Here is a 55,614-nt window from a genome sequence, read left to right on the forward strand (position 1 = left end):
GAAGTGCTCGTCGCCGAAGGCCATCAGGTCGAGCATGCTCGGCTGGCCGCTTTCCACCACCTCGCGCAGGCGGCTGGCCGGCAGCACCTGCTCGATCTCCTTGCCCAGCACGCTGCGCGGATCGCGGATGCCGACCTTCTGCGCGTACTTGTCGTTGATCCAGACGATGCGCGCCTGGCGGTTGACCGCGATGGTGCCCTCGCACTGGGCGTCGAGGTGGTCGAACAGCAGCGGCATGGCCACGGCGCGAAAGCGCTCGGGCGACACGCCGACGATCAGGCCGTGCTGGTCGAGGTCGTCACGGGAAATGGCCATGGGCGGTGGGATCCGAGCGAGGCGGTGGTCGATTATCGGAGGCGCTGCGCGAGGGAGGCAAGCCGTCGGAGGAGGGCATGTGCCGCCGCGTCGGGAGCGTTTGGCACAGCACTGTGGCGGTTGCATGCACAGCTCATCCGGGCAATTTACTGGGGATTGGACTAAAGGTGTAGGTTATTGATTCGCTGGCCAGGTTTAACCTGACGTGGGGCGTGCAGAAGCCTCTACGCGCGGGGTGGACTTTGCATGACGTGGCGCGCCGTAGGCGAGTACTCGTCGCCATTCGAGAAGCGAGATGGCGCGACGGGCTGATAGCCTGTAGCGGCTGTCTTCTGGCCGAGTGCCGATGCTCTCCAGGTACGCTTTCGATCCGAACAACCCGCTCAGGAAACTTGTAGATGCCAGCCAGCACCCGGTTCGCAGTCGCAGTACACATACTCAGTGGCTTGGCCATTCATGAGAATGACCCGCTCCCCTCGGAAATTATCGCCAAGAGTGCCAATACCAATGCGTCGGTGATTCGCCGAATCCTATCGATGCTCAACGAGGCGGGGTTCACGACCTCGCAATTGGGGCAGGGCGGAGGGGCGCTGCTCGCCAAACCGGCCGACAGCATCACCTTGCTGGATATTTTTCAGGCCGTGGAAAGCGTGCCGCTGTTTACCATGCACCGCGCTTCGCCCGATGAGGGCTGTGCGGTGGGCAAGTACATCCAGCCCGTGCTGCAGGAGAAAATAGAGGCGGCGGTCTCTGCCCTGGAGGCCGAGCTGAACCGCGTGACGGTGGCCGATATCGTCTCGCGGATTGCCGAGAGCGAGCGAGCCTGCCCTGAGCTGGATCTCTACCACGGCCGCAACTGAGCCCTTCGCCCGGATCGCGGCAATCAGGCCGTTGGCGCCGGTAGCTCCGGCAGCTCGCGTAGCTGAATCGGCAAATCGCTCAGGCGTTCGACCAGCGCCTGCGCCCGCTGCAATGGTGCGCTGCTCCACAGTGTCAGCGGTGTGATCCGCTGTCCCGGGTTGAGCGCCCCGATAGCGCTCAGTCTGCGCCGCACTTCGGCGGTCACCGCCGGCGAGGGGTCGATGATGCGGATGTCGGGGCCAGCGACCTTGGCGATAGCGTCGAACAGGAAGGGGTAGTGGGTGCAGCCCAGTACCAGGGTGTCGACGCCTTGCTCGAGCGCGGGCGACAGCAGGTCGTTCAATCGGGCCAGCAGCCCGGGGGAGTGCAGGTCGCCGGCTTCGACGTGGTCGGCCAGACCCGGGCAGGCCACGAACAGTACCCGGGTCGTACCGCTGTAACGATCGCGCAAGCGCTGCAGGCTGGCGCTTTCCAGCGTGCGGGTGGTCGCCATGACGGCAATCGCGCCGCTGCGGCTGCTGGCGGCTGCCGGCTTGATGGCCGGCTCGATGGCGATGATGGGGATGGCGAAGCTAGGTCGCAGCGCTGCCACGGCCACCGCGGTGATGGTGTTGCAGGCGATCACCACCGCCTTGCACCCCTGCTGCACGAGGAACTGAATGATCTGTGCGGCACGTGCAGTGATCCAGGGCGTGTCGCGGTCGCCGTAGGGGGCGTAGCCCGAATCGGCGACGTAGATCAGTGCCTCGTGTGGCAATTGCGCTCGAATGACCCGCAGCAACGACAGACCGCCGAGTCCGGAGTCGAGTACGCCGACGGGCGCCGCAGGGTTCACTGGCGCCACTCCTGCCACTTGCCGCGCAGGCGCGGTAGCCATTGCGCCGGGCCGAGCTGGGCCTGCAGCAACATGGCCAGAGCGCCGGCCAGCATGCCCCAGAACGCCGAGCCGATGCCCAGCAGGGTCACCCCCGAAGCGGTGACCAGGAAGGTGATCAGCGCCGCTTCGCGGTGCTGCTCCTCCTGCAGCGCGCTGGCCAGGCCGTTGCCGATGGTGCCGAGCAGCGCCAGGCCGGCGATGGCCAGGATCAGCTCGCGGGGAAAGGCCAGGAACAGGGCGCCGATGGCGCTGCCGAACAGCCCCACCAGCAGATAGAAGAAGCCGGCGGCGACCGCGGCCGTGTAGCGCTTGTCGGGGTCTTCATGGGCTTCCCGACCGCTGCAGATGGCGGCGGTGATGGTCGCCAGGTTCAACGCATAGCCGCCGAACGGGGCCAGCAGGGTGGTGGCGACGCCGGTCCAGCCAATCAGCGGGGAGCTGGGCGTCCGATAGCCGGAGGCGCGCAGCACGGTGAGTCCCGGCAGGTTCTGCGAGGCCATGGTCACGCAGAACAGCGGCAGGGCGATGCCGATCATGGCCGTCAGGGAAAATTGCGGCGTGACCCACTCGGGGCGCGTCAGGCTCGGCTCGACGGCGGAGAAATCCAGTTGTCCGCGACTGGCGGCGATGGCGATGCCCGCCAGCAAGGGCGCCATGACCGCATAGCGCGGCAGCAGACGGCGGGCCAGCAGGTAGGCGACGAACATGCTGAAAACCAGACTGAACTGGCTTTGCAGGGCGGCGAAGGCATCCAGGCCGAAACGCAGCAGGATGCCGGCGAGCATGCCCGAGGCGATGGCCAGCGGCACGCGCTGGACGATGCGCTCGAACCAGCCACTGAAACCGCACAGGGCGATCAACAGACCGCAGACGATAAAGGCGCCGGTGGCTTCCGCCAGGCTGATGCCGGCGGCGCCGCTGGCCAGGATCGCCGCGCCGGAGGTCGACCAGGCGATGGCGATAGGGGCACGGTAGCGCAGCGACAGGGCGATGCCGGTAACGCCCATGCCGATGCACAGGGCGAGCATCCACGAGCCGATCTGCGCGGGGCTCGCCCCCAGCGCCTGGGCGGCCTGGAACACCAGTACCGCGGAACTGGTGAAACCCACCAACACGGTGACGAAGCCGGCGTTGACCGCGGAGAGGGAAATGTCATTGAGCAAGCGCATGGCTGCATCCTGTAGCGGTTGCGGTAAACCGGAGCGGCGGCCGTGCGGGCCGCCGCCGGCATCATGGCGTTACGCCGAGGCTTGCTGCTCGTCGCTGACCGCCTTGACGAAGGCCGGGTGGGCGCGCACGGCGGCGATGATTTCGCGCGTGCGCTCACCGATGACGATGTCCACCGGGAAGTACTCGCCCCAACTGGCGTAGACCGCCAGCATCATGTCCACCACCGTCAGGCGGCTGCCGCAGACGAAGGTGCTCTGCTGCAGCTGCTTCTCCACCGACTCCCAGAGCGAGCTGATGATGCCGCTGGCGGCAGTCAGCGCCTGTTCCTTGACCGGGCCGTCGGGCAGGTTGCGGCCGATGAAGAACAGCCGCCCATAGGCCGGATGCAGCGTGGCGTTGGCGAACATCAGCCACTCGATGAAGCGGGTTTTTTCCAGGCCGCCTTCGGGCAGCATCTGGTTCTTATGCTTCTCCAGCAGGTAAAGGATGATGGCCGCGCCCTCGCGGATGACCTGGCCGTTGTCGACCAGCACCGGCACCATGCCGCGCGATTCGAGGCGCTCGAAGTCCTGGGCCTTGCTGCGGTCGACGATCTCCACCTCCTGGCGGAGTTCGTTGAGCAGGGCATGGATGGCCAGCGAGCAGGCACCTGGCATGTAGTAAAACTTGTACATGAGTTTCTCCCATCATGGTTGCGAGCGAAGCGCTCATCCTGTTGCTCGAGCCGCTATGGCTCTGCGGTTGCCACCGGGGCGCTCGGGGGAGTCGATCCCGGTGTGGCATGGCGTTCCAGCATCCATGCCATGTGAAGTAGTCTATGTAGTGCTAGTTTCTTATGTATACCTAATGATGTTTCGTTAGCTTATTTAGTGGTTACCATCCGGTAACTTGATTTCGAGGAGCCTGGCCATGCTGCCCAGACGTCGCAACACCGTTTCCCGCCCGCCGGCGAACTGCCCGCTGAGCGAGTGCCTGAACATCATCGGTGGCGCCTGGACGCCGAACATCATTTGGTACCTGAGCCAGCAGGCGCGCCGTTTCAGTGAGCTCAAGGCCGATATCCCAGCCATCTCGGCCAAGGTGTTGAGCGCCCGCCTGAAGAAGCTGGAAGCCGATGGGGTGGTGATCCGCCAGGTGTTGCCGACCTCGCCGCCGAGCGTGGAGTACAGCCTCTCGCCGCTCGGGCAGGAATTGAAACCGGCCATCGAGGCCATCGTCGCGGTCGGCCACCGCCTCAAGGACATGGCGCAGCAGCGGATCTGAGCGTTCAGGGCAGGGCATGGAGCAGCTTCCACAGGGTCATCGCGCCGAGCAGGGCGAGCATGCCCAGCAGCACCGGCCGAATCAGCGCTGCGCCGTTGCGGATCGCCGCTCGGCTGCCCAGCCAGCCACCGAGCATGTTGGCCGCGATCATCGGCAGGGCTACCGCCCAAACCACCTGGCCGGCCCAGACGAAGGCGGCCACGCCGCCCAGGTTGGTGAGCAGGTTTAGCGGCTTGGTGGTCGCGGTGGCAGCCAGCAACTCCAGTTGCAGTCGCGCGTGCTTGACCAGGGTCAGGAACAGTCCGGTGCCCGGCCCCGAGAAGCCGTCATACAGCCCGACAGGGGCCAGGCAGGCAATTATTCGCAGGCGTGAGGGCGCTGGGCCGCTCCGCGCCTGTCTGCCCGGCCTGACCAGCAGGGCCACCAGCAGAGCGCCGACCAGGCAGGCGAGCAGCACCAGTTCGAGTAGCCAGCCCGGGGTATGCAGGGCCAACTGGCTGCCGAGGAAGGCGGCCAGGATGCAGGGCAGGGCGGCGATCCGCACCACCCGCCAAGCCACCTGGCCATCGAGCATGTAACGCAAGGTGGCGCTGGCCGTGCCGGTCAGGGCGACGGCCTTGTTGGTGGCCAGCACGCTGAGTGGCGGCAGACCGCTGAGCAGCAGCAAGGGCATCTGGATCAGGCCGCCGCCTCCGGCGATGGCGTCCATGTAGCCGGCGCAGAGCGCGGTCAGCGCCAGGCCGGCCAGCCAGTACCAGGTCAGGCCCTGTACCTCCATGTCCATGGCCGGTTCAGCGTCCCAGGCGCTTGCGTCGTTCGCTGACCTGCTCGCCGCCGGTGCCCCAGTTGTCGGTGTCGACTTCGTCGATCAGCACGAAGGTCGTCGCCGGATCCTTGTCCAGCACCTCTTGCAGCAGGCGGGTGACGCCGGCGATCAACGCGGCTTTCTGCGCGCGGGTCACGCCGAGGTCGGTGACCTTGATGTTCACGTAAGGCATGTGGCTCTCCTCGGGTATGGGTTCAGTCGCAGGCGCAGCCTGGGACGATGCTGGCTTGGGCGGTGTGTGCGCCGGCGAGGGGGAAGCCGCTGCGCTTCCACCAGTCGAGGCCGCCGATCAGTTCCTTCACCCGGAAGCCGAGGCGGGCCATCTTCAGCGCGCCGGCCGTGGAGGCATTGCAGCCGATGCCGTCGCAGTAAACGACATACAGCGCATCGCGGCGCAGTTCGCCGGTGTGTTCTGCGGTCATGCGCTTGTGCGGGAAGCTGAGGGCGCCGGGAATATGTGCCAGGTCGTAGGCCTGCGCGGAGCGAGCGTCGAGTACCACGACGTTTTCCTGAGCCTTTTGCGCCTCGGCGAGATCCCAGGAGTCGATCTCGAATTCCAGTTTGTGGGCGTAATGGTCGAGTTGCTGTTGCATGGACACTTCCTTTCCGTGGTCTGAAGGCGGAGCCGAAGCTCCGCCAAGGCATGGGCTCAGGCGCCGATGAAGCGGCGCTCGCGATCGGCATCGAAGTAGGGGCTGTCGACGATCAGGCTGCCGTCTTCCTTGCAGATCTCCAGGTGGAAGCGGGTTGGGCCGGCATAGCCGTAGTGGTTACGGGGGATCTCGATGCTGTGCGCGCGCGCCAGGTCGTAGCGCGAGTCGTCGGCGATGAAGCGCAGCGAGAAGGCGTCGCGGCTATCGAGCTCGCCCTCGCCGAGCGGCACGCTACGGTGGATGACGTATTTATCGAAGAGCAGGACGTCGCCCAGTTCGAAGTCGTCTTCCACCGAAAAGTATTCGAGCAGCCGGCCGATGCCCGAAGAGTTGAGCGGTTCGTCGCGCAGCGCCACATAGTCTTCGAAGGCGATGCCGCCGGATTGGATGCGTTCGTCCAGGCAGCGGAAGACCGCGGGGTCGATGTAGTCGTACATGAACTCGCCCGAGATCACATCGCGTGGCACGTAGCGCATGCCGCCGCCTTGCTGGCGGGTGTCGATGCGGTGCAGCGGCGCCCAGAGCGTGGTGCCGTAGTCTTCGGAGCGATTGAAGCCGAAGCTCTGCGACTCGATGTGCCAGGTGAAGCCCTTGCTCAGGTTCTTTTTCAGACCGAAGCCAACCCCCTGGGTGAAGAACAGGCGGCGTTCGGTCAGGTCGGTCATGATGCGCTTGAAGCGCGAGTCGCCGATCAGCTCGAAGATCGCCTCGTCGTCGTTGCACAGGTCGTAGCGCAACTTGTCGAAGCCCTTCTGGTAGTGGTCGGTCGGTGTTTCCAGTTCATCGTTCACCCGTTTGCTCAGGTAGTCGATCATGTCGCGGGAGAAGAACTGCTTCAGCAGGACGAAGCCGGTGCGTTGGTAGTCGGCGATGTGCTCGTCGGTGAGGCGAAAGTCGTTGTTGAGCGTTTCCACAAACCTATCTCCATGGGTTGTTTTCGGGGGCGTCCACTTCCTGCCGCGCCTCGGCGCCTGGCCGGTGCGCAAGGCTCGGCGGGTGGCGTAGGGGCTCAGGCCTGCATCTGCAGCAGCCTTGGGGGTTCGATTTCGCGGTCGCTGGCGCGCAGTGCGAACACCTGCTCGCGGCTCAGGGCCGCCACGAAGGCGTCCAGCCACTCGTCACCGAGCGGGGTGAAGCCCAGGCCGAGCCGCTCGAGCGCGTGCAGCGTGCGGTCGTGGCAGTAGGTGACGTTGCGACTCTTGCGGCTGGCCCAGAAGCGGCCGAGCTGCAGGTCGGGGTCGCTGGAGCAGTCGAGACTGGCGAACAGCTCGGCGAAGTCGCCGCAGGCGTCGCGCTGGAACTGCAGCCCGGCGCGCTCCATGGCGGCGAACAGACGGCTCATGTCGATCGCGTGCGGGCTGTCGACGTGATAGGTACCGGGTTCGCAGGCGGCGTCCAGGGAGAGCGCGACGATGCCGCCGGCGACTTGGTCGACGGGGGAGAGCATCACCGGCTCGCCCAGCTGGCGTGGGAGGCGTCCGGCCTTGGCGCAGGAGGCGAGGAACTGCACCAGGCGGTTGTCGCGGGCATTGATCTGGAAGCGGGCGTTGCGCGAGTCGGCGGAAACGTTGCCGGAGCGGTAGATGTAGGCGTTGTGGCCTTGCAGGCGGAAGCCGTTGACCAGACGCTCCGCCCTGTACTTGCTTTGCTCGTAGTGGTTCTGGAATTCCTGGCCGATGTCCAGCGAGTCTTCGGCGAAGGTCAGCCGCTGTTGCCCCGGATTGATGCCGCTGACCGCCAGGGTGGACATGTAGTGCAGGTCTTTGTCGCGGCGCAGGGTGGCGAGTGCCAGGCAGGTCTTCACCGACTGCAGGTTGTGCCGGGCGAAGGCTTCCTCGGCGCCGAACAGCCGGGTATCGGCGGCGAAGTGGTAGATCGCGTCGAGCTGGCCGGCCAGTTCCTGGTAGTGCGCCTCGCTCAGACCCAGGCAGGGTTCGCCGACGTCGCCTTCGTGGATGCTCAGGCGCTCGCGGAAGCCCGCCAGGTCAAGCCCGGGGAAGTACCAGGCGAACAGGCGTTGCAGGCGCGGGAACGTCGCTTCGCCGCTCTTGCGCCGTACCAGGCAGTGGAGGTGTGCCGTGGAGCCGAAGAGCAGCTCCTTGAGCACGTGGATGCCGATATAGCCGCTGGCGCCGGTGAGCAGGATCTGCCGATAGTCGCGATGGCGCTGCTGGCGAGTCTGAGCCAGCAGTTGGCGCGGGGCGTAGTTGATCAGCCCGGTGCGAGTGCCCGGCTCCAGCAGGAGTTGGGCGGCGTCCTCGTCCAGGCCGCCCTGGGCGCTCAGGCGGGCGCCGACGTCGAGCATCAGGGCGTGCATCTCGGCGGCCTGTACGCTGCGGGGGAACGAGAGGTCGATCAGTACCTGGCCATCGATGACCCGGGCACTGAGTTTCAGCTCATGGCAGCGGTTGTTCTGGGGGTGACGGGCCTGGCCGAAGGCATATCTGGCTGGCGTGAGGGCGAAGCGCCGGTCGTGGCTGAAGTTGACGTCGCCCAGGTAGTTGAAGCAGATCGCGGCGCAGGGGCGGTAGTGACCCTGTTGCACGGGGCGATGCAGGCCATAGCCGATGCCAAGGTGCTCGACCTCGGCGAAGGCCGTGGCGACCCGTTGCACCGCCGCGTCGTGATCGAGGTCGGCCAGGTCGAGGCGCAGCGGGAAGGTGGAGGTGTGCCAGCCGACCAGGCCGCTGGCGTCCGTGCTGTCGTCCAGGCTGGCCCGGCCATGGCTTTCGACATCCACCAGCAGCGCCTTGCTGCCGCGTTGTTGGCTCAGGCACTGGGCGAAGGTGGCCAGCAGCACTTGATGCAGCGGCATGCCGCCGCGCAGCAGCCGTTGGCTGTCGGCGGCGGAAAAACCCAGCCAGAGGCTGGCGGCGCTGCCTTCGGTATTGCCGGCGGAGAAGTAGCCGCGCGGGCTGTCGGCGTATGCGCGGGCCTGACTCAGCCAGGCGCTCTGCAGTCGCTCCTTGGCTTGTTCGAGGTGCTCGACCCAATCCCAGAAACTGTGCCGGGTATTCGACGACAGGGTGTCGGAGCCGAAGTGCAGATCGGCATAGTGGCGGGTGAGCTCGGCGCTGATGATGCGCCAGGAGATCACGTCCACCGCCAGGTGGTGGGCGACCAGCAGCAACAGATCGTCGCCGGCGCTGACCTTGAACAGATGGGCGCGGAAGATGCGACCTGCGCCGAGCGACAAGGAGCCCTGTACCCGCTCGCCAATGCGCTCGACATGGGCCTGAATGTCCGCCTCGCTGCTGCCGGGGATGAACGAAACGCTGAGGATATCGTTGCCATCCTGCACGACATGGCTGGTGTAAGGGCCTTGGGCATCTTCTGCGTAGGCCATGGCCAGCGACGGGTGCCTGGCCATCAGGCGGGTCAGGGCGGCGTTGAGCAGGGCGATGTCGATTTTGTCTGCGCTGCGTAGCAGCAAGGCCTGGTTGTAGTGATCGGGGAACGCCAGGCGCTGTTCGAGCAACTCGCGTTGGGCGGGAGAAAACAGGCGCAGGTTCTCCAGCTTGCGGGCTGTGGGGTGTTCGGCCCGCTCATGGCGCTGGGTCGCCAGGCTGTCCAGCAGCCCCTGTATGCTGGGGCGCTTGAGGAAACCGTGGGCGGTGACCGGGTGCCCCTGTTCCTGCAACTCGGCGATCATCTGGATGGCGTCGAGCGAGTCCCCACCCAACTCGAAGAAGCTCTCTTCGTCACGGGCGTTGGCCAGGCGCAGGTGCTTGCAGAACACCCGGCGTATTTCGCCATGTCGCCCGTCCGCGGCGGGGCGCTCGGTCGGCTGGGTTTGATCCGCTCCGGCGCCGCTGTTCAGTTCGGCGAGCAGTGCCGTGCGCAGTTCGGCGAGCTGGGTCTTGCCGTTGGCGTTGCGGGGAAATTCGCTCAGGCGGCGGATCAGCGCCGGGAGCATGTAGCCGGGCAGCAAGTCTTGCAGGCGATCCTTCAGCCAGGTATCGGGGGCGTCCTGGCGAGGGGAGCGGATCGCCGCCACCAGCCGCTCGCGGCCGCGTACCTCGACGACCAGCACCGCCGCGTCGTCGACGCCGTCGATGCCGCGCATGACGTTCTCGATATGCTCCAGCTCGACCCGGTGGCCGTTGATCTTGACTTGCCGATCTACCCGCCCGAGGAAATGCGTCAGGCCGTCGGCATCCAGATTGACCAGGTCGCCGGTGCGATAGAAACGCATGTTGCCGTGCGGCGATTGCAGCTCGACGAAACGCTGCGCCGAGGCCTGGGGGTTGCCGCGGTAGCCCTGGGCGACCGAGGGGCCGCCGATGTACAACTCGCCACGCCCGCTGCTGGCGAAGCTGCCCGTTTCGTCGCGTACGCACAGGCGGGTGTCGCCAAAGGGCCGGCCGATCGGCACGGCCTCGCCTGGCAAGGCGTCGAGCTGATCGACGCTGGCCAAGGGGTAGACGGTGACGCCGACCGTGGTTTCGGTCGGGCCGTAGTGGTTGAACAGCCGATCGACGCGGGCGGACTCGAGTATTCGGCGAACGAGGGGCTTGGCCAGCGGCTCGCCGCCGAACACCAGATATTTCAGTGCCGGCAGTCGTGCCTCGTCGTGGAAGATCGCACGCCAATGCGACGGGGTTATCTTGAGGAAGTCGATGCGCCGCTCTTCCAGGTAGGCGCGAAGGGCGCTGGGGTCCTTGCGTACCTCGGTGCCGAGCAGGTGCAGGCAGCCGCCGCTGGCGAGAGACAGCAGCAGGCAGGTATTGCCCAGGTCGGCGGCGAGGGTGCTGACATGGGCGTAGTGAAGGCCGTCGGCCACGTCCAGGCTACGGCTGACGCCCTGGATGTAGTGGGCAAGGTTGGCATGGCTGACCGACACCCCCTTGGGCTCGCCGGTCGAGCCGGAAGTGAAGAGCACATAGGCCGTTTCATCGCCGTCCGCGCGGGCCTGCGCGCCTGCCTTGGGGCCCTGCAGGGCCGCCTGGATATCCAGGGCATGCACGCCGCGTTGACGCAGGGGGGCGAGATGATGCGTCGCGCAGAGCACCACTGCCGGCTGCATGGCGGCGAGGCGCCGGTAGTGCTCTTCGCTCACCCCGTCTTCCTCGACGAAGGTGTAGGCCGCCCCGGCCTTGAGCACGCCGAGCAGTGCGGTAATCGCGTGAACACCACGGTCGGTGTAGATCGCCACCAGCGCCTGGTCGGGCAGGCCGTCGAGTGCCAGGTAACCGGCCAGGCGCGAGGAGAGCTGTTCCAGCTCTGCGTAGGAAAGCGAGGTGTCGCCAGCGACCACGGCGGGTTGATCCGGTGTCGAGGTGCTGAACTTGCGGAGTCTGTCTAGCAGCATTTCATCAAGCTCCTGTCGAATCTCGGGGTAGGGGTTGCGGCGTTCGACTAGAGGGCGATGCCATACGCGACGAAAGCTTCGCGGGTTGGCGGGTGGTCGAGCACCCCGGTGCGCTGCAGCAGCTTCACCAGGTTGGCTCTGGTCGTGGCGATGTAACCGTCGAGCCTGGCCGCGAACTCGCTCTGGGTTTGCGCCAGGATGGTGGCCGCCTCGTTGTCGTCGAAACCGCAGGCGAGCAGGATGCGGCGATCCAGCGAGCGGTCGGCGTCGCCGGCGAGGTAGTCGTCCAGGTAGGCGGGCAGCATGCGCCCGATGACCAGTCGGGTTTCTTCCGGCAGGCGCTTCCAGTGGGCACTCATCAGCTTGGCGAAGTAACTGGCGTGGCGACCCTCGTCGGAGACGTGGTCGGTCATGACCTTGGTGAAGGCCTGGGAGGCGCCCTTCTCGCGGCCGATGCTGATCAGGTCCTTGGTCAGGGTGTGTTCGGCCAAGGTCACCGAGATCAGCTGGAAATCGTTGTGCATGGCCGGCGGCAGCTGCTCGAAGGCGCGTCGGACGGCGTCCAGGTTGCCGTTGCTCTGCGGCACCTCGAGCGGTTCTATGCCGGTCATGGCCTTCATCTGGATGATGTAGTCCAGCGCCACGTGGGCGTGGTAGCCCTCGTCGATCACCACGGTCAGGGCGTCGAGTTTTTCCTCCTCGCTGGCCCCGGCGATCACGTTGTTGATCAGGTTCAGGCTGCAGTCGATGACGAAACGGGTCTCCAGCAAGCCGATCTCGTACATGTACTGGTAAGCCGACTGGGCCAGTACATAGGCCACGCCGTCATGGCCGAGGGCCTGCACCTTGGGGTGCTCGCTGAGCAACTGGCGGGATTTCGGGTAGGTGAATTCGCCCTTGGCGGTTTCCGGTACCAGGATGCGCTGGCTGTTGCGCACGGTTGCCGAGGCATACCACTTGTTGACCGATTCGAAGAATTGGGACGCGGCGAGTTCGACGGCGGCATTCATATGACTTCCTCCTTGATTGATATGGCTGGGGGCGTGAGCGGGATTTAGAACGGCATCAGCACGGGGAAGGCTTGGCGGTGAGCGGCCAGGGCTTCGCCGGCGGCTTCGCCGAAGGCGGCGGCGAAGGTGCGCAGATCCTCGTCGCTGTGCGCTGCGGAGACGAAGATCGGTTCCTCGAGCGACGGCGCCATGAGGAAGCCCTTGTCCAGCATCAGCTGGTGAACCTTGGTGTAGAGCTCGTAGTGCTGGGTTTTCACGTCCTTGTAGGACTTCATCGCCCGGTGGCTGTCGCGGAACGCCACACCGCCCAGGGCGCCGTAGCGGGTGAACAGGAAGGGGATGTTGTGAGCGTTGAACGCGCTGCGCAGGCTCGACTCGAGCAACTGGCCCTTGCGTTCGAGCTCCTCGTAGAACCCCGCTCGTTCCATGACGTCGAGGGCGGCATTGGCGGCCGCCATGGTCAACGGGTTGGCGGCGAAGGTGCCCGACTGGAACACCGTGTTGCCGATCGCTACGTGCTGCATGTAGCGCGCTTTGCCGGCATAGGCGCCGATGGGGGCGCCGCCGCCGATGATCTTGCCGAAGGTGATCAGGTCGGGGTCGATGTCCATCAGGTTGCAGATGCCGCCGTAGGTGAAGCGGAAGCCGGTGACCACCTCGTCGAAGATGAACAAAGCGCCGAACTGATCGCACAAGCGACGGATCTCGGCCATGAAACCCGGCTGCGGGCGGACGAAACCCATGTTCGTGGCGTACGGCTCGACGATGACCGCGGCGATGGCGTCGCCATGCTCGGCGAACAGGCTCTTGAGCTGCGCCTCGTCGTTGTACTGGCAGAGCAGCACTTCGCGGTTGAGGTTGTCCGGGATGCCCTGGGTCACGCCCTTGGTCTTGATCCCCGAGCTGGTCGGACTGGCCAGGAGCACGTCGGAATGGCCGTGGTAGGAGCCGACGAATTTGACCAGCAGGTTGCGGCCGGTATGAGCCCGGGCGATGCGGGTGGCCGTCATCACGGCTTCGGTGCCGCTGCAGACGAAGCGAATCTGTTCGATGGCCGGGGTGCTGGCGACGATGCGCTGCGCCAGCCGGTGCTCCAGCGGCGAGGTCAGGCCGAGCACGGTGCCCTGAGCGGCTTGGCTGCCGATGGCCTCGACCACGGCGGGGTGGGCATGGCCGAGCAGCAGGGCGCCAAATGCGTTGAGGAAGTCCGTGTAGACGTTGCCGTCGACGTCGGTGAGCTTGGAGCCCTGGGCCGACGCGGCGCAGAGCGGATGACCGCCGACCTGGCGAAAGGCCCGCATTGGCGAGCTGACACCATCGGGGATGACCGGGAGGGCGAGATCGAACAGGTGTGCAGAGGTTTTAGTGGAGCGCATTCTTGTTGGTATCCCTAGTGATGCCGATGGGTAGGGCGCCTCTGGTACTTCGCTCCTCCAGGGCGTTCGGTTTGCAGGTAGGACATTAAATGTATCTGTGTTGCAAACACATTAACAATTAATGGTGATTAGGCTGCAGAGCAATCGAGCCGCTGTGGAACTGTGGGGTAGTGCACATATCGGCAGCGGCTGCACCATGGTGGTGCCCGCGCCGAGATCCGTTGGGCTGGTCGGATGGGCTCAGGTCACGCCAAACGATAGTGGCGCTTCTTGCCCAGGCCGCCGCTGGCGGGCTGCAGGCCTTGGCGCAGCGGGCTCCGGCTGCCGTCCGGGCGCGTGCGGTCGAGCTACCGCGCCGCAGCGGGCGCCAATCAGCGGCCTTGGTCCAATGGCATTCGCCGCGCGCTTCTGGAATAGTTAGGCGGCTAAGCGTAACCCGCTGGCCCCTGCCGTTCGCCCACAAGGCAGCCCGGCAGTCGTGACACCCGCCGTGTCCCCCTCGCGCGCCGACCAGGCGCGCCAGGCGAGCCACCCGCTCGCCGCTGGATCGCCCAGGTGCAGCCTGCGCACACAACGACAACGACCAAGATCCATACAAGGACGCCCCGATGAAACTCAAGCGACTCTTCTCTGCGCTGGCCGCCGGCGCCGCGCTGACCGCCCTGTGCGCCGCCGCGCAGGCGCGTGAATACTCCGTGTCCACCGTGCTGTCGGACGCCTTCCCCTGGGGCCAGGCCGCGCAGAAGTGGGCCGACCTGGTCAACGAGCGCTCCGCAGGGCGCATCACCCTGCGCGTCTATCCCAATGCGCAGCTGGTCGCCGGCGACCAGACCAAGGAATTCTCCGCCATGCGTTCCGGCCTGATCGACATGGCCGTGGGCTCGACCATCAACTGGTCGCCGCAGGTGCCGGAACTCAACCTGTTCTCCCTGCCGTTTCTGATGCAGGGCGACGCCGACCTCGACGCCATCACCCAGGGCGAGGCCGGCAAGCTGGCCTTCGCCGCCATCGAGCAGCGCGGCATCGTGCCGCTGGCCTGGGGCGAGAACGGTTTCCGCCAGCTGTCCAATTCGGCCAAGCCGGTGCGCAGCCCGGCCGACCTGGCCGGCCTGAAGATCCGCGTGGTCGGCTCGCCGCTGTTTCAGGACACCTTCAATGCCCTCGGCGCCAACCCCACGCAGATGAGTTGGGCCGACGCCAAGCCGGCGCTGACCACCGGCGCGGTGGACGGCCAGGAGAACCCGCTGTCGGTGTTCGACGTGGCGCGCATCGACCAGGTCGGGCAGAAGTACCTGACCCTGTGGGACTACATGGCCGACCCGCTGATCTTCGCGGTCAACCAGCGCGTGTGGAAAGCCCTGCCCGAGGCCGATCGCGCGCTGCTCAGCCAGGCCGCCATCGACGCCGGCAAGTGGGAGATCGAGCTGTCGCGCAGCGCCCAGGCCCAGCGTCTGGCCGATATCCGCGAGCGCGGCGTGGAGGTGATCGAACTGAGCGAGGCCGAGCGTGCCGCCTTCGCCGCAGCCACCGCCGGCGTGCAAGAGAAGTGGGCGCCGCGTATCGGCGAGGCGCTGATGGACGCCGCCCGCCAGGCCGTGGCCCAGCCCTGATCCGTTTTATCTGACCGCAAGTCCCAGGGCTCTGGGGCGTGGTGCTGGAAGTCTGTGGCGCGACACCGATCCGCCCCCCTCGCCCATTTATGGGCGAGGGGGAGGGCGAACAGCCGCCGCTGAACCACGCCAACACGGTCATTCGAGGTTCCTATGAGCAAGCCAATCGACGCGCCGCTGGAGCGCGTGCTCGCCACCCTGGCCCTGGTGATCATCAGCCTGATCAGCCTGGCCAACGTGGTGGTGCGTTATTTCACCGATGCATCCTTCGCCTTCACCGAGGAAATCTCGGTGTTCCTGCTGGTCATCCTCACCTTCGCCGGCGCCTCGGTGGCCATGCGCAGCAACCGGCATATCCGCATCGGCCTGCTCGAGCGGCTGTTCCCGCGCCTGCGCACGCCGCTGATCCTGCTGCAGTGGCTGGCCGGCGTGCTGGTGCTGGCTCTGGTGTGCTGGTACGGCGGCCAGTTCGCCTGGGAGGAATACCAGTGGGACTCGGAGTCTCCCGGCCTCGGCCTGCCCAACTGGTGGTACGTGGTCTGGCTGCCGCTCCTGGCGCTGCTGCTGTTGGTCCGCCTGAGCCAGATGACCCTCGATCGCCTGCGTGGGAGGCTCGGCGATGAGCCCTGATCTCTGGCTGATCCTCAGTTTCGCCGTGCTGCTGGCACTCGGCGTGCCGGTGGCCTTCGCCCTCGGCCTGTCCGGCGCCATCGGCATCATCGCCGGGCTGTCGCCGGACATGCTCGCCACCCTCGGCACCAACACCTACAACGGCGTGGCCAAGTACCCGCTGATCGCCATTCCGCTGTTCATCCTCACCGGCCTGGTGTTCGAGAAGGCCGGCGTGGCCTTGCGCCTGGTGCGCTTCGCCCAGGCGCTGATCGGCCCGCGCCACGGCGGCTTGGCCATGGTTGCGGTGCTGGTGTGCCTGATCATGGGCGGCATGAGCGGCTCCGGCCCGGCCGATGCGGCGGCGGTGGCCATGGTGATGCTGCCGAGCATGACCAAGGCGGGTTACCCCAAGCCGTTCTCGGCGACGCTGATCGCCGCCTCCGCCTCCACGGCGATCCTGATTCCGCCGTCGATCGCGCTGATCCTCTACTCCATCGTGGTGCCGGGCGTGGACCTGCGCGCGCTGTTCGCCGCCGGCCTGTTCCCCGGCATTCTCGCCGGCCTGGTGTTGTTGCTGCCGGCCTGGCTGCTGTCGCGTCGTTATGGTTGGGAATCACCGGAGGAGGGCGAGCGGCCACCGCTGGGCGAGAGCTTCAAGCAGGCGCTGCCGGCGCTGTTCGCCCCGGTGCTGATCCTCGGCGGCCTGCGCAGCGGCCTGTTCACCCCCACCGAAGCGGCGGTGGCCGGGGTGGCCTACGGCGTGCTGGTCGGCCTGCTGCTCACCCGCGAGCTGAACTGGCGCAGCCTGTGGAAGCTCTGCGGCGAGGCGGCGGTGATCTCTGGCGTGGTCATGCTGATCATCGCCCTGGCCGGCATCTTCGCCTGGGCCGGCACCATGCTCGGCACCTTCCGCCACCTGGCCGAATGGCTGATCTCGCTGTCGGACAACGGCTGGGTGCTGCTGGCGCTGGTGATGCTCGCCGTGCTGCTGGCCGGCATGCTGCTCGATGCCATCTCCATCTACCTGATCCTGATGCCGATCCTCATCCCGGTGATGCAGCACTTCGGCTGGAACCCGGTGTGGTTCGGCATCCTGCTGGCGATGAACATCGCCATCGGCCAGTTCACCCCGCCGGTGGCGATCAACCTGATGGTCACCGCCGAGGTGGCCAAGATCCGCCTGGAGCAGACCGTCGGCTGGGCGGCGCTGTTCGTCGTGGTGATGTCCAGCGCCCTGCTGCTGGTGGCGATCTTCCCGGAAATCGCCCTGTGGCTGCCGCGCGTGCTCGGCTACGCGGTGTAGCGCCGGCCAGCCCGCGGCGTTTGCCGGCTATAGTGAGGGGACGGTGCGCGGCGGGGGGCTGCGCACCATCGAGGGCGGCGGTGCCGGGCGGACTGATGGTCGATGGCAAGCGAGACGACGACAAGGAGCTGACGACGGGGCACTGCGCGGGGCTGCGCGAAGCCGGCAAGCGCGCGCTGATGCGCACCATCCTGCTCGCCACCGGCCTGACCCTGGGCGGCTTCGCCGTGCTGCAGACGCTGGCCGGCAACTACCCCTTCGCCCTCCTCGAACTGCTCTGCACCGCGCTGCTGCTGTACGGCGGCTGGCGCATCGAACGGGCACGCCAGCTGGACCTGTGGGTGTACCTCTACCTGATCCCCACCTTCGCCTTCATCCTCTACATCATCGTCATGCCGGACGCCTCGTCCGCCGCCTTCGTCTGGGTCTACATGATCCCGCTGCTGGCCTACCTGCTGCTGGGCAAGCGGCGCGGTTTCGTGCTGAGCGCGCCCTTCATGCTGGCGGCGCTGCTGCTGTACTTCGTCGACAACCGCCTGCAACTGGACGCCGCCGGCCTGATCGACCTGGGCAACGCCACGCTGTGCGGCGTGCTGATCCTGGTCTTCGTGCACATCTACGACGGCCTGCGCATGCAGGCCTACGAAGAGCTGGAGCGCCTGGCGCAGACCGACTCGCTGACCGGAGTGGCCAGCCGCGGCAGCTTCCAGCACGCCCTGCAGCGCGCCGTCCAGGAGGCCGAGCGCAGCCACGGGCAACTGGTGCTGGTGCTGCTCGACGTCGACCACTTCAAGCAGGTCAACGACCGCTGGGGCCACGAGGCCGGCGATATGGCGCTGCAGCATATCTGCCAGATCCTCCAGCAGCGCCTGCGCGTTACCGACCTGCTCGGCCGCCTGGGCGGCGAGGAGTTCGGCCTGCTGCTGCGCCATACCGACAGCGCCGGCGCCGACCCGCTGGTGGAAAGCCTGCGCCAGCAGATCGCCGAACAACCGCTGCAATACGACGGCCAGCCGATCCCCCTGTCCGCCACCTTCGGCCTGGCCGCCTGGCCCAGGGACGGCCGCAGCGCCGCCGAACTCTACCGCAGTGCGGATCGGCGCCTATACAGCGGCAAGGCGCGCGGGCGCAATCAGCTGGTGAGCGGGGATGTCCCGAGGGAGTTGATGCTGGACAAGTTCGATCTGCGCTTGTGAGCTGACGCGCGCTGGATCGAGCATGCAGGGAGCAACTGGCTGGCATGGGGATATTTAATTTCGGCGTGTACGGAGCGGCGGCGATACTGCAGGCCTCGAACCTCAGCCAGGAGCGACTCCATGCAAGCGGTTCTCCCTCAGATCATCGGCCTGCTGGCCTTTGTGTTCATGGCCGGGCCTGTAGGCGCGACGCCGGAGGCCGAGCAGCAGCTGCGTGAGGCGGCTCGGGTTGGTGAACCCGTGGTTATCGAGGCGCTGCTGGCCCAGGGCGTGGCCATCGACGCCCAGGACGAGCAGGGCAACAGCGCCCTGCTGTTGGCCACCGCGGGCAATCGCCTCGAGGCTACGCGGGTGCTGGTCGAGGCCGGTGCCGACGTCAACCTGCAGAATTCGCGTCAGGACAGCGCCTACCTGCTGGCCGGTGCCAGTGGTTATCTGCAGATTCTCGAGCTGACCCTGGCCCATGGTGCCGACCTGCGCAGCACCAACCGCTTTGGCGGTACCGCGCTGATCCCGGCCTGCGAACGCGGCCATGTGGAAACCGTACGGCGGCTGATCGCGGCAGGCGTGGATGTCGATCACGTCAACCACCTGGGCTGGACCTGCCTGCTCGAGGCGGTGATTCTCGGCGACGGCGGCCCGGCCCATCAGCGCATCGTCGGGCTGCTGATCGAGGCTGGGGCCGACCTGCAGCTGGCCGACCGGGACGGCGTTAGCGCACTGCGGCACGCCGAGCGGCGCGGCCAGACGCAGGTGGCCGAACTCCTAATCGATGCCGGAGCCCATTGAGCCATGCACGACGATCAGCATTACCTGCAGCAGGCCGTGGCGCTGGCCCGGCAGAACTTCGAGAACGGTGGCCGCCCCTTCGGCGCGTTGCTGGTGCGTGATGGACAGGTGCTGGCGCGCGCGGTCAACGAGATTCACCTCAGCCAGGACCCGACCGCCCATGCCGAGCTGCAGGCCATCCGCAGCGCCAGCCGCCAGCTCGGCCCGCGTCTGGACGGCTGCGTGGTATACGCCAGCGGCCAACCCTGCCCGATGTGCCTGGCCGCCATGCACCTGTGTGGCGTCAGCCGGGTGGTGTTCGCCGCGAGCAACGCCGAGGGTGAGCCCTTCGGCCTGTCGAGCGCTGCCGTCTACCAGCAGATGAGCCTGCCGCTTACCGAACAGCGGCTGCCCATCGCCCATTGCCCGCAGCAGGAAATGGCCGACATCTACGCGCGTTGGCAGGCTCGCCAGGTAGCGTTTTAAGGACGTTTTTTAGTTATTGGGCGAGAAGAGGACGGGCGTGTTTTCCAGCTCGATAGGGTGAACCAGTAAATAAATCCGTCCTCTTTTCTTCGGAGGGGGTGTCCGGGAGAAGAGACTGGCTTTCGCCCGGACTTGATCATTGAGGTATAGCCCGCGCTGGTGTAGTGCAACTACAGAAGCGCGGATCTACCGGGTCTTGTGCTGAGCAGGAAAACCGCTTGAGGCTATTGAGCGAAGCTCTGCGCGAAGGCCGCGATTTTCTGGGTAGCCTGATAGTCAACCAGCTGCAGACCGCGTTCTTGGATGCTGTCCTTGGCTATCTGCACCGCTTTGCGGTGGCGAGGCGAATCGTTCTCTGCCGGGGCGGCAACAGGGATTAGCACGTTTTTCAGCTCAATCACCCCTTCCCGCTCGGCGCGCACGAACTTCATCAGCCACTGATCGCAATGGTCGAGGATTGCGCTCGGTTCGGCCTGGTCAAAAGCTAAAGGCTTGATGGCGGCAACGACTTCATTACGGTGAACCAGGGGTAGGTGCAGCTTGGTCAGATCACCGGTGAGGGTGTCATCGCGGAAGCTACGAATAGAGGCTTCCGTGAACAAGGTGCGAATTTCACGAACCATGACCTCTTCACGACGATCACGCGCCATGCCTTGGCGATCGATATAGCGGCCAAACAGCTCGTCAAGGGTCGCGTCAAAGTTTTCCACCAGGATCGAGCGCATGGGGCTGAAGCGAATCAGCGACTCTTTGGGCTCGGTCAGGAAGCGGAAATGGTTAACGATTTGGCTCTCTTGTGCTTCTGCCGTCATCGCTCGCACAGCATCCAGTTCGTTTTGGGCTATTTCCATGGCCTTGGCAAACAGGTTGTTGCACTCGAAGAAGTGATTGACCCGTTTCAGGTTCTTACGGGCAAGCCTGTACTCCATGCGCCCGATAGCCGGGGCCGAGAGAACGATGCCGACATTGGCAAACTCTTCGGTTTCGGCAAAAGGCGCGAAGCGCACGATGCTGTAAAGACAGGCGTATTTCATTGCAGGACGCTCCAGAACTCGTCCGAATTGCAGCGCAGCAGATTACTTTCGATTTCTTCGAGCAGAATGTCGAGTCCCTGTTTGCCGATAGATTCACACCATTCATCGGGTATGTCTGAGCATAGGTCACGAAAGCGTTTGGCAGTGTCGTGCATCCGCTGGCTGTATTCAACTTTGTCGACCATGTCGAGGTGCCATGCCCGGTTGCATGGGCCAAACACATGGCTCCGAGCGAACTCATGAGCATCCTGCGGCCAGTGGAACGCCTGGTTATGGTCGATCAGCTGCAGCTGATTGTCTGTGCTGCACATCAGCAGATTGGGGCGGCCGCCCAGTGGCCCTAGCTGACGATCACCGTTTCCAACCCAGTAGTCAAAGATGAAAACGGCTTTTTGCAGTTCGACAGAAACCTGCAGTGCTTGCGAATACAGCAGGTCGGCAGCGTCCGCGATATAGGCCAGAGCAAAGCTGTCACCCGGCCCTAGGTCGCTGCGTGCTTCAGGGTTGTAGCGCAGTAGGGCCGGGTCAATATAGATATAGCCGTGCTCGGGGATTGGCAAGCCAAAGTCGGCGGCCAGTCGGGCGCACAGCAGCTCCGCAATGCGTTCGGAGGGCGGTAGCTCTAAACCTTTGGCTACATAGTGTCTGCCGTTGCTGGCACGGCATAGGAAGGGCCGTGTCATACCGCCCTCCAGTCGCCGGATGATCTCCACCGCTTCTATGTAGTTACTCTTTGCCATTGACGGCTTCCTTATACATCAGCTGGCCAGACGATACTGTTCTGCGTCCTGCTGCACCATGCCCAGTTCTTCTAGGGCATCCAGCACGGCCTGTACGGCGCCCCCGGGGAGCGTTTGAACTGGGGCGGCGAGGGCGTCGGCAGGCAGTGGGCCTTGGCTGAGTGCGTGGCGCACGGCGGCGCCCTGTTCGCGCATTTACTTGTGGGAAAAGGGAACGGATTTATTTCTTCCGCTGTCATTCCTCATAGAAATAGTCGCTATCAAGCTTCGGCAGCTTAAGCAGTCGTGAGGTGACACCGACCTCGTGATCCATCATGAGGTTGACCAACCGACTGCCATCCACCAGCACCATGCCTTCTACGGAGCGGGAGAAGTCGATTGCCTGTGCTGTAAAGCCTGAAGTGGTGATAAACACGCCACGCTTGGCTTTCTGTCCGGCAAGAGCGCCATAGAAGGCCTGCAACTCCGGCCGCCCAACCGTGCCCTGCCAGCGTTTGGCCTGGACGTAGACCTTTTCCAGGCCGAGCTTGTCGAGCGAGATCACGCCGTCGATACCGCCATCGCCGCTACCACCAACGCGCTGCAGGTCGTTGCGGCTAGCGCCGTAGCCAAGGCTGTGCAGCACATCCAGCACTATGACTTCAAAGCGGTTGGGGCTGACTTGCAGCAGGTTATCCAGCAGGTCGGCAGCCGTTGCCTCGCGCAGTTCGCGTAGCGCCTGCTCCAGGCGGTCGTCAGGGCTAACGGTGGCTGAGTTGAGCGCCGGTGCAGTCTGTTCTTGCCCGTCGAGGGGGATGGCGTCGGTCGGGCTCTTGAGTTTTACGTCCATAAAGCCGATGGCGAGCCGTTCCACTTCATCGGCGGCGAGTGGCTGGGGATGTTGGGCGGCGTAGGTAATGCCTGCGTCAGTCAGCTTCCAGTAGCCACGTTTGGCGCTGCTGGACAGGCCGGCGCGCTTGAGGCGGTCATGGGCCCAGCCTGCGCGGTTCTTGTAGGTGGCTTGGCCGCTGGCAATCAGCTCTTGGCGCTGCGCTTCCGACAGGTTCAGCGCATCGGCAGCGGCTTCATGGGCGTCACGTGCTGACGCGCCTTCGGGGGTTGCGGCCAGGTGGCGCAGGATCGGCTCAATAAACTGGTCGTAGGTTGGAACGGACATCGTGGCTCCAGGTGCTGAGTGATGCAGCTATTGGTCTTGCTTGGCGAGCCAGGCGAGGTCATCGGCGCGCTTCTTGGTCATATCCAGAAAGCATGAGGCACTGTTGACGCTGTCGATGGTGCCGCCAGTCAAACTGCCAAGCAGGGCGCAATCGGCATCGCGGAATTTGATCCATAGCCGCTGCGCGTCGCGCAGTTGTGTTTGCTGGGTGGGTGTTAGCGCCTGCATGGCGGCTTTGTAATTCTGGTTCAGGCGGGCGTCTTGCTGGTCCGTCTCGCTGCCCATGCAATCGAGCATATTCAGCGTCACGCCGCCGGACTCATCCATGCAGGCGGTATAGGTCGTGCTGTAGCCATCGTCTGCTGCGTGTATGCCAACGCTGAGCGTGGTAACGGCAATGGCCAGCAGCCAGGTTTTGCTTGATTGCATGATGAGCGTCCCGCGTATCGATGGATGGGTATTAAAGGCTTTGCATGGTTCGGCACTTAGGGAACGCCGAACACCCCCAAAACTGCTGCCCAGCCTTCGCCCCCGATTTCACGGTGCGTACCAGCAGCGCGCTTCCGCATTTCGGGCATTGCCGCTCGGCCGTCGGATCGCTGCGGCGCTTGAGGTTTTGTACATGCTCGCGGTGGGTGGCAAGCGTCGGTGCGCGGCGGCCGCTTTGCAGGGCCTGCAGCATGGCGTCGACTTCGGCCGCGCTGAATACCGGCTGCGCGAATGACTTGATATAGCGGATAAAGCCGATGCCCTGGGTGACGTTGGCCGGCATCTCGGTCTTGAAGGTGCTGCCGCCGACGAAGGTGATGACCGAGTGCAGGTGCTCGGGGCTGACGCCCAGGGTGGCTTCCAGGGCCTTGAGGTGCTTGTAGTTCTGCCGCAGCGGGTTCTGGAACTTGAAGCTGCGTTTGTAGAGTTTCTGCGTCCACTGCGCCTGCTGCTCGCTGCCGAAGATCCAGCCGCTCATGTTCTTGGTTTCCAGCACGAAGATGCCGTAGGGCGAGAGGAATACGTGGTCGATCTGCGTGGTGCCGTCCGGGGTGTTCAGGGTGACGTTGTGCAGGCGGCGGTAGGTCTGCTGGTCCAGCTGCCAGTGGGCGAACAGCCGCACCAGCAGCTCGCCGATCTGACCCTTGGCCCAGGGCGACTTGAGCAGGCCGATCAGCAGGGCCGCCGGGATGAACCAGCTCAGCATGCCCCAGACCTGGGCGACTATCGGGCTGTAGTCCATTTTTCTTCCTTGAGCAAAGCCGCTTGAAGGGCACCCGTTTCACGGGCGAGCCGGCGTGCCGAAATCCAGGCGCCTGGCACTGCCCTGGATAATGGCTAATTGCTTTGTATGGCTCAAGGGGGCGCGACCATTGTCCTATGGCCGGCGAGTGCGATGCGGCGGGTCGTCAGGGCTCAGGTGGCACGCTGTATCCGTGGCGGTGTGAGGGAGCCTGTCCTCTGCGGTTATCCCCGGGTGAGCCGATTAGGAATGTTATTCGGCTCACCTTGTGAGCCGAATCATGCGCTGCATTCGCTAAGGTGTCGGTTCTGTAGGCTGGTGCAGCAAGGCGCTGCAAGCAGGCCCGCGTAGCGTTGAATGCGTCGTACCGCGGTGACAGGTGGCCGCCTGGTGGGCCAGAAACACGAAAGCCGCGCAATGCGCGGCTTTGAAGGTGGTGGGCCCAGCAGGACTTGAACCTGCGACCAATCGATTATGAGTCGAGTGCTCTAACCAACTGAGCTATAGGCCCCCAGAAGGCCGGCGGATTATACCGGCGCGCTCTCGCCAGTGCCAACCGCGTGACCGGGCGAGAGAAACTTGCGGGCGAAGGCGTCGGCGGGCAGGGGGCGGCTGACCACGTAGCCCTGGATCTGCAGGCAACCCTCGGCGGCCAGGCACAGCTCCTGGGCCTTGGTTTCCACCCCTTCGGCGATCACCGTCAGCTGCATGCTCTGGCCCAGGGCGATGATGGCGCGGGTGATCGCCAGGTCGTGCGGGTCGTCCGGCAGGCCGCGGACGAAGGACTGGTCGATCTTCAGCACGTCCAGCGGCAGGCGCTTGAGGTAGCTGAGCGAGGAGTAACCGGTGCCGAAGTCGTCGATGGCCAGTTGCACGCCGAGCTGCTTGAGCTGGTGGAGGATGCCCAGCGCTTCCTCGGCCTGGTTCATGATGAAGTTTTCGGTGATCTCCAGCTGCAGCCGCTGCGGCGCCAGGCCGTGCTGTTGCAGCAGCTCGTCGATACGTGCGAGCAGGTTGGCCTGGTGCAGCTGGGCGCCGGCCAGGTTGACCGACAGCGGGCCGAAGCTGCCATGTTCCTCCTGCCAGTGCTGCAGCTGGCGGCAGGCCTGCTGCAGCACCCAGTCGCCCAGCGGCAGGATCAGCCCGCTTTCCTCGGCCACCGGGATGAAGCGATCCGGCGGGATATCGCCGAACACCGGGTGCGGCCAGCGCACCAGGGCCTCGGCGCCGACCAGGCGCTGGCTGCGCAGGCAGAGTTTCGGCTGGTAGTGGAGGCACAGCTCGTCGCGTTCCAGGGCGCGGCGCAGTTCCTGTTCCATGGCCATGCGCTCGTTGACCTGGAAGGTCAGCGAACGGGTGTAGCGCTCGCTGCGGTTGCGCCCCTTGGCCTTGGATTGGTACATGGCGGCGTCGGCGTTCTTCACCAGGGTGGCGACGTCGGCGCCGTCCTTGGGGTAGAGGCTGATGCCGATGCTGGCGCTGATGAAGAACTCGTGGTTGTCGATCTGGAAGGGCGCGGCGAAGCACTCCAGCAGCTTCTGCGCGACCTGTTCGGCGTCCTGCGCCTGGTGCAGGCCGGGCAGCAAGATGATGAATTCGTCGCCGCCGAGGCGGGCCACGGTGTCGATGTCACGCAGCTGCAGCTTGAGGCGCTCGGCGATGGCCTTGAGCAGCAGGTCGCCGACCGGGTGGCCGAGGCTGTCGTTGATCTGCTTGAAGCGGTCGAGGTCGAGAAACAGCACGGCGCCCAGCTGGTCGTCGGCGCGCGAGCCTTCCAGCGCGCTGCGCAGGCGGTTCTCGAACAGCAGGCGGTTGGGCAGGCCGGTCAGCGGGTCGTGGTGGGCCTGGTGGTCGAGGCGGGCCTGGGCGTGCTTGAGGCTGGAGATGTCGGCGAACACGCCGACGAAGTGGGTGATCAGGTTGTCGGCGTTGCGCACCGCGCTGATGGTCAGCCATTCGGGGTAGAGCTCGCCGTTCTTGCGCCGGTTCCAGATCTCGCCCTGCCAGTGGCCGTTGGCCGCCAGGCTGTGCCACATGGCGGCGTAGAAGGCGCCGTCGTGCTGGCCGGAGGCGAGCAGGCTGGGGCGCTGGCCGAGCGCTTCGGCCTCGGCGTAGCCGGTGATCTGGGTGAAGGCGCGGTTGACCGCGGTGATGCGCTGCTCCAGGTCGGTGATCATCACCCCTTCGGCGGTGCTCTCGAACACGGTGGCGGCCTGCTGCAGTTCCTCCTGCATCTGCTGGCGCTCGGTGATGTCGCGGGCGATGGTCAGCAGGCAGTCTTCGCCGCCGATCGGCAGGGGCTGCGCCGACAGCTCGCACAGGCGCAGCTGGCCGTCCTTGGTGCGCACCGGGGCGATCATCTCGCGCACCCGGCCGCGCAGGCGGATGCCCTCGACCAGACGCCGGCGATCCCGCGGGTCGGCCCAGATGCCCAGGCTCAGGGTGCTCTGCTCGGCGATCTCGTCGAGGCGGTAGCCGGTGATGCGGCTGAAGCCCTCGTTGGCTTCGACCAGCAGGCCGTCGCGCAGGCGGGTGATCAGCAGGCCGTCGGGCGAGGCGTGGAAGGCCTTGGCGAACTTCTCCTCGGAAATCTGCAGCTGCTCCTGGGTGGCCTTGAGCTGGCTGATGTCGCGCACCACCACCACCAGCGCGGGGGTGTCGGCGAGCTGGAAGGCCTCGGCCGAGATCAGCCCGGTGAACAGGCTGCCGTCGGCGCGGCGGAAGGGCAGCTCGAGGTTGCGCAGATTCTCGTCCTGCAGGCGCAGCAGCAGGTTCGGGCCGATGCCGGGCACGCCCCAGATATCCAGTTCGGTGGCGGTCTTGCCGATCGCCCGTTCGACGCTGACGCCGGTCTGCTCGGTGAACGCGGCGTTGACCTCGAGCAGCACGCCGTCGGCGCGGCGGGCGATGACCAGGATGTCCGGGCACTGCTGGAACACCGAGGCGAACTTCTGTTCCGACAGGCGCAGCGCCTGCTCGGTCTGCTTGGTCTCGCTGATGTCGATCATCAGCCCGCGCACCACCTGGCGGTCGCCGCGCTGCAGCAGGGTGATGATGTCGCGCACCCACACGCTGCGGCCGTCGGCGGCCTGCAGGCGGTATTCGAGCACGTGATCCTGGCCGGCGCTGCAGTGCTCCAGGCACTGGCGCAGGGTGTGCTGCTGGTCGTCCGGGTGCAGGTGCTGCTGCCAGAAGCCCGGCTGCAGCCAGTCGCCTTGCGGGTAGCCGAGCAGCTTCTCGGCGTGCGGCGAGACGTAGGTGAAGCGCAGGTCGCCCGGCTCGGCCTCCCAGGCGATGGCCGAGAGGCTTTCCACCAGGTCGCGGAAGTGCTGTTCGCGGCTGCGCAGCTCCTGTTCCAGCTCGGCGCGGCGGCGCATTTCGCTGTGCAGGCGGCGGTTGATGCGCAGGATGATCGCGATTACCGCCAGCAGGCCGAGCAGCGCGGGCAGGCCGTAGAGCAGCGTCTCACGCCAGACGCGGCGGCGATCCAGCACGCCGCCGACCCAAGGGGCCTGGAGCGCGGCGATTTCGCTGGGGCCGAGTTCGGCGAACAGCTTGTCGAGGATGCCGATCAGTACCGTCTGGTCGCGTGGGGCGGCCATGGCCAGCTGGTAGCGGTAGGGCGTTTCGCCACTGATGAACAGGCCGTCGAGCTTGAGCTGGCGTAGGCTCCAGACGCTGGAGGCGAGGTCGCCGACCAGGGCGTCGGCCTGGCCGGTGGCCAGTGCCTGCAGGGCTGCTGCGACGCTGGGCAGCGGTTGCAGGTTGAGGTCAGGGTGGCGCTGGCGCAGTAGCTCGTGCGGCGCGTAGTTGGCCACCACGGCGATCTTCAGCCCGTATAGATCGTCCATGCGCCGCGGCTGCGGGCCGCCGCTGCGGGCCAGGATGACGATGGGGAAGTCCAGGTAGGGGCGGGTGAAGGCCAGGTAGGTCTGGCGTTCCGGGGTCGACATGATGCCGGGCAGCAGGTCGATCTCGCCGCTGCGGGCTCGCGCCAGCACTTCGCCCCAGCTGCTCGGTTCGACCGGTTGCAGGCGCACGCCCAGGCGGCTTTCGATCAGTCGCACGTAATCGGCGGCCAGGCCCTGGTAGCGGCCCTGATCATCGCGGAATTCGAAGGGCGGCCAGGAGGCATCGACGCCCAGGCGCAACTCGGGATGGGCAGCCAGCCAGCTGCGTTCTTCCTCGCTGAGGGTCAGGGCCGAGGCCGGGGTCGTCCAATACGCCAGGCACAACAACAGAATGGCCGGCAAGCGTGGCATAGCAGCCTCGTTTCGGAACCAGTATCTGTCGCAGTGTAGACCGGCTGCCGCATAGATGGCAGTTTGCCTGCGCGCTAAAGCAAAACCCCCGGCCTGGGCCGGGGGTTCTGGTGTCACTCGTCGAGGAAGGAGCGCAGGTGCTCGCTTCGCGTCGGGTGGCGCAGCTTGCGCAGCGCCTTGGCTTCGATCTGGCGGATACGCTCACGGGTGACATCGAACTGCTTGCCCACTTCCTCGAGGGTGTGGTCGGTGTTCATGTCGATACCGAAGCGCATGCGCAGGACCTTGGCTTCACGGGCAGTGAGGCCGGCCAGCACTTCGCGAGTGGCTTCCTTGAGGCTTTCGACCGTGGCTACGTCGATCGGGGACTGCATGGTGCTGTCCTCGATGAAGTCGCCCAGGTGCGAATCTTCGTCGTCGCCGATCGGGGTTTCCATGGAGATCGGCTCTTTGGCGATCTTCAAGACCTTGCGGATCTTGTCCTCGGGCATCTCCATGCGCTCGCCCAGCTCTTCCGGGGTCGGTTCGCGACCCATTTCCTGGAGCATCTGGCGGGAGATGCGGTTGAGCTTGTTGATCGTCTCGATCATGTGCACCGGGATACGGATGGTGCGCGCCTGGTCGGCGATCGAGCGGGTGATCGCCTGGCGAATCCACCAGGTGGCGTAGGTCGAGAACTTGTAGCCGCGACGGTATTCGAACTTGTCCACCGCCTTCATCAGGCCGATGTTGCCTTCCTGGATCAGGTCGAGGAACTGCAGGCCGCGGTTGGTGTACTTCTTGGCGATGGAGATGACCAGGCGCAGGTTGGCCTCGACCATTTCCTTCTTGGCGCGGCGAGCCTTGGCTTCGCCGATGGACATGCGCCGGTTGATGTCCTTGATCTCGGCCAGGCTCAGGCTGCACTCGGCTTCCAGGTCGGCCAGCTTCTGCTGGCAGCGCTGGATGTCGGCCTGCAGGTTGCCCAGGGCTTCGGCGTACTTGGCCTTGCCCTTGGCCAGGTCGGCGGACCAGTCCATGTCGATTTCGTTGCCCGGGAACAGGCGCAGGAAGTCGGCACGCGGCATGCGCGCATCGCGGACGCACAGCTGCATGATGGCGCGTTCTTGCGCACGCAGGCGGTCGAGGGCGTCGCGCACCTGGCTGACCAGGGCGTCGTACTGCTTGGGCACCAGCTTGATCGGCATGAACAGCTCGGCCAGGGCGGCCAGCTCTTCGGTGGCCTGCTTGCTGCCACGGCCATGCTTCTTCAGCGCCTTCTGCACCTTGTCCTGCTGCTCGGCCACGGCGTTGAAGCGGCGCGCCGCTTCTTCCGGGTCCGGGCCGCCGTCGCCTTCTTCTTCCTCGTCGTCGCTGCTCTCTTCTTCCTCGTCGTCGTCGCTTTCTTCGGCGGCGGCGCCTTCCTTGACGGGGACGGGAGCGGCGGCTTCGTCGGGTACGCTGCCGTCGTCCGGGTCGATATAGCCACTGAGAACTTCGGCCAGGCGGCCGCCCTCGGTGGTGACGCGGGTGTACTCGGCGAGGATGCCGTCGACGGTGCCGGGGAAGTGGGCGATGGCGCTCATCACCTCGCGGATGCCTTCCTCGATGCGTTTGGCGATTTCGATCTCGCCTTCGCGGGTCAGCAGTTCCACGGTACCCATTTCGCGCATGTACATGCGCACCGGGTCGGTGGTGCGGCCGATATCGGTCTCAACGGCGGCGAGGGCGGCAGCGGCTTCTTCGGCCGCGGCTTCGTCGGTGTCGGCTTCGGCCAACAACAGGGCGTCCGCATCCGGAGCACTCTCGAATACGTTGATCCCCATGTCGTTGATCATGCGGATGATGTCTTCCACCTGTTCCGGATCGGAAATATCTTCCGGCAGGTGGTCATTGACCTCCGCGTACGTCAGGTAGCCCTGCTCGCGACCGCGGCTGATCAATTCTTTCAAACGAGATTGCTGTTGCGCTTTTACGGACATAACACCCTATCCACTGAAGGTCTTGGCGGGCTGAAAACAAGCCGCGGATTATACCTGATTAAGACCCTTACGCGCCAGTTGGGGAGGGGGAGACTGGTGATGCGTTACGGCTTAGCAGGGCGCGCAGCTGATCTTTTTCCTCTGCGCTCAACTCACTTAGACGGGCCTTGCGCAGCAGTTGTTCAAGGCTGCGCTCGCGTTGGCGGGCTGCAAGAGTAGTTATAGTGTCGAAAAACTGTTGTTCAAGGTTGTCCGCTGAAATCAGCCATTCCTTCTCCGCCAGGGCCCGCAGTAGGCGGCCCTGTTCGGTGCCGTGCCAGCGTGCGATCAACTGCAGCGAACGCAGCCCGGGATTTTTCTGCAGGGCGCCGACCAGGGCCACCAGCAACTGGGCGTAGGTGTCGTCTTCGTCGGCGAAGTGGCTGACGTCCTCGACCTTCTGCGCCAGCTGCGGGTGGTGCAGCAGGGTGCGCAGGGCGCTGAGGTGCGGCGATTCGACGCTGACCGCGGTGCGCGGCGCGCGCGGGGCGAAGTCGGCCTGGCCCTTCTTGCTCCACTTGCCGCCGTCCTTCTTCCAGCCGCCCTTGCCCTTGCCGGTGCTGCGTTCGTAGCCCGGCGCGGACGCCGGCTGCTCGTAGCCGCCCAGGTCCGGCGCGGCGTCGTAAAAGGCGCTGTCGGGGATGTCGGCGTAGTCCGGGTAGTCGCCGCCGGGCGCCGGGCTGGCGTGGCTCGGCTGGCTGCGCGGGGCGCTGGCGACCTGGCTGAGGGCTTCGCCGGAGAGGCCGGTGATCTCGCTGAGGCGCTGGCGCATCAGGGCACGCAGGTTGTTGCCGGGAATCTTGTCGATCAGCGGTGCGGCCAGGGTGACCAGATGCGCCTTGCCTTCCAGCGAGCGCGGGTCGGCCTCTTCGGATAGCTGCTGGAAGAAGTAGTCGGCCAGCGGCTGCGCGTGCTGGTTGATCCGAGCGCGGAAGGCGTCGGTGCCCTCGGCGCGCACCAGGGTGTCCGGGTCTTCGCCTTCGGGCAGGAACAGAAAGCGCGCGCGGCGGCCGTCCTGCAGGCTCGGCAGGGTCGACTCCAGGGCGCGCCAGGCGGCGTTGCGCCCGGCGGCGTCGCCGTCGAAGCAGAACAGCACGCTGGGCACGATGCGGAACAGGCGCTTGAGGTGCTCTTCGCTGGTGGCGGTGCCCAGGGTGGCCACGGCATTGCGCAGGCCCTGTTGGGCCAGGGCGATGACGTCCATATAGCCCTCGACCACCATGATCTCGTCGAGGTCGCGGTTGTGCTTGCGCGCCTCGAACAGGCCGTAGAGCTCCTGGCCCTTGTGGAACACCGGGGTTTCCGGCGAGTTGAGGTACTTGGGCTTGTCGTCGCCCAGCACCCGGCCGCCGAAGGCGATCACCCGGCCGCGGCTGTCGCGGATGGGGAACATGATGCGGTCGCGGAAGCGGTCGTAGCGCCGGCCGTTCTCGGCGTTCTCGATCAGCAGGCCGGCGTCGATCATCGCCTTCTGCTGCAGGACGTCGCCGCCCAGTTGCTTGAGCAGGTTGTCCCAGCCGGGCGGGGCGAAGCCGAGGCCGAAGTCGCGGGCGATCTCGCCGGTCAGGCCGCGACCCTTGAGGTAGTCCACCGCGTACTTGCGCTGCGGGTGGCTCTTCAGTGCCTGGCGGTAGTGCTCGGCGGCGGCCTCCAGCAGCGGGTAGAGCGGCGAATCCACCGGCTGGCGCGGCGTGCGCCCGCGACCGCCTTCCTCGCGCGGCACGTCCATGCCGGCGCGCTTGGCCAGCTCCTCGATCGCCTGGGGAAACTCCAGCTGATCGTGGTCCATGACGAAGCCGAGGGCGTTGCCGCCGGCGCCGCAGCCGAAGCAGTAGTAGAACTGCTTGTCCGGGCTGACGGTGAAGGAGGGGGTCTTTTCCTTGTGGAAGGGGCAGCAGGCGCTGTAGTTCTTGCCGGTCTTCTTCAGCTGGATGCGCGAACTCACCACGTCGACGATGTCGGTGCGGTTGAGCAGGTCATCGATGAAGGATTGCGGAATCAGGCCGGCCATAGGGTGCTCAGCATACTGTCGCGGCGCGGGGCTGGACAGCCTCGGGCAGAAAGCAGAAAACTCCGCTCATTCGCCGAACGGCGAGGCGGAGTTTCCTGAAATGCAATACCCGGCCTAGGCCGGGCATTCGGGCGTTGCGTGTACTTATTAGTACAGGCGGACGCTGCGACGCTGCTCGCGCTGCACTTTCTTGGCGTGACGCTTAACAGCGGCAGCAGCCTTGCGCTTACGCTCGGAGGTCGGCTTTTCGTAGAATTCGCGGCTACGAACTTCGGCCAGTACACCGGCCTTTTCGCAGGAGCGCTTGAAACGACGCAGGGCTACGTCGAAGGGTTCGTTCTCTTTAACTTTGACGGCTGGCATCCAGGTCGTACCTTCATTAATTACCGGGGTGAACGCGTTCCCGGCAGAAATGGCTCGGGTTGCGTCGGTTTTTAAGGGTTGCGGATGTTACCGCCTCGCCGTGCGGAATGCAAAGGCCTTAGGTCGAAAAGCAGTAGCCGCTCCGCCGAGCGGCGCTTATCATGCGCGCCTTTGTTCCCCGCGGCAAATCAAGGCTCAAGCTCCATGCTCGTACTGGGATTGGAAACCTCCTGCGATGAAACCGGCGTCGCGCTCTATGACAGCGAGCGCGGCCTGCTGGCCGACGCGCTGTTCAGCCAGATCGACCTGCACCGCATCTATGGCGGCGTGGTGCCGGAACTGGCCTCGCGCGACCACGTCAAGCGCATGCTGCCGCTGATCCGCCAGGTGCTGGACGAGGCCGGGCGCGAGCCGGCCGATATCGATGCGCTGGCCTACACCGCCGGCCCCGGCCTGGTCGGCGCGCTGCTGGTCGGCGCCTCCTGTGCCCAGGCCCTGGCCTTTGCCTGGGGCGTGCCGGCCGTCGGCGTGCACCATATGGAGGGTCACCTGTTGGCGCCGATGCTCGAAGAGCAGCCGCCGGCCTTTCCCTTCGTCGCCCTGCTGGTGTCCGGCGGCCACACCCAGCTGGTGCGGGTCGATGGCATCGGCCAGTACCAACTGCTCGGCGAGTCGCTGGACGACGCCGCCGGCGAGGCCTTCGACAAGACCGCCAAGCTGATGGGCCTGAATTACCCCGGCGGGCCGGAGATCGCCCGGCTGGCTGAGCAGGGCACGCCGGGGCGTTTCGTCTTCCCGCGGCCGATGACCGACCGTCCCGGCCTGGATTTCAGTTTCAGCGGGCTGAAGACCTTCGCCCTCAATACCTGGCAGCAATGCCGCGACGGCGATGACGACCTCGACCAAGCCCGCCGCGACATCGCCCTGGCCTTCCAGCAGGCGGTGGTCGAGACTCTCACCATCAAGTGCAAGCGTGCGCTCAAGCAGACCGGCCTGAACAGCCTGGTGATCGCCGGCGGGGTGAGTGCCAACAAGGCCCTGCGCGAGCATCTGGAACGCATGTTGGGCGAGCTGAAGGGCAAGGTGTTCTACGCCCGGCCGCGTTTCTGCACCGACAACGGCGCGATGATCGCCTATGCCGGCTGCCAGCGGCTGCTGGCCGGGCAGCACGAGGATCTGGCGATCAAGGTGCAGGCGCGTTGGCCGATGGAAAGTTTACCGAGCTGCGAGCCGCAAGCTGCAAGCGGCAAGTGAGCGCGGCTTTTTACTTGAGGCTTGTCGCTTGAAGCTTGCCGCTGCTTAAAAGCGGCGCTCGCGGCCGGCGAACAGATCGCGCAGGTTGCCGCGGTGGCGCCAGACGATCAGTCCGGTCAGCACGCAGACCGGCAGCAGCGCCGCCGGTTGCTGCCAGGCCAACAGCGGCAGGGTCAGCGGCGTGGCGATCAGCGCGGCCAGCGAGCTGGTGCGGGTCAGCACGAACACCAGCAGCCAGGCGCCGATGGCCAGCAGTGCGGCCGGCGGGTAGAGGCCCAGCAGCATGCCGGCGGCGGTGGCCACGCCCTTGCCGCCGCGGAAGCGGAAGTACAGCGGGTAGAGATGGCCGAGCACCGCGGCCAGGCCGATCCAGGCCTGTTGCTGCAGGTCGAGGCCGAACAGTTTGGCGATCAGGATCGGCAGCAGGCCCTTGAGCAGGTCGCCGAGCAGGGTCAGTACGGCGAGTTTCTTGCCGGCCACGCGCAGCATGTTGGTGGCGCCGGGGTTGCCCGAGCCGCTGGCACGTGGGTCTGGCCCACCTGCAAGTCGGCTGAGCAGGATGGCGAAGGACAACGAACCGAGCAGGTAGGCAAGGATTGCCAGGAGCCAGAACATGGTGGCCATTCCAGGGCATGGGGTGGCCCGATTCTAACGAGGTGCGGCGCCCTTGTCGTGGCGTGGCGTCGAGAGTGCGGGTGGAGAGCGCGGGTGGACAGAGTATTTATCGAGGGCCTGGAGGTCGATACGGTGATCGGCGCCTACGACTGGGAGCGCGAGATTCGCCAGTGCCTGCGTCTCGACCTGCAGATGGGCTGGGACAACCGTCCGGCTGCGGCCGGCGACGACCTCGCCCAGGCGCTCGACTACGCCAGCGTTGCCGCGCGGGTGCAGGCCTTCGCCGAGGCGTCGCAGTTCATCCTGGTGGAAACCTTCGCCGAGCGCCTGGTGCAGACCCTGATGGAGGAGTTCCACATCCCCTGGATGCGCCTCAAGCTGACCAAGCCCGGCGCCGTACCGGCCGCGCGTGGCGGCGTGGGCGTGGAGATCGAGCGCGGATGCCTCTGACTCGGGTCTACCTCGGCCTCGGCAGCAATATCGAGCGCGAGGCTCACCTTGGCGCCGGGCTCGATGCCCTGGCCGGCCTGCTCGGCGACATGCGCTGCTCGCCGGTATTCGAGAGCCATGCGGTGGGCATCAAGAGCGGCAACTTCTTCAATCTGGTGGTGACCGGGCAGACCGAGCTGCCGCTGCTGGAGCTGGATCGCCGGCTCAAGTTCATCGAGGCCGACAATGGCCGCTACGCGCCGGAGCGCAAGGGCCTGCCGCTGGACATCGACGTGCTGCTGTACGGCGAGCAGGTCGGCAACTTCAACGGACTGGTGCTGCCGCGCGCGGAAATCCTCAAGAACGCCTTCGTGCTCTGGCCATTGGCATTGCTGGCGCCAGAGGTGTGCCACCCGGTAGACGGCCGTTCGTTCGCCGAGTTGTGGGCGTCGGCGCAGATCGATCAGCAGCTATGGCCGGCCGCCTTCCAGTGGCGCGGGGTCGAGCTGACGCCGGCGGAGCTGCTGCAGGCGAGCCCTTCGTAGCCCGGATGCAATCCGGGGCTTGGCCCCAGAACCGCCCCGGATTTCATCCGGGCTACGGTTTCTGCCGTTCCTTGTAGGCCTTGAGCGCCCGCAGGCGTTCGCGAGCCAGCGACTCGCCCAGCTCCGCGCCCTTCAAGCCCTTTTCCAGCAGCGGTTTGACCGCCACCTGGCGCGCCGTCTCGGCGGCGCCGAGCAGGTAGGCGGCCTGCGGGTATTCGCGTTGCTCCAGGCCCAGGCGGCCGCGGGCATCCATCTCGCAGGCGGCGACGAACTCGGCGAAACGCTGCGGACGGCGGAATACGTCGAAGCGTTGCAGCAGTTCCAGCAGGGTCGAGGGCTTGAGTTCCAGCGCGCGATGGCCGTGGGTGTGGAATTCGCCGACCAGCAGCGCCAGCTCGGCGCAGTCGCGCGGCGCCTTGCAGCGTTGGTTGATGGCCTGGATCAGGCGCAGGCCCTTGGGCTCGTGGGCGATATGCCGCGGCCACTGGTCTTGCGGCGTCAGCCCCTTGCCGACGTCGTGCAGCAGGCAGGCCCAGCGCACCGTCAGCGGCTGCTCGTGTTCGGCGCACTGGCGCAGCACGCTCAGCACATGCACGCCGGTGTCGATTTCCGGGTGATGAGCGGCCGGCTGCGGCACGCCGAACAGCGCGTCGACCTCCGGCAGCAGGGCGGCCAGCGCGCCGCAGTCGCGCAGCACCTGGACGAACAGGTCCGGGCGCGGCTCCATCAATGCACGGGAGATTTCCTTCCAGCTGCGCTCCGCGGTGAGGTGGGCCAGTTCGCCGGACTCGGCCAGTTGGCGCATCAGCGCCAGGGTTTCCGCCGCCACGCTGAAGCCCAGCGGCGCATAGCGGGCGGCGAAGCGGGCGACGCGCAGCACCCGCAGCGGGTCTTCGGCGAAGGCCGGGGAAACGTGGCGCAGCACGCGCTCCTGCAGGTCGCGCTGGCCGCCATAGGGGTCGATCAGCCTGCCCTGGTCGTCTTCGGCCATGGCGTTGACGGTCAGGTCGCGGCGGATCAGGTCTTGCTCCAGGGTGACTTCGGGGCTGGCGTGGAAGACGAAGCCGCCGTAGCCGCGCCCGCTCTTGCGCTCGGTGCGGGCCAGGGCGTATTCCTCGCCGCTGTCTGGATGCAGGAATACCGGGAAGTCGGCGCCCACCGGCCGATAGCCCAGCGCGAGCATCTGTTCGGCGCTGGCGCCCACCACCACCCAGTCGATTTCCTCGACGGGGCGGCCGAGCAGGCGGTCGCGCACGGCGCCGCCGACTTTGTAGATCTGCATCGTTGTTCCTCCGCTGAGTGCGGAGGATAGCGGCTGGCCGGCTGCGCGGGGTAGCCCGGATGCACTCCGGGGATTACGCGGCCGGATTGCCTCCGGGCTATGGCGTGGCCTGGGGAATCTGTTCGATCAGCGCCTGGGCGGCGCGTTCCAGCAGTTCGGCGCTGTCGCGCGCCGGGCTCAGGCCGGTGCTGATCAGCCCTTCCCACAGCACGCGCTGCTCCAGGTCGGTGAGGCGCAGGCGTAGCGTGCCGGTTTCGTCGCGCAGGCGATGGATCGCCTGGTAGGGGCCGAGGGCGTTGGGTGGCGGCACGTCGACCTTGAAGGTCAGCGGGCCGTCCTGCACCGCCAGCCAGTAGTACAGGCGCAGTTGCGGCTGCTGGCTCTCGTGGTAGCCACGGGCCGACAGGCCATGGCGCAGCAACTGCGGCAGCTGGCGGTAGCGCTCGGGGAAGGGCGGCGCGCCGGCCAGGCTGTGCTGCGGGTCGATCAGTTCGAAGCTGTGGCGCCCGGCCAGCGCGGGGTCGGCGGGGCTGAGGATCTGCGCCTGGGGGATATGGCTGGCGCAGGTGGCCAGTCCCAGGCACAGCAGCAATACCAGAAATACACGCATGCACGGCGTCTCGCGGAGTCTGCCGCCGATGCTGAGTGCGCGGCGCATGCCCGGCAACCGATCAAATGGGTGGAATGATCAGGTCGAGGCGCGGGTAGTCGCCTTCGCCCTCCGTGTCGCCGCGCGGCGGCACGTGTTGGGTGGTGATCAGCTGGTCGCCCTGGCACACCTCCAGGTGGATGTCGAAACCCCACAGGCGGTGCAGGTGCTTGAGCACTTCCTCGGTGGAGTCGCCCAGCGGCTTGCGGTCGTGCTGCTGGTGGCGCAGGGTCAGCGAGCGGTCGCCGCGGCGGTCGATGCTCCAGATCTGCACGTTGGGCTCGCGGTTGCCCAGGTTGTACTGCGCCGCGAGCAGCTCGCGGATGGTGCGGTAGCCGGGCTCGTCGTGGATCGCCGGCACCAGCAGCTCGTCCTTCTGGTCGTCGTCGAGGATGCCGAACAGCTTGAAGTCGCGGATCACCTTGGGCGAGAGGAACTGCAGGATGAAGCTCTCGTCCTTGAAGCTGCTCATGGCGAACTTGAGGGTGGTCAGCCAGTCGCTGCCGGCGATGTCGGGGAACCAGTGCTTGTCCTCCTCGGTGGGTTCCTCGCAGATACGACGGATGTCGCGGTACATGGCGAAACCCAGGGCGTAGGGGTTGATGCCGCTGTAATAGGGGCTGTCGAACGGCGGCTGGTAGACCACGCTGGTATGCGACTGGAGGAATTCCATCATGAAGCCGTCGGTGACCAGGCCTTCGTCGTACAGGTCGTTCATCAGGGTGTAGTGCCAGAAGGTGGCCCAGCCCTCGTTCATCACCTGGGTCTGGCGCTGCGGATAGAAGTACTGGGCGATCTTGCGCACGATGCGGATCACCTCGCGCTGCCAGGGCTCCAGCAGCGGCGCGTGCTTCTCGAGGAAGTACAGGATGTTTTCCTGCGGCTCGGCGGGAAAGCGCTTGCTGTCCTTGTCGCTACCCTTTTCCGCGCTCTTGGGGATGGTGCGCCACAGATCGTTGATCTGCCTCTGCAGGTGCTCCTCGCGATCCTTCTGGCGCTTGCGCTCCTCCTCGGCGGAAATCGGATAGGGCCGTTTGTAGCGGTCGACGCCGTAGTTCATCAGGGCATGGCAGGAGTCGAGCAGCTCCTCCACCGCATCGATGCCGTGGCGTTCCTCGCACTGCATGATGTACTGCTTGGCGAACACCAGGTAGTCGATGATCGAGCTGGCGTCGGTCCAGGTGCGGAACAGGTAGTTGCCCTTGAAGAAGCTGTTGTGGCCGTAGCAGGCGTGGGCGATCACCAGGGCCTGCATGCAGATGGTGTTCTCCTCCATCAGGTAGGCGATGCAGGGGTCGGAGTTGATCACGATCTCGTAGGCCAGGCCCATCTGCCCACGCTTGTAGCCCTTCTCGGTGGCCAGGAAGTGCTTGCCGTAGGACCAGTGGTGATAGCCCAGCGGCATGCCCACCGAGGCGTAGGCGTCCATCATCTGCTCGGCGGTGATCACCTCGATCTGGTTGGGGTAGGTGTCCAGCGCGTAGCGCTCGGCGATGCGCGCGATTTCCTTGTCGTACTGACGGATCAGCTCGAAGGTCCATTCCGAGCCGGTGGAGATGGGCTTGCGTTCCTTCTTGCTGGCACTCATGTCACGCCTCCTTCAGGTCGCGAGCCGGCGCTGGAACAATTCGCGGAACACCGGGTAGATGTCCGCCGCCGACACCAGTTGCTGCTGGGCGAAGGTGTCGGCGAATGCCTCGGCCACCTGCTCGTACTCGAACCACAGCGCCTGGTGTTCGCGCGGGGTGATCTCGACGTAGGTGAAGTACTGCACGAACGGCATGATCTGGTTGATCAATATATCCCGGCACACCGGCGAGTCGTCGTTCCAGTTGTCGCCGTCCGAGGCCTGGGCGGCGTAGATGTTCCACTCGTTGATCGGGTAGCGCGCGGCCATGGTTTCCTGCATCAGCTTGAGCGCGCTGGAGACTATGGTGCCGCCGGTCTCGCGGGAGTAGAAGAACTCCTCCTCGTCCACCTCCTTGGCGCTGGTGTGGTGGCGGATAAACACCACCTCGATCTTGTCGTAGTTCCGCTTCAGGAAGAGGTAGAGCAGGATGAAGAAGCGCTTGGCGATGTCCTTGGTGGCCTGGGTCATGGAGCCGGAGACGTCCATCAGGCAGAACATCACCGCCTTGGAACTGGGGTTGGGCTGCTTGACCAGCAGGTTGTACTTGAGGTCGAAGGTGTCGAGGAAGGGCACGCGGTGGATGCGCGCGCTCAAACGCTCGATTTCCGCTTCTATTGCCTGGATATCGCCGAAGTTATCCGGTTCTTCCCGGCGTAGACGCTCCAGTTCGGCCTTGGCCTCGCGCAGCTTGGCGCGGCTGGAGCCGGACAGGGCGATGCGCCGCGCATGGGCCGAGCGCAGGGTGCGGACGATGTTGATGCGCGAGGGGTTGCCTTCGTTGCTGATGCCGGCGCGCACCGTCTTGAAGGTGTCGCTGCCGGTGAGGTGGCGCTTGACCAGATTGGGCAGTTCCAGGTCCTCGAACATGAAGTCGAGGAACTCCTCCTGGGTGATCTGGAACACGAACTCGTCCATGCCCTCGCCGGAGTTGCTTGCCTTGCCGCTGCCGCGCCCACCGCCGCCACCCTGCGGGCGGGGAATGCGTTCGCCGGCGGTGAACTCCTTGTTGCCCGGGTGGACGATGGTCTGCTTGCCGCCGCGGCCGTGGTGCAGCACCGGCTCGTCGATGTCGCGGCCGGGAATGCTGATCTGCTCGCCGTGCTCCATGTCGGTGATGGAGCGCCGGCTGACGGCCTCCTCGACCGCCTTCTTGATGTGCTCGCGGTAACGCCGCAGGAAGCGCTGGCGGTTTACCGTGCTCTTGTTCTTGCCGTTCAGGCGCCGGTCGATCACGTAGCTCATGACGTCTCCCTAGCACGCCCGTGGCCACGGGCGTGCGGCGGATAGCCCGGCGCGCGGCGCGCGCCGGGTGCGGATCACTGCGACTTGCGTACCCGCAGATACCACTCCGACAGCAGGCGCACCTGCTTCTCGGTGTAGCCGCGCTCGACCATGCGTTTGACGAAGTCGTTGTGTTTCTGTTGTTCCTCCTTGCTGCCCTTGGCGTTGAAACTGATGACCGGGAGCAGGTCCTCGGTGTTGGAGAACATCTTCTTCTCGATGACCACGCGCAGCTTCTCGTAGCTGAGCCAGGTGGGGTTCTTGCCGTTGTTGTTGGCGCGGGCGCGCAGCACGAAGTTGACGATCTCGTTGCGGAAGTCCTTCGGGTTGCTGATGCCGGCCGGCTTCTCGATCTTCTCCAGCTCCTCGTTGAGGGCCACGCGGTTGAGAATCTCGCCGGTTTCCGGGTCGCGGTATTCCTGGTCCTGGATCCAGAAGTCGGCGTACAGCACGTAGCGGTCGAAGATGTTCTGCCCGTACTCGCTGTAGGACTCGAGGTAGGCGGTCTGGATCTCCTTGCCGATGAACTCGATGTAGCGCGGCGCCAGGTATTCCTTGATATAGCGCAGGTAACGCTCGCGCACCTCGGCGGGGAACTGCTCCTGCTCGATCTGCTGCTCCAGCACGTAGAGCAGGTGCACCGGGTTGGCGGCGATCTCGTGCGGGTCGAAGTTGAACACCTTGGACAGGATCTTGAAGGCGAAGCGGGTCGACAGCCCGGCCATGCCCTCGTCGACGCCGGCGCTATCGCGGTATTCCTGGATCGACTTGGCCTTGGGGTCGGTGTCCTTGAGGTTCTCGCCGTCGTAGACGCGCATCTTCGAGTAGATGTTGGAGTTCTCCGGCTCCTTGAGGCGGCTCAGCACGCTGAACTGGGCGAGCATCTTTAGGGTGTCCGGGGCGCAGTGGGCCTTGGCCAGCGAACTGTTGATCAGCAGCTTGTCGTAGATCTTCACCTCGTCGGTGACGCGCAGGCAGTAGGGCACCTTGACGATGTAGATACGGTCGATGAAGGCCTCGTTGTTCTTGTTGTTGCGGAAGCTGTGCCATTCCGATTCGTTGGAGTGGGCCAGCAGGATGCCGCTGTAGGGAATCGCGCCGAGACCCTCGGTGCTGTTGTAGTTGCCCTCCTGGGTGGCGGTCAGCAGCGGGTGCAGCACCTTGATCGGCGCCTTGAACATCTCGACGAACTCCATCAGGCCCTGGTTGGCCCGGCACAGCGCGCCCGAGTAGCTGTAGGCGTCGGCGTCGTTCTGCGGGAATTCCTCGAGCTTGCGGATATCCACCTTGCCGACCAGGGCGGAGATGTCCTGGTTGTTCTCGTCGCCCGGCTCGGTCTTGGCCACGGCGATCTGGTTGAGGATCGAGGGGTAGAGCTTGACCACGCGGAACTGGCTGATGTCGCCGCCGAACTCCTGTAGGCGCTTGGTGGCCCAGGGCGACATGATCGAGTTGAGGTAGCGCCGCGGGATGCCATAGTCCTCTTCGAGGATGGCGCCGTCCTCGGTGGCGTTGAACAGGCCCAGCGGTGACTCGAACACCGGCGAGCCCTTGATGGCGTAGAAGGGCACCTTCTCCATCAGCTGCTTGAGCTTCTCGGCCAGCGACGACTTGCCGCCACCCACCGGGCCGAGCAGGTAGAGGATCTGCTTCTTCTCTTCCAGGCCCTGGGCGGCGTGACGGAAGTAGGAGACGATCTGGTCGATGCACTCTTCCATGCCATGGAAGTCGGCGAAGGCCGGGTAACGGCGAATCACCTTGTTGGAGAAGATGCGCGACAGACGCGAGTTGGTCGAGGTGTCGAGCAGCTCCGGCTCGCCGATGGCCATCAGCAGGCGCTCGGCCGCGGTGGCGTAGGCGCTGCGATCCTGTTTGCACAGTTCGAGGTACTCCTGCAGCGAGTACTCCTCCTGGCGGGTCGCTTCGAAACGTTGTTGGAAGTGGCTGAAAATACTCATGACTTCACCTCGCTCGATGCTGAAAGCCGGTTCGGGTTCGGTCGTGCGGGTGCTTGGTAGCCCCGGCCTGGGACTTGGCCGGGAAGAATCCCCCAGAACACCTAAAGGTCGTTACCGATGGCCCGATGCCGGTTGGCCGGCTCTACCTTGAGTTGGATGGCCTGAGCTACAGGATAGTTCTTTCTGGCGAGGGTCAAGGCGGGTACAAGGATAACCAGATGTTACCGTCCGTCGGGAAGTCGCGGCAGGCCAGAGGGGGCGCGGCCTGCCAGTCCACAAAAATTATTCTGCCGGGCTTTGCGCGGTGTCGTCGGGGTAGGTGGCGCGCCACAGCTCGAAACCGCCGTCGAGGCTGTAGACCTGGCTGAAACCCTGACCGACCAGGTAGGCGGCGGCGCCCTGGCTGGAGTTACCGTGATAGCAGGAGACGATCAGCGGTGCGTCGAGGTCGGCGTTGCGGATGAAGTCGTGCAGCGAGTGGTTGTCCAGGTGGCGCGAGCCCTGGATATGGCCGGCGGCAAAGCTTTGCGGGTCGCGGATATCCACGATCACGGCGCCTTGCTGGCGCAGGGCCTGGGCCTGCTGGGGGGAGATGCGCTGGAATTCGTTCATGGTTGCTCCTTGGGGCAGGTGCAGCGGTGACGTTCGCCGCTGTCGACGTTGAGCAGGGTCATCGCACCGCCCCACACGCAGCCGGTGTCCAGGGCGTACAGGCCAGGCTCCTGGCAGTTGCCTTCGAGGGCGGCCCAGTGGCCGAAAATGATGGTTTCGCCGCGCATCTTGCGCTGCGGGTGGCTGAACCAGGGGGCGTAGCCGGGCGGGGCGCTGCCGACGCCTTCCTTGCTCTTCAGGTCCAGGGTGCCGTCGGCCTTACAGAAGCGCATGCGGGTGAAATAGTTGGTGATCACCCGCAGGCGGGTGGTGCCGTGCAGGTCCTTGTGCCACTTGGCCGGCTCGTTGCCGTACATGCCGTCGAGAAACAGCGGCAGGCGGGCGTCGTCGCGCAGCGCCTCCTCGACCTCGGCGGCGCGGCGCAGCGCCTTGGTCAGGCTCCACTGCGGTGGGATGCCGGCATGCACCAGGGTGACCCGGCGCTCGGCGTCGTGGTGCACCAGCTTCTGCAGGCGCAGCCAGTCGAGCAGGTCGGCGCGGTCCGGCGCGTCGAGGATCTCGCGCAGGGTGTCGCCCTTCTTCAGGCGCTCGATGTTGTGCGCCGCGGCCAGCAGGTGCAGGTCGTGGTTGCCCAGCACGCAGGTCACCGCCTGGCGGATGGAATAGAGAAAACGCAGGGTCTCCAGCGATTGCGGGCCGCGGTTGACCAGGTCGCCGACCAGCCACAGTTGGTCCTGCGCCGGGTCGAAGGCCACCCGCTCGAGCAGGCACTGCAGCGGTCGCAGGCAGCCCTGGATGTCGCCGACGGCATACAGCGCCATCAGTGCAGGGCTCCGGGCACGGCCAGGCGGAAGGGCGCGATGACGGCGTCGAAGCGTTTGCCGTCCTCGGCGAGCATCTGGTAGCTGCCCTGCATGGTGCCGACCTGGGTGGTCATCACCGTGCCGCTGCTGTAGGTGTGGCTGGCGCCCGGGGCGATCTGCGGCTGCTGGCCGACCACGCCGGCGCCGCGCACTTCCTGCACGCGGCCGTCGCCGTCGGTGATGATCCAGTGGCGCGACAGCAGCTTGGCCGGTAGCTGGCCCTGGTTGCGGATGGTCACCGTGTAGGAGAAGGCGTAGCGGCCCAGCTCCGGCTGCGATTGCGCGGCCAGGTAGCGGGTGACGACGCTGACGTCGATCTGGTAGCGAGGGTCGGACATGCGGTTAACCCGTGTGGCGTATGGCAGTTTAGCCCTGGCCGGCGGCCAGGTGCGTCGCCAGTTGATCGGCCAGGCGGACGAAGGCGGCCAGGTCCAGTTGTTCCGGGCGCAGGCTGCCATCGACGCCGGCGGCTTCGATGGCCTCGGCCGGCAGCAACTGCTTGAGGGTGTTGCGCAGGGTCTTGCGTCGCTGGTTGAAGGCTTCGCGCACCACCCGCTCGAGCAGGCGATGGTCCTTGGCCGGATGCGGCAGCACCGCGTGCGGCACCAGGCGGACGATGGCCGAGTCGACCTTGGGCGGCGGGTTGAAGGCGCCGGGACCGACGTTGAACAGGTGTTCGACCCGGCAGTGGTACTGCACCATGATCGACAGACGCCCCCAGTCGCCGCCGCCGGGGCCGGCGGCCAGGCGCTCGACCACTTCCTTCTGCAGCATGAAGTGCATGTCGCGGATCAGCGCCGCGTTGTCCAGCAGGTGGAAGATCAGCGGGGTGGAGATGTTGTACGGCAGGTTGCCGACCACCCGCAGGCTGCCGGGGGCGGCCTCGAGGCGGGCGAAGTCGAACTTCAGCGCATCGCCCTGGTTCAGGCGAAAGCGCGGGTTGGCGCCGAACTTGCTCTGCAGGATGGGGATCAGGTCGAGGTCCAGCTCGATCACGTCGAGCTGCGCGCCGCTGTCGAGCAGGCCCTCGGTCAGCGCGCCCTGGCCCGGGCCGATCTCCAGCAGGCGCTCGCCCTCCTTGGCGCGGATGGCGCGCAGGATGCGGTCGATGACGCCGGCATCGTGCAGGAAGTTCTGGCCGAAGCGCTTGCGCGCGCGGTGTTGGTATTCGGACATGGCAGGGCAGCTCCAGGCTTCAAGCTGCAAGCATCAAGCAAGCGCGCAAAGCGAAAAAACGAAGTCGGGTAGTTTAAGGCAAAAAGCGACAACAGCCGTAGCCCGGATGCAATCCGGGCTGGGCTGCCGTCTACTTGCGGCTGGTCGCGGCTGCCATCTGGTAGGCGGTTTCCAGAGCCACCTGCAGGCTGCCGGTGTCGATATTGCCGCTGCCGGCCAGGTCCAGCGCCGTGCCGTGGTCCACCGAGGTGCGGATGATCGGCAGGCCCAGGGTGACGTTGAGCGCCGCGCCGAAGCCCTTGAACTTGAGCACCGGCAGGCCCTGGTCGTGGTACATGGCCAGCACCGCGTCGGCGTGGTCCAGGTACTTGGGGGTGAACAGGGTGTCGGCCGGCAGCGGGCCGATCAGCTTCATACCCTCGCCGCGCAAACGCTCCAGGGTCGGCTCGATGATCTCGATTTCCTCGCGGCCGAGGTGGCCGCCTTCGCCGGCATGGGGGTTGAGGCCGCAGACCAGGATGCGCGGCGCGGCAATGCCGAACTTGCCCTGCAGGTCGGCGTGCAGGATGCGCGTGACCCGCTCCAGGCGCTCGGCGGTGATGGCGGCGGCGACGTCCTTGAGCGGCAGGTGGGTGGTGACCAGGGCGACGCGCAGGCCGAGGGTGGCCAGCATCATCACCACCTGCTCGGTGTGGGTCAGCTCGGCGAGAAACTCGGTGTGGCCGGAGAAGGCGATGCCGGCTTCGTTGATCACGCCCTTGTGCACCGGTGCGGTGATCATCGCGGCGAAGCTGCCGTCCAGGCAGCCCTGGCCGGCACGGCTGAGGGTTTCCAGCACATAGCCGGCGTTGGCCGGATCGAGGCGACCGGCTTGGCCCGGGGCGGCCAGCGGGGTGTCCCAGACATACAGGCTGCCGGCCGGCGCCGGGGTGCTCGGCCAGCTACCCGGGGCGACGTCCAGCAGCGCGATGGGCAGGCCGAGTTGGGCGGCGCGCTCGCCGAGCAGCTGGCGGCTGGCGATGGCCACCAGCGCCTCGGGTTGCGCCTGGCGGGCCAGCAGCAGGCAGAGGTCGGGGCCGATGCCGGCCGGTTCGCCGGGGGTCAGGGCAAAGACTCGGGGTGCGCTCATGGGCATTCTCGGTTGCGCCGCGGGGGCGCCAGTTTACGCTGCCTGGGCCGATAACGAAAAAGCCCGGCGCGGGGCCGGGCTCTTGCGGGTGAACCGCCGTTACAGCTTGGTCTCGACGTAGGCTTCGTCGCGGATCTGGCGCAGCCAGGCCTGCAGTTCCTCGTCATACTTGCGGTTGCGCAGCAGGTTGGCCGCCTGCTGCTCGCGGAACTGTGCGCTGCTGTCGGTGGCGCGGCGGCCCATGACCTGCAGCACGTGCCAGCCGAACTGGGTCTGGAACGGCTTGGACAGCTCGCCGCTGGCAGTCTCGCTCATCACCTGGCGGAACTCCGGCACCAGCGCGTTGGGGTCGATCCAGTTGAGGTCGCCACCATTGAGCGCCGAGCCCGGGTCTTCCGAGTAGCTTTTGGCCAGCTCAGCGAAGTCCTCGCCGGCGACGATGCGCTGGTACAGGCGCTCGACCAGGCGGCGGGTTTCCTCGGCGCTGCGAATCTCGCTGGGCTTGATCAGGATATGGCGCACGTGCACTTCGTCGCGCACCTGGGTGTCGCCGCCACGCTTTTCCAGCAGCTTGAGGATGATGAAACCGCCCGGCGTGCGCAGCGGCTCGGTCACTTCGCCCGGGTTCAGCGCACTGACCATCGAGTCGAACGGCGGCGGCAGCTGACCGGCCTTGCGCCAGCCCATCTCGCCGCCTTCCAGAGCGGTTTCGCTGGCCGAGCGGGAAATGGCCAACTGGGCGAAGTCGGCGCCCTGCTGCAGCTGCTCGTACAGCTCGCGGGCCTGGCGGTCGGCCGCCTGGATCTCGCTGGCCGAGGCGCCTTCGGAGACCGGGATGAGGATATTGGCCAGGCGGAACTCTTCCGACAGCTGCATCTTGCCCAGGTCGGAGGCGAGGAAGTTCTGCACTTCCTGGTCCGTGACCTGGATGCGCTCGGCCACCCGGCGCTGGCGCACGCGGCTGATGATCATCTCGCGGCGCACCTGGTCGCGGGCGTCGGCGTAGGACAGGCCGTCACGCGCCAGGGCTTGGCGGAACTGCTCGAGGCTCAGGCCGTTGCGCTGGGCGATGGTGCCCATGGCCTGGTTCAACTCCTCGTCGGTGATGCGGATGCCGGAGCGATCGCCGATCTGCAGCTGGATGTTCTCGATGATCAGGCGTTCGAGCACCTGCTGGCTGAGCACGTGTTCGGGGGGCAGGGCGCCGCCGCGTTTGCCGATGGTCTGCTGCACCTCGCGCAGGCGGGCGTCGAGCTGGCTCTGCATGACCACGTCGTTGTCGACGATGGCCACCACGCGGTCCAGCGGGCGGACGTCGGCCTGGGCCGTCGCCGCGAGCAGCGCTGCGCCCAACAGCAGGGGGCGCAGGCAATCAGAAAGCTTGGTCTTCACGTTCACGGTAACCTTGAATGCCTTGGTCGAGGAAAGTTTCCACCTTGTTGCCCACTACGCCGCCGAGGCCCTTGAGGACGATCTGCAGGAAGATGCCGCGGTCGGGCTCGTCGTTGCGCGACGGGTTGAGGCTGACTTCGTCGTAGTCGATCCAGTAGCGGTTGATCAGGCGCAGCTTCCAGCAGCAGCTGTCGTACTCGAAGCCGCCGAAGGCCTCCAGGGTACGGTTGCGGCCGTAGTCGTACTGCCAGCGCGAAATCAGGCTCCACTGCGGAACCAGCGGCCAGATGACGGAGAAGTCATGCTGGTCGATCTTGTAGTAGTTCTTGATGTAGTTCGGGTTCGGCGAACCGTCGCCCAGGGTCGGGTTGCCGTAGTCCGGGTTGGTGGTCCAGGTGCCGCTGTCGCGGTCGTAACGCACGGTGTCGTTGCGGTAGCGATAGCCGAGGTTGACCACCTTGTTCGGGTTGTCTTCCGGCTGGTAGTGGAACATCGCGCTGCCCGATCGGGTGCGGTGGGTATCCGGGTCCCAGTTGAAGGTCGACGACACGCGCCAGTCGCGGTTGAAGCGGTACAGGTACTCCAGCGCATAGGGCGAGACGTCGGCGGTGGCGTCCGGGCGGGTGCGGTAGTCGATACCGGCCAGCTGCACCTTGCGGTCCTCGAAGTAGAAGGCCTGGCCGATGCTGAAGCGCTGGCGCTCGAAGCCGTTGGGCTCGATCCAGCGGCTGGTCACGCCCAGCGACAGCTTGTTCTCGTCGCCGATGCGGTCCTTGCCGGAGAAGCGGTTTTCGCGCCACAGCGAGGCGTAGCTGAAGGTCGGCTCGCCGCTGTCGAAAATCGGGATGTCGGTCTGGTCTTCTTCCGGCACATAGAGGTAGAAGGCGCGCGGCTCCAGGGTCTGGCGGAAGTCCTTGCCGAACAGCTGGGTGTTGCGGTCGAAGTACAGGCCGCTGTCGAGGCTGAACAGGCCGACGCCGCGGTTCTGCGTGCTGTCGAACTCCTGCTCGGCCAGCAGGCTGTTCTTGCCCTGCTGATCCAGGCTGATGTCGTAGTGGGTCTGGCGGTACTTGACCTGCGGCTTGAGGAAGCCCCAGGTCCAGTCCAGCGGCAGGGCGATGCCCGGTTCCAGGTGCAGGCGCTCGCCGTTGGCGCGCGCCAGGCCTCGGAGTTTGGTGTCGTACCAAGGCTCGTTGTCTGGTTGATAGTTGCCGGTGCGCAGGTCGCGGTCGAAGCGCACGTATTCGCTGCCGTAGGTGAAGTCCAGGCCGCCCGGATTGAACGGCAGCTTGCCGTCCAGGGTGAGCTGCGGCAGACGGTCGTACGGCGTCACGTCGGTGATATTGGCCAGCTCGTAGGCGTGCAGGTTGAGCCGCGCGCGGTAGCTGTCGCCGCGGTAGGTCAGGCTGCCGCGCTGGTTGACGTAGGTGGGCGTGTCGATACCCAGGTCGGTGTCCAGGTCCTGGAAGTAGTAGGGGTCGCTGATGTCGGTGTAGTCGACCTCGGCCAGCAGGCGCGAGTTCAGGCCCTGCTTGTGCTGCCAGCTATATAGCCAGCGCTGGTCTTCGTACTCGGACTGCAGCTTGCGCTCGTCTTCGCTGTCGTCGAGGTAGGCGGCGCCGATCTGGCCTTCGCTGCTCTCGGTCAGGTAGCGGAACTCGCCCTCCATCAACAGGCCGCGGTTGGCCATGTAGGTCGGGTAGAGCGTGGCGTCGTAGTTCGGCGCCAGGTTGAAATAGTAGGGTGTCTGCAGCGAGAAGCCGTTGTCGCTCGACGTGCCGATGCTCGGCGGCAGGAAGCCGGACTGGCGACGGTCGTCGATCGGGAAATAGATGTAGGGGGTGTAGAACACCGGGATGTCCTTGACCCGCAGCGTCACGTTGGTCGCGGTGCCGAAGCCGGTGGCCGGGTTCAGGGTGACGTTGTTGCCCTTCAGGTGCCAGGCGTTGTCGCCCGGCTCGCAGCGGGTGTAGGTACCGTCCTTGAGGCGGATGATCGCGGTCTCTTCGCGCTTGGCATAGAGTGCGCTGCCGCGGACATGGGCTTCGTGCATCACGTACTCGGCGTTGTCGATCTTGGCTTCGCCGTTGTCCAGTTGCAGCTCGGCGCGGTCGCCGACCACCAGCATGCCCTTGTCGCGCAGACGCACGTTGCCGATCAGCTCGCCACGGTTCTCGGTCTGGTGCAGGCTGGCCTCGTCGGCTTCCACCTGCATGCCGGACTGGCGCAGGATCACGTCGCCGGCGAGGGTCGCCACCTGCTTTTCCTGCTCGTAACGCGAGGCCTTGGCCGAGACGAACATCGGCGCTTCGTCCAGCGGCGTGTCGTCGTCCATGCCCGGGCGCAGCGGCTCGACATAGGCGCCGGCGCAGTAAGGGCCGGCTTCGGCCAGCTGGGCGGCGGTCAGCTTGTCGCGCGGCACCCAGTCGAGGTGGCTGTAGTCGGCGCTGCGCGAGGCCAGGGCGCGGCCCTTGCTCTCGGTGACCAGGGTGGCGGTTTCCTGCTTGGCGCCGGCTTTGCCGCTGCTGGCGTCGCTCGCGCTGACGGCGCTGGCGCTGTGCTGAGGACGGGGCGGCAGGCTGGCGGCAGGGGCCTTGGGCGCGCAGGCCCAACCGCCGCTGGGCGATACCTGGCAGTCGAACTGCTCGGCGGCGAAAACCTGTAGGCTGACGGCGGGTTGTAGGGCCAGGAGACTGCCGGTGACCAGCAGCGGGAATTTCTTGCGGAACGCGGGGTATTTTACTGCCATCTTGTTAGTCCGGGCTTCCTGCGCGCTATCGGCCCAGGGGCCGCACGCCTCTCGATGGGCTGAAAAAGATGCTGGATAATAAAGCATGACCCGCGCAACGGCTAGCGCCGTCGGAGACCCCCTGATGCCTGAACACGATGTACGTCTGCAACAGCTGCACACCTGGCTCGCTCAGCAATTACCCGCCCTGTTCGCCGCTCGCGGCTGGGGCCAGGTGCCGCCTGCGCAGCTGACGCCCGCCAGCAGCGACGCCAGTTTTCGCCGCTATTTCCGCTGGCAGGCGGGCGAGCGCAGCCTGATCCTGATGGACGCGCCGCCGCCGCAGGAGAACTGCGCGCCCTTCGTGCGCATCGCCGCACTGTTGGCCGGCGCTGGCGTGCATGTGCCCGAAGTGCTGGCCGCCGATCTGGAGCAGGGCTTTCTGATCCTGGACGATCTCGGCCACCAGACCTACCTGGAGGTGATCGACGAGCACAACGCCGACGCCCTGTTCGACGATGCCGTCGAAGCCTTGCTGCTGCAGCAGCGCCTGCCGCTGGACGGCGATCTGCCGCATTACGACGAGGCGCTGCTGCGCCGCGAGCTGCAGCTGTTTCCCGAGTGGTACGTGCAGCGCCATCTGAGCCATGAGTTCGACGCGAAGCAGCAGGCAGCCTGGCAGCGCATCTGCGCCCTGCTGATCGACAGCGCCCTGGCCCAGCCCAAGGTGCTGGTGCACCGCGACTTCATGCCGCGCAACCTGATGCACAGCGCGCCCAATCCCGGCGTGCTGGATTTCCAGGACGCCGTCTACGGCCCGGTCACCTACGACATCACCTGCCTGTTCAAGGACGCCTTCCTCAGCTGGCCCGAGGCGCGCGTGCGGGGTTGGCTGCAGGGCTACTGGGAGCGGGCGCAGGCGGCCGGCATCCCGGTGCAGCCGTCGCTCGACGAGTTTCTCCGCGCCAGCGACCTGATGGGCGTGCAGCGCCATCTCAAGGTGATCGGCATCTTCGCCCGTATCTGCCACCGCGACGGCAAGCCCAAGTACCTCGGCGACGTGCCGCGCTTCTTCGCCTATATCGAGGCGGTGCTGGCGCGCCGGCCGGAGCTGGCCGAGCTGGGCGCGCTGCTTGCCAGCCTGGCGCAGGCCGAGGTTGCTCGCGCATGAAGGCCATGATTCTCGCCGCGGGCAAGGGCGAGCGCCTGCGCCCGCTGACCCTGCACACGCCCAAGCCGCTGGTGCGCGTCGCCGGCGTGCCGTTGATCGAGTACCACCTGCGCGCCCTGGCCGCCGCCGGCTTCGCCGAGCTGGTGATCAACCACGCCTGGCTCGGCCGGCAGATCGAGGAGCATCTCGGCGACGGCGCGCGCTTCGGCCTGCGCATCGCCTATTCCGCCGAGGGCGAGCCGCTGGAAACCGGCGGCGGCATCTTCCAGGCGCTGCCCTTGCTGGGCGATGAGCCCTTCGTGCTGGTCAACGGCGATATCTTCACCGATTACCCCTTCGCCGAGTTGCGCCGTCCGCTGCAGGGGCTGGCCCACCTGGTGCTGGTGGACAACCCGGCGCACCACGCCCAGGGCGACTTTCGCCTCGCCGACGGGCGGGTGGGCGAGCTCGACGGCGCAGGTACGGGCCTGACCTACAGCGGCCTGGCCGTGCTGTCGCCGGCGCTGTTCGCCGACTGCCAGCCGGGCGCCTTCAAGTTGGCGCCGCTGCTGCGCCGGGCCATGGCCGCGGGACTGGTGAGCGGCGAGCGCTACGCCGGACGCTGGGTGGATGTCGGCACCCACGAGCGCCTGGCCGAAGTCGAGCGCCTGCTGGCGCAGGGGCGCTGAGGTGCTCTGGCCGGTGACCCTGCTCGGCGCCGTGGCCGGTCTGGCGCTGGCCAGCATTCCCGGCGCCCTGCTCGGCGGGCTGCTCGGTCAGGTGCTGGATCGCCGCCTGCGTCTGCACGACTGGGCCAACCTGCGCGAGCGCCTCGGCGGGCGCCCGGCGCCGGCCGACGAGGAGCTGCTGTTTCTGATGCTCGGGCGCCTGGCCAAGAGCGACGGCCGCGTGCTGCCGAGCCATATCCAGCAGGCGCGCTCGGAGATGCAGCGCCTGGGCCTGGACGAGTTCGCCCAGCGCCGCGCCATCGAGGCCTTCTCCCGCGGCAAGACCGCTCGCGACAACCTGCGCGCCCCGCTGCAGCGCCAGGCCGAGCGCGGCGAGGCGCTGTTGCGCGCGTGCTGGCGCATGGCCTGGGTCGACGGTCGGGTCGGCGCGGCGGAGCACGAGCTGATGCTGCTGTGGGGCAAATGGCTGGGCTGGAACGGCGCCCGCCTGGAGGCCCTGGGCGAGGAGTACGCGCCGCGCCGCAGTCAGCCGCCGGCGGCCAGCGGCGGCAGCTACAAGGAGGCGCTGCGGTTGTTGGGGGTGGCGGCCGACAGCGAGCCCGAGCAGGTCAAGCGCGCCTATCGCCGCCTGCTCAGTCGACACCATCCGGACAAGCTGGCCGGGGCCGGGGCGTCGCCTGCGCGCCTGCGCGAAGCCACCGAAACCACCCGCCAGCTGCACCAGGCCTATGCGCTGATTCGCGAGCGGCGCGGCTGGCGTTAGCCGCCGCTCAGCGCGCTCGGCGCCGCGGCGCGGATATTCAGGCTCAGCCAGCCGCGCAGGCGGCGATACAGTTGTTCCTGCTCGACGCCGCGATTGCCCGGCAGGGCCTTCATCGCCACCTGCACGTAGGTCGGGTGCTTGACCCTCTTGCTGGCCTGCAGGCGCCTGAGCGCGGCCTGGCGGTCGCCGGCCTGGTCCTTGTAATAGAAGTCGCCGGTGGCCAGTTCGAGTTGCGGCACCAGCTCGTCCAGCGCCGGGGAAAAGCCGGCCGGTACGGCGGCGGCCACCAGCAGCAGGTTGTGGATATCCTCCGGCTGGCGTTCGGCCAGGTACTGGGCGGCCCAGTAGGCGCCGCTGCCGTGGCCGAGCAGGACGATGCGGCTGGCCTGCTGCTGGCGGGCGAAGGCGATGCCGGCGTCGATGCGTGCCATCACCCGCTGCGCATGGGCGCTGCGGCGGGCGTCGTCGTCCGCCGCCGGATCGGGCGCGGCGCTGGGCGCCGTCTCGGCTTCGCCCGGGGCCTCGCCGTCGGCCGCAGTCTCTGCGGCTGCGCTGGTCGGCGGCTCGGGCAGACGCAGCGGCGGCGCGTCGTGGTCCGGATCGGGCAGGGTCAGGCTCAGGCTGTGCCAGCCGCCATCGGGCAGCTTGCGCCGCAACGGGCCGACGGCGGTGGCGCCGTCGGCGTTTTCCGCAGCGCCGGGCAAGAGGATCACCGCGCCACTGGGTTCGCCGACATTGGCCGGCAGCCAGAGGGCGAGGAAGCGCTCGTCGCCGGCCTGCAGCCACTGCTGTTCGCGCTGCTCCAGACGCTGTTGCAGCGCCTGGGCCTCGCTGACGCTGCGCTCGGGCAGAGCCGGGCGCTCGGGCGCGGCGTCCTCGCTCGGCGTCTCGGCTGCCGCGGCGCTGCCGAGTGGGCTGCCTTGCTGTTCGGCCAGGGCGGGCAGCGCCAGCAGCAGGGCCAGGGCGAGCGGGGAAAAACGTGCGGGCATGACGGGCTCCTCGGGCAATCTGCCCTGCAGCCTAGCCGGTTCCGCCGGCGCTTGTCAGCGACCGCGGGCGGCGCCCGACCTTGGGTCGGGGCTGCTACAATGCGCACCTTTTCGTGAATGCCTCCCGAGGTGCGCCATGCAACCCTTCGCCATCGCCCCGTCGATCCTCTCCGCCGACTTCGCCCGCCTGGGCGAGGAAGTCGACAACGTGCTCGCCGCCGGGGCGGACATCGTTCACTTCGACGTGATGGACAACCACTACGTGCCCAACCTGACCATCGGCCCGATGGTCTGCGCGGCGCTGCGCAAGTACGGCATCACCGCGCCGATCGACGCGCACCTGATGGTCAAGCCGGTGGATCGCATCATCGGCGACTTCATCGAGGCCGGCGCCTCCTACATCACCTTCCACCCGGAAGCGTCCGAGCATATCGACCGCTCGCTGCAGCTGATCAAGGCCGGCGGCGCCAAGGCCGGTCTGGTGTTCAACCCGGCCACCCCGCTGGACGTGCTCAAGTACGTGATGGACAAGGTCGACATGATCCTCTTGATGAGCGTCAACCCCGGCTTCGGCGGGCAGAAGTTTATCCCCGGTACTCTGGACAAGCTGCGCGAGGCGCGCGCGCTGATCGACGCCAGCGGCCGCGAGATCCGCCTGGAGATCGACGGTGGGGTTAACGTGCAGAACATCCGCGAGATCGCTGCGGCGGGCGCCGACACCTTCGTCGCCGGCTCGGCGATCTTCAACCAGCCGGACTACAAGGCGGTGATCGACGCCATGCGCGCCGAGCTGGCCCAGGTGCGCGGATGAAACCGCTGCGCGCGCTGTGCCGCGGCGAGCTGCCGCGCCTGGTGATGTTCGACCTGGACGGCACCCTGGTGGATTCGGTGCCGGACCTGGCCGAAGCCGTCGACCGCATGCTGGTCGAACTGGGCCGCGAGCCGGCCGGCGTCGATCGCGTGCGCGACTGGGTCGGCAACGGCGCGCGGGTGCTGGTGCGCCGTGCCCTGGCCGGCGGCCTGGAGCATGCGGCGGTGAGCGAGGCCGAAACGGACGCCGCGCTGGCGCGCTTTCTCGAGATCTACGCCGACTGCCACCAGCTGACCGCCCTCTATCCGGGCGTACACGAGCTGCTCGAGGCGCTGAGCACGGCGGCGGTGGAGCTGGCGGTGGTGACCAACAAGCCGGAGCGCTTCGTCGCGCCGCTGCTGGAGCAGGTCGGCCTGGGCGGCTACTTTCGCTGGATCGTCGGCGGCGACACCCTGCCGCAGCAGAAGCCCGACCCGGCCGCGCTGCTGCAGGTGATGCGCCTGGCCGGGGTCAACGCGGCGCAGGCGCTGTTCGTCGGCGACTCGCGCAACGACGTGCTGGCGGCGCGCGCCGCCGGCGTGCCCTGCGTGGCGGTGAGCTACGGTTACAACCACGGTCGGCCGATTGCCGAGGAACAGCCGAGTCTGCTGGTCGATAGCCTGGCCGAGCTGCTCTGACGGTTGCTTAGGCCGAGCGGCTGCGCTACCGTGGCCGCTCTCCTTATTCCCCCGCCTGTCGAGATCGCACCGTGGTGGTCAGCTGCAAACTCTGGATGAAAGTGATCAAGGCCCTGGCCCGTTGGCGCTGGCGCGCCTGATTTCGTCCGGTCGCCGCGCGCGACCCGTTTGCACCCGACCGTTTTCCCCGAGCCATGAGGCTGATCATGACCCATGAAGAATTCCTGCGTTTAGCCGGCGAAGGCTACAACCGCATTCCCCTGGCCTGCGAAACCCTGGTGGATTTCGACACGCCGCTGTCCATCTACCTGAAACTGGCCGATGCGCCCAACTCCTACCTGCTGGAATCCGTGCAGGGCGGCGAGAAGTGGGGGCGTTACTCGATCATCGGCCTGCCGGCGCGCACCGTGCTGCGCGTGCACGGCCACGACATCGTGGTCAGCACCGACGGCGTCGAGGTCGAGCGCCTGCAGAGCGCCGATCCGCTGGCCTTCGTCGAGCAGTTCAAGGCGCGCTACAAGGTGCCGACCATCGCCGGTCTGCCGCGCTTCAACGGCG

The 55,614-nt window shown here is 66.3% G+C and carries 49 protein-coding genes, 1 tRNA gene and 2 pseudogenes (1 of these 52 only partly in view); 17 read left to right on the forward strand and 35 right to left on the reverse strand.

The genetic code is table 11. From position 1 onward, the window contains the following. Positions 1 to 315: pseudogene (locus tag ACIGKL_RS23525) on the reverse strand (AAA family ATPase); the annotation flags it as partial. Positions 316 to 713: 398 nt separating this feature from the next. Between ACIGKL_RS23525 and ACIGKL_RS23530 the strand changes: the two are divergent. Further along, positions 714 to 1,175, forward strand: a complete 462-nt coding sequence (locus tag ACIGKL_RS23530) for an Rrf2 family transcriptional regulator (RefSeq protein WP_397488777.1) — start codon at positions 714 to 716, stop codon at positions 1,173 to 1,175. Positions 1,176 to 1,198: 23 nt separating this feature from the next. Here the strand turns inward: ACIGKL_RS23530 and murI are convergent, their stop codons facing one another. The 3 genes from murI to ACIGKL_RS23545 form a co-directional block, all read right to left on the reverse strand. Next, positions 1,199 to 2,011: a glutamate racemase gene (murI, locus tag ACIGKL_RS23535; RefSeq protein ID WP_397488778.1), complete on the reverse strand. Its 813-nt coding sequence runs from the start codon at positions 2,009 to 2,011 to the stop codon at positions 1,199 to 1,201. Continuing rightward, complete coding sequence (locus tag ACIGKL_RS23540; RefSeq protein WP_397488779.1) at positions 2,008 to 3,222, reverse strand: benzoate/H(+) symporter BenE family transporter; 1,215 nt, start codon at positions 3,220 to 3,222, stop codon at positions 2,008 to 2,010. The genes murI and ACIGKL_RS23540 overlap by 4 nt, the downstream gene beginning before the upstream one ends. Positions 3,223 to 3,291: 69 nt before the next feature. Next, positions 3,292 to 3,897: a glutathione S-transferase family protein gene (locus ACIGKL_RS23545; RefSeq protein WP_397488780.1), complete on the reverse strand. Its 606-nt coding sequence runs from the start codon at positions 3,895 to 3,897 to the stop codon at positions 3,292 to 3,294. A 235-nt stretch (positions 3,898 to 4,132) separates the two neighbouring features. On the opposite strand from ACIGKL_RS23545, the gene ACIGKL_RS23550 reads away from it, so the two are divergent. Then, positions 4,133 to 4,486 carry a winged helix-turn-helix transcriptional regulator gene (locus ACIGKL_RS23550; RefSeq protein WP_397488781.1) on the forward strand — a complete coding sequence of 118 codons (354 nt, stop codon included), beginning with the start codon at positions 4,133 to 4,135 and terminating at the stop codon, positions 4,484 to 4,486. 4 nt (positions 4,487 to 4,490) lie between these two features. Here ACIGKL_RS23550 and ACIGKL_RS23555 read toward each other — a convergent pair whose 3' ends face one another. The 7 genes from ACIGKL_RS23555 to ACIGKL_RS23585 all read right to left on the reverse strand — a co-directional run bounded on the left by ACIGKL_RS23555 (position 4,491) and on the right by ACIGKL_RS23585 (position 13,662). Next, the gene (locus tag ACIGKL_RS23555) at positions 4,491 to 5,270 is read right to left on the reverse strand and encodes a sulfite exporter TauE/SafE family protein (RefSeq protein ID WP_397488782.1); all 780 of its coding nucleotides are present in this window, start codon (positions 5,268 to 5,270) and stop codon (positions 4,491 to 4,493) included. Positions 5,271 to 5,277: 7 nt separating this feature from the next. After that, on the reverse strand, positions 5,278 to 5,484 hold the full coding sequence (locus ACIGKL_RS23560) for a 4-oxalocrotonate tautomerase family protein (RefSeq protein WP_397488783.1): 207 nt from the start codon (positions 5,482 to 5,484) through the stop codon (positions 5,278 to 5,280). A gap of 22 nt (positions 5,485 to 5,506) precedes the next feature. Beyond that, on the reverse strand, positions 5,507 to 5,905 hold the full coding sequence (locus tag ACIGKL_RS23565; protein ID WP_397488784.1) for a rhodanese-like domain-containing protein: 399 nt from the start codon (positions 5,903 to 5,905) through the stop codon (positions 5,507 to 5,509). Between the two features lie 56 nt (positions 5,906 to 5,961). Next, positions 5,962 to 6,879 (reverse strand): hypothetical protein, encoded by a 918-nt coding sequence (locus ACIGKL_RS23570; protein ID WP_397488785.1) that lies wholly within the window; start codon positions 6,877 to 6,879, stop codon positions 5,962 to 5,964. A 95-nt stretch (positions 6,880 to 6,974) separates the two neighbouring features. Continuing rightward, positions 6,975 to 11,276, reverse strand: coding sequence for an amino acid adenylation domain-containing protein (locus tag ACIGKL_RS23575; RefSeq protein WP_397488786.1), 4,302 nt, complete (start codon positions 11,274 to 11,276; stop codon positions 6,975 to 6,977). Positions 11,277 to 11,323: 47 nt separating this feature from the next. Next, positions 11,324 to 12,286 (reverse strand): diiron oxygenase, encoded by a 963-nt coding sequence (locus ACIGKL_RS23580; protein ID WP_397488787.1) that lies wholly within the window; start codon positions 12,284 to 12,286, stop codon positions 11,324 to 11,326. A 44-nt stretch (positions 12,287 to 12,330) separates the two neighbouring features. Next, positions 12,331 to 13,662 carry an aspartate aminotransferase family protein gene (locus ACIGKL_RS23585; protein ID WP_397488788.1) on the reverse strand — a complete coding sequence of 444 codons (1,332 nt, stop codon included), beginning with the start codon at positions 13,660 to 13,662 and terminating at the stop codon, positions 12,331 to 12,333. Positions 13,663 to 14,270: 608 nt separating this feature from the next. Here ACIGKL_RS23585 and ACIGKL_RS23590 point away from each other — a divergent pair. From ACIGKL_RS23590 to ACIGKL_RS23615, 6 genes are all read left to right on the forward strand, one after another. Next, positions 14,271 to 15,272, forward strand: coding sequence for a DctP family TRAP transporter solute-binding subunit (locus ACIGKL_RS23590; protein WP_397488789.1), 1,002 nt, complete (start codon positions 14,271 to 14,273; stop codon positions 15,270 to 15,272). A gap of 153 nt (positions 15,273 to 15,425) precedes the next feature. Next, complete coding sequence (locus tag ACIGKL_RS23595) at positions 15,426 to 15,902, forward strand: TRAP transporter small permease (RefSeq protein WP_397488790.1); 477 nt, start codon at positions 15,426 to 15,428, stop codon at positions 15,900 to 15,902. Next, complete coding sequence (locus ACIGKL_RS23600; RefSeq protein ID WP_397488791.1) at positions 15,892 to 17,187, forward strand: TRAP transporter large permease; 1,296 nt, start codon at positions 15,892 to 15,894, stop codon at positions 17,185 to 17,187. The genes ACIGKL_RS23595 and ACIGKL_RS23600 overlap by 11 nt, the downstream gene beginning before the upstream one ends. Positions 17,188 to 17,282: 95 nt before the next feature. Next, on the forward strand, positions 17,283 to 18,383 hold the full coding sequence (locus ACIGKL_RS23605; protein ID WP_397488792.1) for a GGDEF domain-containing protein: 1,101 nt from the start codon (positions 17,283 to 17,285) through the stop codon (positions 18,381 to 18,383). 120 nt (positions 18,384 to 18,503) lie between these two features. Then, on the forward strand, positions 18,504 to 19,172 hold the full coding sequence (locus tag ACIGKL_RS23610; RefSeq protein ID WP_397488793.1) for an ankyrin repeat domain-containing protein: 669 nt from the start codon (positions 18,504 to 18,506) through the stop codon (positions 19,170 to 19,172). Between the two features lie 3 nt (positions 19,173 to 19,175). Beyond that, entirely contained in the window at positions 19,176 to 19,637 is a 462-nt protein-coding gene (locus ACIGKL_RS23615) for a nucleoside deaminase (protein WP_397488794.1), read from the forward strand. Positions 19,638 to 19,861: 224 nt separating this feature from the next. On the opposite strand, the gene ACIGKL_RS23620 is transcribed toward ACIGKL_RS23615, so the two are convergent. The 10 genes from ACIGKL_RS23620 to rpsU form a co-directional block, all read right to left on the reverse strand. Then, on the reverse strand, positions 19,862 to 20,671 hold the full coding sequence (locus ACIGKL_RS23620) for a DUF3037 domain-containing protein (RefSeq protein WP_397488795.1): 810 nt from the start codon (positions 20,669 to 20,671) through the stop codon (positions 19,862 to 19,864). Beyond that, the gene (locus ACIGKL_RS23625) at positions 20,668 to 21,411 is read right to left on the reverse strand and encodes a HipA family kinase (RefSeq protein ID WP_397488796.1); all 744 of its coding nucleotides are present in this window, start codon (positions 21,409 to 21,411) and stop codon (positions 20,668 to 20,670) included. Before ACIGKL_RS23625 ends, ACIGKL_RS23620 begins: the two co-directional genes overlap by 4 nt. Before the next feature lie 235 nt (positions 21,412 to 21,646). After that, positions 21,647 to 22,567: a restriction endonuclease gene (locus tag ACIGKL_RS23630; protein ID WP_397488797.1), complete on the reverse strand. Its 921-nt coding sequence runs from the start codon at positions 22,565 to 22,567 to the stop codon at positions 21,647 to 21,649. Between the two features lie 27 nt (positions 22,568 to 22,594). After that, a complete protein-coding gene (locus ACIGKL_RS23635) occupies positions 22,595 to 22,996 on the reverse strand; it encodes a lysozyme inhibitor LprI family protein (RefSeq protein ID WP_397488798.1) in 402 nt (133 codons plus the stop codon). Positions 22,997 to 23,027: 31 nt separating this feature from the next. Then, positions 23,028 to 23,798 carry an NERD domain-containing protein gene (locus tag ACIGKL_RS23640; protein WP_397488799.1) on the reverse strand — a complete coding sequence of 257 codons (771 nt, stop codon included), beginning with the start codon at positions 23,796 to 23,798 and terminating at the stop codon, positions 23,028 to 23,030. A gap of 434 nt (positions 23,799 to 24,232) precedes the next feature. After that, positions 24,233 to 24,309, reverse strand: a tRNA-Ile gene (locus ACIGKL_RS23645). 16 nt (positions 24,310 to 24,325) lie between these two features. Continuing rightward, the gene (locus ACIGKL_RS23650) at positions 24,326 to 28,060 is read right to left on the reverse strand and encodes a bifunctional diguanylate cyclase/phosphodiesterase (protein WP_397488800.1); all 3,735 of its coding nucleotides are present in this window, start codon (positions 28,058 to 28,060) and stop codon (positions 24,326 to 24,328) included. Between the two features lie 113 nt (positions 28,061 to 28,173). Beyond that, a complete protein-coding gene (gene rpoD, locus ACIGKL_RS23655) occupies positions 28,174 to 30,021 on the reverse strand; it encodes an RNA polymerase sigma factor RpoD (protein ID WP_397488801.1) in 1,848 nt (615 codons plus the stop codon). 67 nt (positions 30,022 to 30,088) lie between these two features. Beyond that, entirely contained in the window at positions 30,089 to 32,071 is a 1,983-nt protein-coding gene (gene dnaG / locus ACIGKL_RS23660; RefSeq protein WP_397488802.1) for a DNA primase, read from the reverse strand. A 147-nt stretch (positions 32,072 to 32,218) separates the two neighbouring features. Then, positions 32,219 to 32,434 (reverse strand): 30S ribosomal protein S21, encoded by a 216-nt coding sequence (gene rpsU / locus ACIGKL_RS23665; protein ID WP_003296736.1) that lies wholly within the window; start codon positions 32,432 to 32,434, stop codon positions 32,219 to 32,221. Between the two features lie 204 nt (positions 32,435 to 32,638). On the opposite strand from rpsU, the gene tsaD reads away from it, so the two are divergent. Continuing rightward, positions 32,639 to 33,688, forward strand: coding sequence for a tRNA (adenosine(37)-N6)-threonylcarbamoyltransferase complex transferase subunit TsaD (gene tsaD, locus ACIGKL_RS23670; RefSeq protein ID WP_397488803.1), 1,050 nt, complete (start codon positions 32,639 to 32,641; stop codon positions 33,686 to 33,688). A 45-nt stretch (positions 33,689 to 33,733) separates the two neighbouring features. On the opposite strand, the gene plsY is transcribed toward tsaD, so the two are convergent. Continuing rightward, positions 33,734 to 34,303 carry a glycerol-3-phosphate 1-O-acyltransferase PlsY gene (plsY, locus tag ACIGKL_RS23675; RefSeq protein WP_021444792.1) on the reverse strand — a complete coding sequence of 190 codons (570 nt, stop codon included), beginning with the start codon at positions 34,301 to 34,303 and terminating at the stop codon, positions 33,734 to 33,736. Positions 34,304 to 34,396: 93 nt separating this feature from the next. Here plsY and folB point away from each other — a divergent pair, with 93 nt between their 5' ends. Both folB and folK read left to right on the forward strand, forming a co-directional pair. After that, the gene (gene folB / locus ACIGKL_RS23680) at positions 34,397 to 34,753 is read left to right on the forward strand and encodes a dihydroneopterin aldolase (protein ID WP_021444791.1); all 357 of its coding nucleotides are present in this window, start codon (positions 34,397 to 34,399) and stop codon (positions 34,751 to 34,753) included. Further along, complete coding sequence (gene folK / locus ACIGKL_RS23685) at positions 34,744 to 35,277, forward strand: 2-amino-4-hydroxy-6-hydroxymethyldihydropteridine diphosphokinase (protein ID WP_397488804.1); 534 nt, start codon at positions 34,744 to 34,746, stop codon at positions 35,275 to 35,277. The genes folB and folK overlap by 10 nt, the downstream gene beginning before the upstream one ends. A 52-nt stretch (positions 35,278 to 35,329) precedes the next feature. Here folK and ACIGKL_RS23690 read toward each other — a convergent pair whose 3' ends face one another. The 12 genes from ACIGKL_RS23690 to ACIGKL_RS23745 form a co-directional block, all read right to left on the reverse strand. After that, the gene (locus ACIGKL_RS23690) at positions 35,330 to 36,559 is read right to left on the reverse strand and encodes a multifunctional CCA addition/repair protein (RefSeq protein WP_397488805.1); all 1,230 of its coding nucleotides are present in this window, start codon (positions 36,557 to 36,559) and stop codon (positions 35,330 to 35,332) included. Positions 36,560 to 36,656: 97 nt separating this feature from the next. Then, positions 36,657 to 37,169 (reverse strand): hypothetical protein, encoded by a 513-nt coding sequence (locus ACIGKL_RS23695; protein ID WP_397488806.1) that lies wholly within the window; start codon positions 37,167 to 37,169, stop codon positions 36,657 to 36,659. Positions 37,170 to 37,230: 61 nt separating this feature from the next. Next, a complete protein-coding gene (locus tag ACIGKL_RS23700) occupies positions 37,231 to 38,796 on the reverse strand; it encodes a SpoVR family protein (RefSeq protein WP_397488807.1) in 1,566 nt (521 codons plus the stop codon). A 12-nt stretch (positions 38,797 to 38,808) separates the two neighbouring features. After that, positions 38,809 to 40,080: a YeaH/YhbH family protein gene (locus tag ACIGKL_RS23705; RefSeq protein WP_122110114.1), complete on the reverse strand. Its 1,272-nt coding sequence runs from the start codon at positions 40,078 to 40,080 to the stop codon at positions 38,809 to 38,811. Positions 40,081 to 40,154: 74 nt separating this feature from the next. Then, positions 40,155 to 42,077 (reverse strand): PrkA family serine protein kinase, encoded by a 1,923-nt coding sequence (locus ACIGKL_RS23710; RefSeq protein WP_397488808.1) that lies wholly within the window; start codon positions 42,075 to 42,077, stop codon positions 40,155 to 40,157. Between the two features lie 282 nt (positions 42,078 to 42,359). Continuing rightward, a complete protein-coding gene (glpE, locus tag ACIGKL_RS23715) occupies positions 42,360 to 42,689 on the reverse strand; it encodes a thiosulfate sulfurtransferase GlpE (protein ID WP_397488809.1) in 330 nt (109 codons plus the stop codon). Beyond that, a complete protein-coding gene (locus ACIGKL_RS23720) occupies positions 42,686 to 43,510 on the reverse strand; it encodes a symmetrical bis(5'-nucleosyl)-tetraphosphatase (RefSeq protein ID WP_397488810.1) in 825 nt (274 codons plus the stop codon). Before ACIGKL_RS23720 ends, glpE begins: the two co-directional genes overlap by 4 nt. Next, the gene (gene apaG / locus ACIGKL_RS23725) at positions 43,510 to 43,890 is read right to left on the reverse strand and encodes a Co2+/Mg2+ efflux protein ApaG (RefSeq protein ID WP_397488811.1); all 381 of its coding nucleotides are present in this window, start codon (positions 43,888 to 43,890) and stop codon (positions 43,510 to 43,512) included. Before apaG ends, ACIGKL_RS23720 begins: the two co-directional genes overlap by 1 nt. Positions 43,891 to 43,918: 28 nt before the next feature. Next, positions 43,919 to 44,728, reverse strand: a complete 810-nt coding sequence (gene rsmA, locus ACIGKL_RS23730) for a 16S rRNA (adenine(1518)-N(6)/adenine(1519)-N(6))-dimethyltransferase RsmA (RefSeq protein ID WP_397488812.1) — start codon at positions 44,726 to 44,728, stop codon at positions 43,919 to 43,921. Between the two features lie 130 nt (positions 44,729 to 44,858). Continuing rightward, positions 44,859 to 45,857, reverse strand: coding sequence for a 4-hydroxythreonine-4-phosphate dehydrogenase PdxA (gene pdxA, locus ACIGKL_RS23735; RefSeq protein ID WP_397488813.1), 999 nt, complete (start codon positions 45,855 to 45,857; stop codon positions 44,859 to 44,861). Between the two features lie 99 nt (positions 45,858 to 45,956). After that, a complete protein-coding gene (locus ACIGKL_RS23740; protein WP_397488814.1) occupies positions 45,957 to 47,249 on the reverse strand; it encodes a peptidylprolyl isomerase in 1,293 nt (430 codons plus the stop codon). Continuing rightward, positions 47,230 to 49,998, reverse strand: a complete 2,769-nt coding sequence (locus tag ACIGKL_RS23745; protein WP_397488815.1) for an LPS-assembly protein LptD — start codon at positions 49,996 to 49,998, stop codon at positions 47,230 to 47,232. The genes ACIGKL_RS23740 and ACIGKL_RS23745 overlap by 20 nt, the downstream gene beginning before the upstream one ends. A 124-nt stretch (positions 49,999 to 50,122) precedes the next feature. Between ACIGKL_RS23745 and ACIGKL_RS23750 the strand changes: the two genes are divergently transcribed. From ACIGKL_RS23750 to ACIGKL_RS23760, 3 genes are read left to right on the forward strand one after another with little or no spacing between them, the layout of a single operon-like run. Then, positions 50,123 to 51,148, forward strand: coding sequence for an aminoglycoside phosphotransferase family protein (locus tag ACIGKL_RS23750; RefSeq protein WP_397488816.1), 1,026 nt, complete (start codon positions 50,123 to 50,125; stop codon positions 51,146 to 51,148). After that, entirely contained in the window at positions 51,145 to 51,816 is a 672-nt protein-coding gene (murU, locus tag ACIGKL_RS23755) for an N-acetylmuramate alpha-1-phosphate uridylyltransferase MurU (RefSeq protein WP_397488817.1), read from the forward strand. Before ACIGKL_RS23750 ends, murU begins: the two co-directional genes overlap by 4 nt. Position 51,817: 1 nt before the next feature. Further along, positions 51,818 to 52,579: a DnaJ domain-containing protein gene (locus tag ACIGKL_RS23760; RefSeq protein ID WP_397488818.1), complete on the forward strand. Its 762-nt coding sequence runs from the start codon at positions 51,818 to 51,820 to the stop codon at positions 52,577 to 52,579. Here ACIGKL_RS23760 and ACIGKL_RS23765 read toward each other — a convergent pair. Continuing rightward, entirely contained in the window at positions 52,576 to 53,568 is a 993-nt protein-coding gene (locus tag ACIGKL_RS23765; protein WP_397488819.1) for an alpha/beta hydrolase family protein, read from the reverse strand. The genes ACIGKL_RS23760 and ACIGKL_RS23765 overlap by 4 nt on opposite strands. A gap of 136 nt (positions 53,569 to 53,704) precedes the next feature. On the opposite strand from ACIGKL_RS23765, the gene rpe reads away from it, so the two are divergent. From rpe to trpE, 3 genes and pseudogenes are all read left to right on the forward strand, one after another. Further along, positions 53,705 to 54,379, forward strand: coding sequence for a ribulose-phosphate 3-epimerase (gene rpe / locus ACIGKL_RS23770; protein WP_397488820.1), 675 nt, complete (start codon positions 53,705 to 53,707; stop codon positions 54,377 to 54,379). Beyond that, positions 54,376 to 55,196: pseudogene (locus ACIGKL_RS23775) on the forward strand (phosphoglycolate phosphatase). The gene rpe and the pseudogene ACIGKL_RS23775 overlap by 4 nt, the downstream one beginning before the upstream one ends. A 66-nt stretch (positions 55,197 to 55,262) precedes the next feature. Next, positions 55,263 to 55,614 carry the 5' end (the start) of an anthranilate synthase component I gene (trpE, locus tag ACIGKL_RS23780; RefSeq protein WP_397488821.1) on the forward strand. The gene runs 1,127 nt beyond the window's last position, so the window shows 352 of its 1,479 coding nt (coding positions 1-352); its start codon is at positions 55,263 to 55,265; its stop codon lies off the right edge, out of view.

This window comes from Pseudomonas sp. NPDC077186 (assembly GCF_044543505.1).
Classification (GTDB): Bacteria; Pseudomonadota; Gammaproteobacteria; order Pseudomonadales; family Pseudomonadaceae; genus Aquipseudomonas.

Coding starts and splice junctions, on each gene's coding strand:
- ACIGKL_RS23530 (WP_397488777.1), top strand. CDS start 714: ATGCCAGCCAGCACCCGGTTCGCAGTCGCAGTACACATACTCAGTGGC.
- ACIGKL_RS23540 (WP_397488779.1), bottom strand. CDS start 3,222: ATGCGCTTGCTCAATGACATTTCCCTCTCCGCGGTCAACGCCGGCTTC.
- ACIGKL_RS23545 (WP_397488780.1), bottom strand. CDS start 3,897: ATGTACAAGTTTTACTACATGCCAGGTGCCTGCTCGCTGGCCATCCAT.
- ACIGKL_RS23550 (WP_397488781.1), top strand. CDS start 4,133: ATGCTGCCCAGACGTCGCAACACCGTTTCCCGCCCGCCGGCGAACTGC.
- ACIGKL_RS23555 (WP_397488782.1), bottom strand. CDS start 5,270: ATGGACATGGAGGTACAGGGCCTGACCTGGTACTGGCTGGCCGGCCTG.
- ACIGKL_RS23560 (WP_397488783.1), bottom strand. CDS start 5,484: ATGCCTTACGTGAACATCAAGGTCACCGACCTCGGCGTGACCCGCGCG.
- ACIGKL_RS23565 (WP_397488784.1), bottom strand. CDS start 5,905: ATGCAACAGCAACTCGACCATTACGCCCACAAACTGGAATTCGAGATC.
- ACIGKL_RS23575 (WP_397488786.1), bottom strand. CDS start 11,276: ATGCTGCTAGACAGACTCCGCAAGTTCAGCACCTCGACACCGGATCAA.
- ACIGKL_RS23580 (WP_397488787.1), bottom strand. CDS start 12,286: ATGAATGCCGCCGTCGAACTCGCCGCGTCCCAATTCTTCGAATCGGTC.
- ACIGKL_RS23585 (WP_397488788.1), bottom strand. CDS start 13,662: ATGCGCTCCACTAAAACCTCTGCACACCTGTTCGATCTCGCCCTCCCG.
- ACIGKL_RS23590 (WP_397488789.1), top strand. CDS start 14,271: ATGAAACTCAAGCGACTCTTCTCTGCGCTGGCCGCCGGCGCCGCGCTG.
- ACIGKL_RS23595 (WP_397488790.1), top strand. CDS start 15,426: ATGAGCAAGCCAATCGACGCGCCGCTGGAGCGCGTGCTCGCCACCCTG.
- ACIGKL_RS23600 (WP_397488791.1), top strand. CDS start 15,892: ATGAGCCCTGATCTCTGGCTGATCCTCAGTTTCGCCGTGCTGCTGGCA.
- ACIGKL_RS23605 (WP_397488792.1), top strand. CDS start 17,283: ATGGTCGATGGCAAGCGAGACGACGACAAGGAGCTGACGACGGGGCAC.
- ACIGKL_RS23610 (WP_397488793.1), top strand. CDS start 18,504: ATGCAAGCGGTTCTCCCTCAGATCATCGGCCTGCTGGCCTTTGTGTTC.
- ACIGKL_RS23615 (WP_397488794.1), top strand. CDS start 19,176: ATGCACGACGATCAGCATTACCTGCAGCAGGCCGTGGCGCTGGCCCGG.
- ACIGKL_RS23620 (WP_397488795.1), bottom strand. CDS start 20,671: ATGAAATACGCCTGTCTTTACAGCATCGTGCGCTTCGCGCCTTTTGCC.
- ACIGKL_RS23625 (WP_397488796.1), bottom strand. CDS start 21,411: ATGGCAAAGAGTAACTACATAGAAGCGGTGGAGATCATCCGGCGACTG.
- ACIGKL_RS23630 (WP_397488797.1), bottom strand. CDS start 22,567: ATGTCCGTTCCAACCTACGACCAGTTTATTGAGCCGATCCTGCGCCAC.
- ACIGKL_RS23635 (WP_397488798.1), bottom strand. CDS start 22,996: ATGCAATCAAGCAAAACCTGGCTGCTGGCCATTGCCGTTACCACGCTC.
- ACIGKL_RS23640 (WP_397488799.1), bottom strand. CDS start 23,798: ATGGACTACAGCCCGATAGTCGCCCAGGTCTGGGGCATGCTGAGCTGG.
- ACIGKL_RS23650 (WP_397488800.1), bottom strand. CDS start 28,060: ATGCCACGCTTGCCGGCCATTCTGTTGTTGTGCCTGGCGTATTGGACG.
- rpoD (WP_397488801.1), bottom strand. CDS start 30,021: ATGTCCGTAAAAGCGCAACAGCAATCTCGTTTGAAAGAATTGATCAGC.
- dnaG (WP_397488802.1), bottom strand. CDS start 32,071: ATGGCCGGCCTGATTCCGCAATCCTTCATCGATGACCTGCTCAACCGC.
- rpsU (WP_003296736.1), bottom strand. CDS start 32,434: ATGCCAGCCGTCAAAGTTAAAGAGAACGAACCCTTCGACGTAGCCCTG.
- tsaD (WP_397488803.1), top strand. CDS start 32,639: ATGCTCGTACTGGGATTGGAAACCTCCTGCGATGAAACCGGCGTCGCG.
- plsY (WP_021444792.1), bottom strand. CDS start 34,303: ATGTTCTGGCTCCTGGCAATCCTTGCCTACCTGCTCGGTTCGTTGTCC.
- folK (WP_397488804.1), top strand. CDS start 34,744: ATGCCTCTGACTCGGGTCTACCTCGGCCTCGGCAGCAATATCGAGCGC.
- ACIGKL_RS23690 (WP_397488805.1), bottom strand. CDS start 36,559: ATGCAGATCTACAAAGTCGGCGGCGCCGTGCGCGACCGCCTGCTCGGC.
- ACIGKL_RS23695 (WP_397488806.1), bottom strand. CDS start 37,169: ATGCGTGTATTTCTGGTATTGCTGCTGTGCCTGGGACTGGCCACCTGC.
- ACIGKL_RS23700 (WP_397488807.1), bottom strand. CDS start 38,796: ATGAGTGCCAGCAAGAAGGAACGCAAGCCCATCTCCACCGGCTCGGAA.
- ACIGKL_RS23705 (WP_122110114.1), bottom strand. CDS start 40,080: ATGAGCTACGTGATCGACCGGCGCCTGAACGGCAAGAACAAGAGCACG.
- ACIGKL_RS23710 (WP_397488808.1), bottom strand. CDS start 42,077: ATGAGTATTTTCAGCCACTTCCAACAACGTTTCGAAGCGACCCGCCAG.
- glpE (WP_397488809.1), bottom strand. CDS start 42,689: ATGAACGAATTCCAGCGCATCTCCCCCCAGCAGGCCCAGGCCCTGCGC.
- ACIGKL_RS23720 (WP_397488810.1), bottom strand. CDS start 43,510: ATGGCGCTGTATGCCGTCGGCGACATCCAGGGCTGCCTGCGACCGCTG.
- apaG (WP_397488811.1), bottom strand. CDS start 43,890: ATGTCCGACCCTCGCTACCAGATCGACGTCAGCGTCGTCACCCGCTAC.
- rsmA (WP_397488812.1), bottom strand. CDS start 44,728: ATGTCCGAATACCAACACCGCGCGCGCAAGCGCTTCGGCCAGAACTTC.
- pdxA (WP_397488813.1), bottom strand. CDS start 45,857: ATGAGCGCACCCCGAGTCTTTGCCCTGACCCCCGGCGAACCGGCCGGC.
- ACIGKL_RS23745 (WP_397488815.1), bottom strand. CDS start 49,998: ATGGCAGTAAAATACCCCGCGTTCCGCAAGAAATTCCCGCTGCTGGTC.
- ACIGKL_RS23750 (WP_397488816.1), top strand. CDS start 50,123: ATGCCTGAACACGATGTACGTCTGCAACAGCTGCACACCTGGCTCGCT.
- murU (WP_397488817.1), top strand. CDS start 51,145: ATGAAGGCCATGATTCTCGCCGCGGGCAAGGGCGAGCGCCTGCGCCCG.
- ACIGKL_RS23765 (WP_397488819.1), bottom strand. CDS start 53,568: ATGCCCGCACGTTTTTCCCCGCTCGCCCTGGCCCTGCTGCTGGCGCTG.
- rpe (WP_397488820.1), top strand. CDS start 53,705: ATGCAACCCTTCGCCATCGCCCCGTCGATCCTCTCCGCCGACTTCGCC.